We start from the raw sequence: 52,772 nt of genomic DNA on the forward strand, positions 1-52,772 counted from the left end.
AGACCTATTCAATGGTCACTGCCAACCGCTTCTGGAGCCAGATCTTCGGGATCGCCTTCTCCAACAAGCGCTGGCTGCACTTCTTCATGCTGTTTGTGCCGGTGATGGGTCTTTGGACCAGCAGCATTGGCATCATCGGCTTGGCCCTCAACCTGCGCGCCTATGACTTCGTGTCACAGGAGATCCGCGCTGCTGAGGACCCCGAATTTGAAACCTTCTACACCAAGAACATCTTGCTGAATGAAGGTCTGCGTGCCTGGATGGCACCGGCTGACCAGCCGCATGAAAACTTCGTCTTCCCTGAAGAGGTTCTGCCCCGTGGAAACGCCCTTTAATTCCAATTTGGTGGTCGGGGGCAAAGACCTCGACTCCACCGGCTATGCCTGGTGGGCCGGCAATGCCCGCCTGATCAACCTCTCCGGTCGCCTACTCGGCGCCCACGTCGCCCACGCAGGCCTGATGGTCTTCTGGGCTGGGGCCATGATGCTTTTCGAGGTGAGTCACTTCACCTTCGACAAGCCCATGTACGAGCAGGGGCTAATCCTGTTCCCCCACGTAGCCACCCTGGGTTACGGCGTTGGTCCTGGCGGTGAGGTCACCGATCTCTATCCGTTCTTTGTCGTTGGTGTGCTGCACTTGATCAGCTCGGCCGTGCTCGGCCTTGGTGGTCTTTATCACGCCCTGCGTGGTCCTGAGGTTCTGGAGAACTACTCCACGTTCTTCTCCCAGGATTGGCGCGACAAGAATCAGATGACCAACATCATTGGTTATCACCTGATTCTTCTGGGCGTCGGCGCCCTGCTGCTGGTCTTCAAGGCCATGTTCTTCGGCGGTGTTTATGACACCTGGGCACCGGGCGGTGGCGATGTGCGCATCATCACCAACCCAACCCTCAGCCCCGGAGTGATCTTCGGTTATCTCACCCGCGCACCCTTCGGTGGCGAGGGCTGGATTATCGGAGTCAACTCGATGGAAGACATCATTGGCGGTCACATCTGGATCGGCCTGATCTGCATCTTCGGAGGCATCTGGCACGCAATCACCAAGCCCTTCGGCTGGGTGCGTCGCGCCTTCATCTGGAATGGTGAGGCCTACTTGAGCTACAGCCTCGGCGCCCTGAGCTTTATGAGCTTCATCGCCTCGGCTTACATCTGGTTCAACAACACCGCCTATCCCTCGGAGTTTTACGGCCCCACAAACGCCGAATCCTCCCAGGCCCAGAGCTTCACCTTCCTGGTGCGTGACCAGCGCCTCGGCGCCAACATCGGTTCGGCCATGGGCCCCACCGGTCTTGGTAAATACCTGATGCGCTCGCCCACCGGCGAGATCATCTTTGGCGGTGAAACCATGCGCTTCTGGGACTTCCGAGGCCCCTGGCTGGAGCCCCTGCGCGGCCCCAACGGCTTGAGCCTCGACAAGCTTCAGAACGACATTCAGCCCTGGCAAGTGCGCCGCGCGGCTGAATACATGACGCACGCTCCCAACGCCTCCCTGAACTCGGTTGGCGGCATCATCACCGAGCCAAACTCGGTGAACTTCGTGAACATCCGCCAGTGGCTGGCGTCCACGCAGTTTGTGCTCGCCTTCTTCTTCCTGGTAGGTCACCTCTGGCACGCCGGTCGCGCTCGCGCCGCTGCTGCTGGTTTCGAAAAGGGCATCGACCGCAAGGCAGAGCCCAGCTTGGCTATGCCTGATCTGGATTGATCGCTCGCGATCAATCCGTTTCATCAGCCCTCGCCGCAAGGCGGGGGCTTTTGTGTGCGGTTTTATGGATCCAGTTTTGGATCCATAAACATCCAGTCACAACCCGCCGAATTTTGGTCATATCTCAAACAACTTCTCTCTATACCTTGGTGGAGCGGGGCCATCCCACCCCGTCCATCTCAATTTCTCCATGACCCTTAGGCACTTCTCCCTTGCGGCGGCCAGCACAGCTCTGCTGGCCGCCGCAAGGGCCTTCCCCAGCAGGCGCATGCCCAGTACGACAGCGTGAGCAGCCCCTCAAAAGGGGTGCTCTGTGATCGGGCCGGCCAGATCTGCTACGACCGCCAGGGCATCTCCCTAGGCCTGACCCGCCAATATTTCGGGCCAACGGCCGAGCGCAAACTGATGGGAGAGCTCTCCGGCCGGCCCATGCCCAGGGAATTCCGGCTCAGCAACGGCGCCGTGTGCAGCCTGCAGCTGGAACTGTGCTGGAGCGATGGCTTCGCCAAGCGCCAGATCAGTCGAGAAATGAGCCGCGACCTGTTTGGAACCACGACAGCCGCGGTGAATAACGATAGAGAAGTGATCCGGTTCTCCGGCTTCTGCACCCTGGCCCAGGGAGGCAAGCAGCTCTACGACGGACCCTGTGGACTGCGACGCATCAGCCGTGACAGCAGTGGCATCACCCGTTACGTGGTGGCGCAGCAGGATGGCCGCCGCTTCAACTTCAGCAACAGCACCGGACGGCTGGAAGTGAATGACAGCAGCGGCGCCTGGCCCGTGGCCTTCTTCGACCACGGCTACACCGGCGTGTTCCGCTGGCGTGACATGACCCTGGTGGCAACCCGCGAGCACCGTGGTCTGCGGCAAAGCCGCGACAATCGGGTCGTTATGGATCAACTCTTCCTTGATCCCTGAGCCAACGGCGCAGCAACGGCAGGCTCAGGCCGATCACGTTGCTGAAGCAGCCTTCAATCCGCTCTACCAGTAATCCCCCACGCCCCTCCAAGGCAAAGCCACCGGCGCACTGGAGGGGTTCGCCACTGGCTACATAAGCGTCAATTTCATCGGAGTCGATAGTTGCAAATTGCAGCCGCGTCCTAACTACGGCGATTTGAAGGCTGCCCACCATCGCCTCTTCACTACTAGTGATGAGGCAATGGCCGGTGATCAGCTCACCCCAACCGCCTGCCATCTGCAACCAGCGCTGCCGAGCATCGCCAGCGTCAGCTGGCTTGCCAAACACCTCACCGTTGAAAACCAGCAGCGAATCGCAGCCAAGCACCCTGGTGCCCTGGGGCAGTTGTTGGGCCACCGCTTCGGCTTTGGCCCGGGCCAGCCGCTGCACAAGCTGGCCGGGATCGGCATCGCTGATCGACTCCTCATCAACGCCGCTCACCTGCACTTGGTGAGCGATGCCGGCCTGCTCCAGCAAGCGCCGGCGAGCTGGGGAGGCGGAGGCGAGCACGAGCATGGGGTCAGGGAGAATCCTTCTATGCAACACCGGGAAGCCACCGCGATCGACCCCCTGCTTCAAAACAAACGCTCCCTGTCCAGGGCCAGCCAGGCAATGCGCTGCCTGCCATTTAGGCGGGCGTTTTACGTGGAGGTGAGTGATCGGGCTCTCAGCGGCGGCGAGCTCTGCCGCCGGAACGACCTCCAGAGCCTTTGCCAGGGAGCACCGAGTGCCGATCGGGTTGAAGCCCACTGGATCTGGCTGATCCAGCTCGGAGTGCTGCGGCGCGAAGTGGACGGCCAGGGCCTCACCGAGCGGGTGCGGCTCACGCCCATGGGACGCGAAGTTTTAGCCCAGTGGCCTGGCGAGATTCCAGGCGCCAGCGGCCCCATACGCCTGCAGCACTGGCTTCGCCGCCACCGGCCGCGGCGATGAGCGCAAAAACTGCTCAGCAGGCCCCAGCCGCACCCACCCCGCTGATGGTGCTGGGCACCAGTAGCGGGGCTGGCAAGTCGCTGATGACCGCTGCCCTCTGCCGGGTGCTGCGCCGCCGCGGCGAAACGCCCCTGCCCTTCAAGGGGCAGAACATGAGCAACAACGCCTGGGTGGACCAGGTGGGCGGCGAAATGGCCTACTCCCAGGCGCTACAGGCCTGGGCCGCCGGACTCGAACCCCACCACAGCATGAATCCGGTGCTGCTCAAGCCCCAGGGAGACTCCACCAGCGAGCTGATCCATCTGGGCCAGTCGGTGGGGCTAGCCCGCGCTGAGCACTACTACCGCGACTGGTTCCGGCCAGGCTGGGCGGCTATTCGCGCCGGCCTACTCGAGCTGCAGGCGGCCCATCCGGGGGGGCGCCTGGTGCTGGAGGGGGCGGGCAGCCCGGTGGAGGTAAACCTGCAATCCCGCGACCTCACAAATTTGCGGCTAGCCCAATTTCTGCGGGCCCGCTGCATCCTCGTGGCCGACATCGAGCGCGGTGGCGTGTTTGCCCAACTGGTGGGCACCTTGGCGCTGCTGCGGCCGGTGGAGCGGCCCCTGATCCGCGGCCTGCTGATCAACCGCTTCCGCGGCCGGCGTGAGCTTTTTGACGAGGGGCGCCGCTGGTTGGAGGCCCACACCGGCATCCCCGTGCTGGGGGTGATGCCCTGGCTCGACGAGCTATTTCCGCCAGAAGACTCCCTCGATCTGCTGGAGCGCCGCGGCCGCAAAAGCGGCGCCGAGCTGGAGATCGCCGTGCTGCTCCTGCCATCACTGAGCAATTTCTCCGACCTCGATCCCCTCGAGGCCGAACCCAGCGTCCAGCTGCGCTGGCTGACGCCGGGGGAGCCGTTGGGGAGCCCCGATGCGGTGATCGTGCCGGGCAGCAAGCAGACCCTGCGGGATCTGGCGGCCCTGCAGCGAGCTGGGCTGGGGCAGGAGCTGCGCAGCTACGTCGCCGGCGGGGGCCAGGTGTTTGGTATTTGCGGCGGCCTACAGCTACTGGGCCGGGAGCTACTGGATCCGCAGGGGCTTGAGGGCGGCGCTTGCGCCGCCGAGGAAGTGGTGGCAGGCCTGAATCTGTTGCCGCTACGCACCCGCTTCGGCGGCCGCAAGGCCTTGCGCCAGCGCCAAAGCATGGCCCGCTGGCCCGGCGAGGGCTTGAGCCTGGAGGGATTCGAGCTGCATCGCGGCCTCAGCAGCCCCATCGAAACTGCCGGCCCCCTGCACCCCCTCGCCACCGATCCCGACCTAGGCCATTGGTGCAACTTTGGCGAAGCGGGCGGCCTGGTGGCTGGCACCTACCTGCATGGGGTATTCGAAAGCGGGCCCTGGCGGCGCCGCTGGCTCAACCAACTTCGCCAGCGTCGCGGCCTGGCTGACCTGCCGGAGAACCCGCCCCACCACAGCCGGCAGCGAGACGCCCTGCTAGAGCGACTCGCCGATGCCTTTGAGGCCCACGTGAACCTCGAACCCCTGCTGAGCCCCTAAATGGCCGCTTCCGCCGTCAGCATCCACTGGCCCAACGGCCACACCAGCAGCTGCAACGCCGGTTGTGACTGGCTGGTGGCAGCCCAGGCCGCAGGCTTTCTGATCCCCACCGGCTGCCTGGGCGGCAGTTGCGGCGCCTGCGAGATTGAAGTCAACGGCCAGGTGGTGCGGGCCTGCATCGCCACGGTGCCCGCCAGCCGCTCGGGCTCGCTAACGGTGGAGCTAGCCAGCGACCCCTACTGGTGACCGGCTGAGATCAGGATTGACTTGACTGGTCTCAGGACTGAATCAAGCCTCCACCGAGCAGCATCTCCCCGGCGTAAAACACCGCCGCCTGACCAGGCGTGATCGAAAACTGCTCCTCAGCAAACTCCAACCGCACCCGGTGGGGCCGCAGGGCTGCGCTATCTGCGTCGGTGGCGGGCAAGGGAATCAGCCGAGCCGGCTCGGGTGCACTGCGGTAACGCACCTGCACCGCCAGCTCCATGGGCGCCGTAGGTGGCTCGATCGACACCCAATTCACCGCCCCCACCAACGCTTCGCCCCGGGCCGCACCAGCGCGGGGTGCCACCACCACCTGGTTCATCGCGCCATCGAGGCGCACTACATGCAAGGGCTCACTCCAGGCCACCCCCAGGCCCTTGCGCTGGCCGATCGTGAAGTGCTCAATGCCGTCGTGCTCGCCCACCACCGTGCCATCGGTAAGCACGATCTGACCCTGGCGCGGCGGCAGATAGGCATCGAGAAAGGCCTTCATCGAGCCGTGGTGATCGGCCAGGCAGAGGTCCTGGCTCTCGGGCTTCTGCGCAGTACGCAGGCCATGGCGCTCCGCCTCAAGCCGAGTGTCGGCCTTGGTGAGCTCGCCGAGGGGAAACACCAACCGGCCCAGGGCCTCCTGGGGTAGGTCGTAGAGGAAGTAGCTCTGATCCTTCTGGCTATCTAAGCCGCGCAACAGCTGGTGACGACCGTTGTCGCTGTTGGCGCCATGGCGCACCCGGGCGTAATGGCCCGTGGCAAGCCGGCAGATGCTCCGCTCGCTTTCAGCCCACTGGAGCATCGGCCCAAATTTCACCTCCCGATTGCAACGAGAGCAAGGCAGCGGCGTAACGCCGGCCTGATAGCCCTGCACCAGAAAATCAACGATCTGGGCCTGGAAGTGCTCGCGAAAATCCACCACGTGGTGGGGCACACCTAGCTGCTCGCAGATGCCGGCTGCATCCACCAGGCCCTCGGCGCAGCAGGCACCCTTGCCACTCATCAGCCACAAGGTGAGGCCCTCCACCTGCCAGCCAGCTTCCACCAGCAGGGCTGCCGTCAAGGAGCTGTCAACGCCACCCGAGAGTCCCACCGCAACGCGATGCTCCCCGGGCCAGGCCCGCAGCCGCTCTAAAGCTGCCTGACCAGCCGGCGTCGAGGCAGGCGGCACAAAAGCGGAAGAAGCCACTGGAGCAGGCAAAGGGCAGACAGCTGGCGGGAGTGCTCCCATCATGAAACCCAGATGCCTTAAAGGGGTTGGGAGAGCCGTCCGCTGTAGCCCCTTGGCCGGAGCGCAATGGCCGCCACCTGCTGGTCAACAGCGCCCAGATGGCCGCGCTGGAGGAGCAACTTTTCGCCAGCGGCCTGCCGGTGGAAGCCCTGATGGAGAAGGCCGCCCTGGCGGTGAGTCGGCTGCTGCTGGAGCAGCACGGCGAGCGGCTGGGGCGCCATGGGGCGCTGGTGCTGGTGGGGCCAGGCCACAACGGCGGCGATGGGCTGGTGATCGCCCGGGAAATGCACCTGGCCGGCATCTCAACGGCCATCTGGAGCCCGTTTGACCGCCATAAACCGCTTAGCGCCGCCCATCTGCGCCACGCCCTGTGGCTTGGCCTCCCCCGGCTGGAGGCCAGCCCCGATCCCAGCAGTGCCGCCCTCTGGATCGATGCCTTGCTGGGCATCGGCCAGCGGCGGGCGCCTGGAGAGGCGATCGAAGCCCTGCTGGGGCAGCGCCAGCGCCAGCGGCCTGATGCGCTGGTGGCTATTGATGTGCCCACGGGCCTCTGCGCCGACAGCGGCCAGGCCACCGGCTCATACACGGCCCAGGCCATCAGCACCTATGCAATCGGCCTCATCAAAACCGGTCTGGTTCAAGACGCGGCCCTTGAGGCGGTGGGGGCGCTGCACAGGGTCGACCTAGGCCTGCCGCTATCGCTGCTGCAGGAGCTTCCTCTAAGTGTGCCCCTGGCCCTGGCGGAGCGAGACCTGGCGGCACGGCCCAAACCCAAATTCAACCCGGCGGCATCGAAATATCAGCGCGGCCGACTGCTGGTGGTGGCGGGCAGCGATAGCTATCGGGGGGCCGCCAGCCTGGCCCTGGCCGGCGCCAGCAGCAGCGGCTGCGGCAGCCTGCGGGCCGCCCTGCCCGAGGCCCTGGCCAGCAGCATCTGGCAGCAGCACCCACAGGTAGTGGTGAGCCTGGATCCAGTAGCCGAACTTGATCCCCAGCGGCTGGATGCCCTGCTGGTGGGGCCCGGCCTTGCCGAGGCCAACTGCTGGCCCAATCCGCCGAGCTGGAGCGGGCTACTGAGCTGGCAGGGGCTGCTGGTGCTGGATGCAGACGGCCTCAACCGCCTGGCGGGGCCAGTGAGCCAAGGGCTTGGCCTACAGGCAAGTCACTGGCTCCAACAGCGTCAGGGGCCTACCTGGATCACCCCCCATCCCGGCGAATTCGCCCGCCTTTTTCCCGAGCTCGCTGGCACCACCGCCCTGGAGGCGGCCGCCCAGGCGGCCATGAGCACTGGGGCCTGCGTGCTGCTCAAAGGGGCTCGCAGCATCGTGGCGGCCCCGGATGGCCGCCGCTGGCAACTGCTCGAAGCCAGCCCCGGTAGTGCCAGAACAGGACTCGGAGACGTGCTGGCCGGCTACGCCGCCGGCATAGGAGCGATGGCCCTGGCCGCCAGCGGCAACGCCGACGCCGCCTGGCTCGCAGCGGCAGCACTAGCCCACGCCCAGGCTGGGCGACGGGGGGAAAAGGCCGAGAGCGGTTTCACACCCATGCAGGTGGCAGAAAACCTGGCTCAGCTGTGTTGATCACAACACGGAAATCAGCAAATATCAGACCAGGACAGGGATGCCTCTGTGTTGTTTTGCAAGTGAAAGCTAAAGGGTTGCTGAAAACACCCTCATAGAGCCGAATTTGCCTCGATAGTCAACTCCTTCGATAGGCGTACCAATGACCTCATCCCCGACGAGGGTCAGCGAAAGCAGTCGTCGTAGAAGTAGCGACCCGATTACTTGGTATCTGGCCACGATCGGGCGGGAGCCCCTGTTGACGCCAGCTGAAGAGATCGAACTCGGCAATCAGGTGCAAACAATGATGCGCCTCACGGAGGAGGGAGATCGAGAGCTCAGCGACCTGGAAAAGAAATTGCTCCGCATCGGCAAGCGCTCCAAGCAGCGCATGATGAAAGCCAATTTGCGCTTAGTCGTAAGTGTTGCCAAAAAATATCAAGGCAAGGGTCTCGAGCTGCTCGACTTGATCCAGGAAGGTTCACTGGGACTGGAGCGGGCCGTTGAGAAATTTGATCCGACCCGTGGTTATAAGTTTTCGACCTATGCCTTCTGGTGGATCCGCCAGAGCATGACCCGAGCGATCGCTTGCCAGTCGCGCACGATTCGGCTGCCGGTGCATCTCAGCGAGCGCCTCACCGCCATTCGCAAGGTGAGCCTCGATCTTGCCCACAAGCTCGGCGCCATGCCCAGCCGCCAGGAGATAGCCGAGGCCATGGCCATGCCGATCGAAGAGCTTGATGGCCTGTTGCGCCAGTCCCTCACCACCTCAAGCCTGGATGCGCCAGTAAATGGTGATGAAGGCCGCAGCTTTCTGGGCGATCTGATCGCCGATTCCTCAGAGGAGGAGCCCCTCGACCGGGTGGAGCGCGGCATCCATCAGGAGCAGCTAGGGCGCTGGCTGAGTCATCTGAGCGACCAAGAGCGTCAGGTGCTGCAACTGCGCTTCGGCTTGGAGGGCGAGGAGCGTCACACCCTGGCGGAGATCGGCCGCCAGCTCGACGTCTCCCGGGAACGGGTGCGCCAGGTAGAACTCAAAGCTCTACGCAAGCTGCGCAATCTCACCCGCCGCACCCCAGCCACGCTTTAAGGCACTGACTAAAGGTTCGTAAAACCTCAGCGGACTGAGCAAGCTGGCCAGAGCCGCTTAGTCGCTGGCAGCCAAGGGTAAGAACGCGCACTCCTGACGAGGCCGGCTCGGACCCCAGGTCAACAGGGTGACGACTCGGCGATCCGATTGCGATAAGGGCTGCCATGCAGCACCTCACCCTCAGAGGACACGAACCATCTGCCGGGCTTAATTGCCTGCTGAGCCCTATAGGTGGTGCGCCAAGCCCCTCTTGCATACCAGCAAGAATCCTTACCAGCGCAATAATATTAACCAGCAGATATGCAGCACATAGCAGAGAAAAACAAAGAAGCATTAAGGGGTATGCAGCAAATTTGATGCAAGCGAATAGGGCAATTACATATCAAAATCGACGTATGGGTATACAAGTCAGGTAATCAGTGGCGAGCCGCAGGCCACCACTAGGTCATCACAACTCCAAGTAGACCCAGTTCCCTCTAAAACCGGAGACCGTAGTAATGGCAAAACCAAAATCATTTGAGCCGCTGCTTTCTGATCTTGGCAAGGATTTCTCAGTAGCACCATCAGCAGCCGGTCAGGGCCCAGGCATTGGTGGTGGCGGCAATTCAGGTAGTGGCATTGGCGGCGGCGGCGGCAGTCCTGGAGGTGGGACCCCAGGCGGGGGTGGTAGTGGCGGTGGCAGGCCAGGTGAAACCACGGCGGGCAACAACCTCTCCTTCCCAGCGATTTTTCCTGATACGGCTCCGACGCTGAGGGGTACACAAGGCTTCTTCACCTTCACAACGCCCGCGACGCCCACCGTGCCGGTGGACCCCATCTACGTGTATTTCGCCCAAGGGGTTACAGGCAACGAATGGCAGGCGGGAAACATTTCTGCGGATGCCACTGCAGAGAGCCCAATCGCTATCGATTTTGTCAACATCGGTGACGCCTTGGAGTCGGCACCGATCCAGCTGGGCAGGAACGTCCGGCTGGAGCTAACCCTCTTCGAGGAAATCGCCGATGTAACCAATACGCCCCTAGATCTCACCGATGACACCCTCACTGGCTTCGCCATGACGCTGCTCGGGGGCGCCAAGGGCGGCGGCAAGCCATCCAAGAAGGGACCCACTGAAAGCCAAGGGGCAAGGCTGCCAATCGATGAGTGGACCGGGATGCCCTACAGCGGCCCCGCATCAGACACCACTGACGACCTGGGCATTACTTATGACAGCCAGTACGCCTCTGTCTATGCCGCAAATGCGAGCAGCACGGAGGGGGAAACGGTTGATTCCTACATGAAGCTAGTAATTCAGAAGGTTGAAGGTCTGATGCCACAGTATGCCGAAGATGGTAGTGTGACACCTGAGGTAAATGATTCGGCTGACTTCATCACTGGGCTTAGCTGGGATGGCGATCAGTGGGTAGACGTCATACCTGACGACAGCATCAAAATCGGCGACGACATCAGCAATACAGCATTCGGCCCCGAACTCACCATCTCCGGCACCTACAACGTAGGTGCGTCGGGTTTGCCGTGGAAGTTCACAGCTGATGGCACCTATCTCATCACCTTTGCCCTAGAAGATGGCACACCCGTGATCTTTGATGAGAACACAGCCGTACGCAACGATGATCCCTTGCAGGCCGGCTTCCAGCCCACCGAGCTTTCAGAAGGACGCCTCACCCAGGTGGTGGCCGATAAACAACTAGGCCTCAATGGCGAAGACACCCACAACGGCCTGCTGGCTCTACTGGTGGGTGTGCCGTCGACAGTTGGTGGCGGAGAGGAGAGCGCTCTGACGTCAATGATGTAGAGAATTCAACTACAGCTCGCATCATCTGGTGGCCACACCAAAGGTAGGACCTCCAGACGATGGTTTTTGATCTTGACTATCGAGACTTACCGAGGGTGATCGTTATGATTAAAGCCTACTCATTCACACCTGTTCAGTTAGCAACCCTGGCAACCCTTCTCTCCCCCTTGCAGGCGCTGCAAAGCCTGGAGGGCAGCTCGGGGACCTGCGACGACTCCGACCAAGGAGAGGAGGAAAAGCCAGAGGCTCAGTTGGGCACCAATGCCGCAGACCTTCTTGAAGGCAATGCTGGCCCAGACAATATCGTTGGCCTTAATGGAGATGACACGCTCAGGGGGCTTCAGGGCAAGGATTGGCTCTATGGCGACAACGGCCATGACTTCCTTGATGGGGGTGAAGGTCGCGATATTGTCCATGGTGGCAACGGCAATGACGAGCTACGCGGAGGCAAGGGTCGTGATGACCTCTTCGGCGAGAACGGCAATGATCTGTTGATCGGCGGCTGCGGACCCGACCTAATGGTGGGGGGGCTTGGCGATGACATTCTGTTCGGAGGCAATGCACCCGATACCTACACAGGCGGACTCGGGCGGGATGTGTTCGTGCTCTCCCTGCCTGGAGGAGAAGGCGGCCATGGGGGCGGTGGGGAAATGGCTTCAACATTCGCGCCCCTTGCCCATGAGGAGGAAGGCGATGTGATCACTGATTTCCGTCAGGGAGTCGACCAAATCGCCTTGGCAGGTGGCCTGACCTTTGATCAATTGGTTTTCAAAGCCAATGGTATTTACGTGACAAAGGAGGAAGACCATGAGATATCTGATCACCTCATGATCTCCTCTGCGCCAGGGAGTGAACATGAAGAATCAGGCAGACTACTAGCAAGACTCATTGACTTTGACACAACGATGCTAGGAAGAGCAGATTTCATCACATGGAGCGATCTTTCCATGGAATAACTTTTGGGCCTCGTATTCAATGCGGCAATCGGGCGAGAAACAACCCAAGCCTCTTACTTACAATTAAAACTACTGAGCCACAGCCTAAATAGGCTTACATCCGTGGCAGACAGATGGCCATAGCATTTCGCTTCATAGGGATAATTCCAATTGGAAAGCAATTACGACACTGATTTAAAGCATCGAAAGTAAATACCATCGCCAGTGAGGTGGCCCACCTGCACCGGCTCTGAGCAAAATCCGTTCTTCCTTAACCTCAGTCTTCCGCCCAGATGTAGCGAGTGAGCTCTTCCGGCTTGGGTTCGGGGGCCGCCAGGGCGAATTCGACGCAATCAGCCACTTCGGCATCGATCTCCTTCTCGATCGCCTTGAGCTCCTCGGCCCTAGCCAAGCCCTGCTCGATCAAGCGGGCGGCGAGGGATTTGATCGGATCTCGCTTGGCCCAAAACTCCTTCTCAGCCTCTTCGCGCAGCTCGTCGGGGTCAGCCAGGGAATGGCCGCGGAAGCGGTAGGTGAGGCACTCCAGCAGGGTGGGACCCTCTCCGGCCCGGGCCCTCTCAACGGCGCGCTGGGCGGCGGCACGCACCGCCAGCACGTCCATGCCATCCACCTCCTCACCAGCCATGCCAAAGGCAGCCGCCTTACGCCAAATCTCCGGATCGCTGGTGGCGCGGTTGTGGTCCATGCCGATGGCCCACTTGTTGTTTTCCACCACAAACAGAATCGGCAACTTCCAAAGAGCCGCCATGTTTAAGCACTCATAGAATTGACCGATGTTGCAGGTGCCATCGCCGAAGAAGGCGGCGGTAACAGAGTCGCTACTGGCATCGCCTAGGGCATCGCGCTTGTAGCGGCTAGTGAAGGCAGCCCCCAATGCCACGGGGATGCCTTCACCGATGAAGGCGTAGCCACCGAGCAGGTGATGCTCCTTCGAAAAAAGGTGCATAGAGCCGCCGCGGCCCTTGCTGCAGCCGGTCTCCTTGCCGAATAGCTCGCTCATCACCTCGCGGGCCGGCACACCGCAGCTCAGAGCGTGGACGTGGTCGCGGTAGGTGCTGCAGAACCAGTCGTGCTGCATCTTCATCGCCTTGATCACGCCCGTGCTCACGGCCTCCTGGCCGTTGTAGAGGTGCACAAAGCCAAACATTTTGCCGCGGTAATACATCTCCGCGCACTTGTCTTCAAAGCGCCGACCCAGGGTCATGTCGCGGTAGAGCATCAAGCCCTCCTCGCGATTCACCGTGGCAGGCACGGATGGGTAAAGGTTCTCGAGGCGCTCAGCGTGAGCCCCCACCAAACTGGTGACGTCGGCTGAACAGGTCGGTGCTCCGGAAGCTGATCCAGGTGCCGCCGCAATGTCGTGGCCCATGTCCGCCTGCGTCATTTCCCAACTGTACGAGGTCTGTTCCCGCAGCAGCTGACAATTTGTGCCACAACCGCTGACCCTGCCTACAGTCAGCCACCAGTGAAAGGCCTGGATTGGAACTGCCGATCGATCATTTCCGGTTGCTCGGAGTCAACCCGACCACGGACTTGCAGTCCCTGTTGCGCACCCTGCAGCAACGCATCGACCGGGCGCCAGATCAGGGATTTACCCAGGAAACCCTGCTAGCCCGTGAGGAACTACTGCGCACCAGCGCCGACCTGCTCAGCGACAGCAGCCGGCGCCAGGCCTATGAATCCGACCTGACGGCGCTAGCCGGTAGCGGTCCAGCGCTGATGCCCGCCCTGGATGTGCCCACCAGCAAGGAGGTGGGCGGCCTGCTGCTGTTACTCGAAGCGGGTCAAGCCTTCGAAAGCTTCGAGCTCGCCTGCCGGGCCCTGCAGCCACCTCAGACGCCAGCGCTGGGCAGCACCCGCGAGTCCGACCTGGCCCTGTTAGCTGGCCTCGCCTGCCTGGCAGCCGCCGTCGACCTGCGCCAGCAACGGCGCTACGAGGCCGCCGCCCAGACCTTGCAGCAGGGCCAGCACCTGCTGCAGCGGATGGGCCAATTACCAGCCATTCGCCAACAACTAAGCGACGAGCTCGATGGTTTGCGGCCCTACCGAGTGCTGGACCTACTCAGCCGCAACCTCACGGCCCAAGCGGAAAGGGCCGAGGGTCTGACCCTGCTTGAAGAGCTGGTGGCCCGCCGGGGCGGACTGGAGGGTTTCGGTGACCCGAGCATGGGCCCAGAGGAATTTCAGGCCTTTTTTAAGCAGATCCGTGCCTTCCTGACAGTCCAGGAACAGGTGGATTTGTTCAGTCGCTGGGCAGGAGCCTCTGCGGCTGCCGACTTTTTGGCAAGCACCGCCCTCACGGCCTCCGGCTTTGCCCAACGCAAGCCCGAGCGCATCGCCGCGGCCCGCGAACGGCTGGAGGCCAGTGGTCAAGACGGACTACAACCGCTGCTGGCCTGCCTGCATCTGCTGCTTGGTCAGGTGGACAAAGCCCGCAGCGCCTTTGAGCAGGGAGCAACCCCCGAACTGAAGCGCTGGGCCGAGCAGCAAAGCAGCGACTCCCTAGCCCAACTCTGCGCCTACTGCCGCGACTGGCTGGCGCGGGATGTTTTGCCCGGCTACCGCGATCTGGAGGCTGATCCGGACTTGGAGGCCTACTTCGCCGACCGCGACGTACAGGCCTATGTCGAGCAGCACGACAGCCCCCCAGAGCGCTTGCCAGCGCCCGCCGAAAGCGACTTCGCCTGGGACATGGGCCTGGCCCCGGTTAGCGCGGCCCCAGCCAACCCCAGCGGCGGCTTCCTGGAACAGGAAGACGAAGACGAGCAGTGGGACTGGGATGGGACGGCCTGGCTCGATAGCCTGCGGGACGCCTGGGATAGCCATGGTCCTTCCTCCTGGATGGAGCGCATGCCCCAGTGGCAGTTGCCGTGGCAGTGTCAATTGCCGAGGCAGTGGCCGTCGCGCCGCACAACTACCGGAGTAGCAGTGGCAGCCGGGGTGGCACTGCTGGCCATCGCCTCGTTTGTGAGGCTGCGCTCTCCCGCCCCCGGCCCGGGCCGCACTCCCATCGCGGTGCAACCGGTCGCCCCACCAGCTCTTCCCATCAAGCCCCCCCCTCCCGTCAAGGCCACCCCTGCCGCCGAACCCAGCCTGCCCCTGCGAGAGGAAGCGCCGAGCGAAGCCCAGGTGCAGGCCCTGCTCGAAGCATGGCTCGACGCCAAGGCCGCAATCCTGGCAGGCAAAGACAGTCGCATTCCCCTGGAGGTGCTGGCCCGGCCAAGCCAGCTGGATCGACTTGCCTCAGAGCGCGACGCCGACCAGGCCCGTGGCGAAACCCAGACCATCAGCACCGACATCACCAATCTGGTGATCAACGAGCGAGACGCCAACCGCATCGCCGCCACGGTGGGGCTGAGCTACACCGATCAGCGGCTCAACGCCAAGGGAGATCCTCAAGGCGAGCCCAGCAAGATGGAGCTTCGCAACCTCTATGTGTTCGGCCGCGACGGGGGTATCTGGCGCCTGGTGAGCTTCCAGAAAGCTCCCTGACCAGCCGGACTTGTTTTTACGATCGTTTGAATATGGGGCCCAGGCCCCAACCCCTGGCCCCGGAGTGGCACCGCGATGTTTGACGAGCTTTCGCAGCGATTTGAAGAGGCGTTTAAGAGCCTGAGAGGGCAGGCCTCGATCACAGAAACCAACGTAGAAGGCGCGCTCAAGCAGGTGCGTCGAGCCCTGCTGGAGGCGGATGTGAGCCTGCCAGTTGTTCAGGACTTCGTCGAGGAGGTGCGCCGCAAGGCCGTGGGCGCCGAGGTGGTGCGGGGCGTTAGCCCGGATCAGAAATTTATCCAGCTGGTGCACGAGCAGCTGGTTGAAACCATGGGCGGCGAGAACGCCCCCCTGGCCGGAGGTGGCAAGCCCGGTGCACCCTCGGTGGTGCTGATGGCCGGCCTGCAGGGCGCCGGCAAAACCACCGCCACCGCCAAGCTCGGCCTGCACCTCAAGGAGCAGGGGCGCAGGGCCCTGCTGGTGGGAGCAGACGTCTACCGACCTGCCGCCATTGAGCAGCTGAAGACCCTGGGCGCCCAAATCGGCGTGGAGGTATTCAGCCTTGGCACCGATGCCAAGCCCGAGGACATCGCCGCCGCCGGCATCGCCAAGGCCCGCGAGGAGGGCTTCGACACGGTGCTGGTAGACACCGCCGGCCGACTCCAAATCGACACGTCGATGATGGAGGAGATGGTGCGGATCCGTCAGGCCGTGCAGCCCGACGAGGTGCTGCTGGTGGTGGATTCGATGATCGGCCAGGAGGCCGCCGATCTCACCCGGGCCTTCCACGAGCAGGTGGGCATCACCGGAGCTGTGCTCACCAAGCTCGACGGCGACTCCCGCGGCGGTGCCGCCCTCTCAATCCGCAAGGTGAGCGGTGCGCCGATCAAGTTCATCGGCACCGGCGAGAAGGTAGAGGCGCTTCAGCCCTTCCATCCCGAGCGGATGGCAAGCCGCATCCTCGGCATGGGCGACGTGCTCACCCTGGTGGAGAAGGCCACCAAGGAGGTGGAGCTGGCCGACGTGGCCCGCATGCAGCAAAAACTCCAGGAAGCCAGTTTCGACTTCTCCGACTTTCTGCAGCAGATGCGCATGATCCGGCGCATGGGCTCCTTGGGCGGGCTGATGAAGCTGATCCCGGGCATGAACAAAATTGACGACGGCATGCTCAAGCAAGGCGAGGTGCAGCTCAAAAAGATCGAGGCGATGATTGGCTCAATGACAGAGATCGAGCGCCAGCAACCGGAGCTGCTGGCCTCCCAACCCTCAAGAAGGCGCCGCATCGCCTCTGGCTGCGGCCACAGCTCGGCCGAGGTGGACAAAGTGCTGGCAGATTTCCAGAAGATGCGGGGCTTTATGCAACAGATGACCCGCGGCGGCGGCATGACCGGCATGCCAGGGATGGGGGGTATGCCTGGGATGCCTGGGATGCCTGGCCCCATGGGCGGTGGTGGTGGCAGTGGCGGTGGGGCGGGGCAAAGAGTTGCCAAGCCCGCCAAGAAACGCAAGGGATTCGGGCAGCTATGAGCACCCGACGGGGTACATTGCTTGTTTGGACACCTAGCGCAAGGCCACGATGATCAAGCTCCGCCTGAAGCGGTTTGGAAAGAAGCGGGAAGCGAGTTTCCGCCTCGTGGCCACTAACAGCACCTCTCGCCGCGACGGACGTCCGCTTGAGGAGCTGGGCTTTTACAACCCCCGTACCAAAGAGACCCGTCTCGACACCGAGGCGATCCGCACTCGCCTCGGCCAGGGGGCCCAACCCACCGATACGGTGCGCTCCTTGCTGGAGAAGGGCGGTCTAATCGAGAAGACCGTGCGCCCTGCCGAGGTCGTTGGCAAGCAAAAGCAGGCTGATGCCCGCGAAGCTGCCGCCAAGCAGGCTGTCAAGGAGGCTGCTGAAGCCAAGGCTGCCGAAGCTGCTGCTGCCGCCGAAGCCAAGGCAGCTGCTGAAGCTGCTGCAGCGGAAGCCGCCAGTGCCGAAGAAGCAACTACGGAAGCCGCCGCTACCGACGAAGCTTGAGCTTTCGCCCCATGGCAGAGCCAAAGGGGCCTACAAGCTTTGCCATTCCCCTGCCCAATCCTGCCGCGGCTCTAGCCCTGGCAGGTGACGCCGAATCATCCACCCTGCGCCATCTCGAAGCCCTCACCGGAGCTTCGCTGGTGCTGCGGGGGCTGGATTTGGTTATTCAGGCCCCTCCCAGCCAAATGGAGCGGGCGGCGGCGTTGGTGGAATTGCTTCGCCCCCTGTGGCAGGAAGGCCAAGCCATCACCCAGGTGGATGCGCGGGTAGCACTGCAAGCCCTCGACACCGGCAGGAGCGCGGAGCATCAGCAACTGGGCCGCCAGGTGCTGGCCCGCAGCCAAAGTGGCAAGTTGCTGCGCCCGCGCACCCTGCGCCAGCAGACCTACATGGAAGCCATGGAGCGCCACGACCTCACCATTGCCCTCGGCCCGGCGGGCACGGGCAAAACATTTTTGGCCGCCGTTCAGGCGGTGCGCATGCTCACCGAGCGCAAAGTGGAGCGGTTGGTGCTCACTCGCCCGGCGGTGGAGGCGGGCGAACGGCTCGGTTTTTTACCGGGCGATCTGCAGCAGAAAGTTGATCCCTACCTGCGCCCCCTCTACGACGCGCTGCACGCCCTGCTCGGCGCCGAGCGCACCGGTGCCCTGCTGGAAAAAGGGGTGATTGAAGTGGCGCCTCTGGCTTACATGCGTGGCCGCACCCTGGCAGACGCCTTTGTGATCCTCGACGAAGCCCAAAACACCACCACCACCCAGATGCGGATGGTGCTTACCCGGCTGGGGGAACACTCCCGCATGGTGGTAACTGGCGATCCCACCCAGGTGGACTTGCCCTATGGGGTAATGAGCGGCCTGCAGGAAGCTGCCCAGGTGCTGCAGGGGGTGGAGGGGGTCGCGATCTGCGAGCTCACCGCGGCTGACGTGGTGCGCCACCCGCTAGTGCAGCGGTTGGTGGAGGCCTATGCGGATCGCGATGCCACCAAACTGGCGCCTGCCGTTAAAAGGCGATTCGATAGCCAGTGCAGTGAGCCTGAACCATGAACAAAGCAGAGCGTCTGCGCATCCCCGCCGAGATCGCCATAGCGGCTTTGGTGGCTTACTTGCTCGGCTACTGGTTCACGAATCTGTTCCCGGGCTACCTACCCAAGATCGGCGGGCTTTGGTCGGCGATCTCCGCGATCGTGGTAACCCAGGCCACCCGCAGGGAGACAACCTCCTCAGCCTCGCTGCGAATTTTGGGTTCAGCCATAGGCGCCGGCACCAGTGCCATCTACCTGACGCTGCTGCCCTTTCACCCTCTGGGCATGGCCGTGGCAATCTTCGCCACAGTTGCGCTCTGCGCGGCGATCAATGTGCCCAGCCATGGCCGATTAGCAGCTATCACCGTGATCGTTGTGATGGTCACCGGCAGCCTGGATCCGAAGCTAAGTCCGGGGCTCAATGCCCTGCTGCGCTTGGCTGAATCATGCATCGGCACCGGCGTTGCGGTGCTAGCGGCGGGGCTCTGGCCTAGCTCAAACAACCAGGCTGGTGGCAATTCCTGAAGCCCACGCGCCAAACCTGAGCCCAATCCCGATAGGGAGATCCGCACCAACGGCAGCCATCAGGGTCTCCCGTTGCCTGCAGATCGCTGGCAGGATATAGAAACTTCGAAACCACTGGTGCGCCATGCCGGCCAGCAGCAATTTTCAACAGGCCATTCGTGAGGCTCAATCGAGTGCCCTAGTTGGCCCCAATGTGGTCAACAAGGCCCTGCCCTATGTGGGCGGCGGCATGGTGCTCACCGCCGGTGGGGTAATGGGAGGACTGGCCCTGATGGCCAGCAGCCCAACCCTGTTCATGCCCCTGTTCTGGGTGGCCCTGATCGGCAACTTCATCCTGTTCTTCGTGGCCCAGAATGTGGCCCTGAAGGGCAACAACAACACCGCCCTGCCGCTGCTGACGGCCTACAGCCTGATCACCGGCTTCACCCTCAGCGGCATCGTTGCCTACGCCGTAAGCGCCGCTGGTGTCGGCGCCATCGGCACAGCCACCCTGGCTACGGGCATCACTTTTGTGGTGGCCTCAGTCGTGGGACGCCGCATGAGCGACAACATCGGCCAAGCGCTGAGCGGCGTGGTGGGTCTGGGCATCCTCGGCCTGCTGATCGCCATGGTCGTGCAGATCATCGGAGGCATTTTTGCCCCAGGCGTCTTCAGCGGCGGCACCTTCGAACTGCTGATTGCAGGTTTCGGCACTGTGTTGTTCGTAGGAGCAGCCTTTGTCGACTTCTACACAATGCCCCGCACCTACAGCGACGACCAATACTTGGCCGGCGCCTTGGGGATGTATCTCACCTACATCAACCTATTTATCTTCATCCTGCGCTTGATCATTGCCCTCCAGGGCGGCGGTCGCCGCGACTGAGCTTCAATTCAGTAACTTCAGCGCCCCAAAAGGGGCGCTTTTTTATGGCTGAGCCGGAGGCTTGGGCAATGCCGATGTCACTTCCCGCAGCGGATGGGTTGCACTGCCCCAACCAGCAAGGGGCAATTCAGGCGGGTTGCCTTGGCTTGAGCGAGCAGCGGAGTTAAACCAAGCCAGCAGCAGAGCCCGCAAGGGCCCCCCGGCCTCGCCCCTGGGCGAACGCAAATTGAAGTGATCGGCGTTCTCAGCCAGCACCAGGCGATGGCCACTGGCTCCGCCCCGGGTGGCCCTGGCCATGGGCTCGATCGCCTCGGGCCCGGGCGGCACCACCCAGTCGCGGCTACCGCTGATCACCAGCACCTTCGCCTTCATGCTGCCGGCGGAATCGACATCAAATAGCAAGCGCATCGGCGGACTCACCGCAATGGCAGCAGCCACCCGGGGGTCGACCAGAGCGGCACTATCCGCCGAACCAACGAAGTTGCACTGCAATATCCAGCTGAGATTGCGGGAGGGGTCGCGCACCTCATCGCACAGCTGTTGAAGTTTGGTGGTGATGGGCCGGGCCCCAGCCAGCTGCAGCGCCGTGGTCGCCCCCCAGGAATGGCCCGCCACCAGCACCGCCTGGGTGTTCACCGGTCGGCGCAAAGCCAGCCGGCCCTGGGCGGCGGCATCGATCACGGCCGACACGTCTTTTGGCCTCAGGGCCAGCTCAGACGGACTGGGAGGGGGCTGCTTGCCGGCCAGCATGGCCCGCTGCTGGCTTTGATCGCTGCCTGGGTGGCGGGGCAGCACCACGGTGTAGCCATGGCTAGCCAGGTGGGCTGCCCAGCCCTCGAAGTTGCTGGGGTCATCCCACAGCCCGTGGGAAATCACCACCAGTCGATTGGGCGCCGCGCCAGATCCCATTGGCTCGAGCACCACCAGAGCCAACGGCTCCGAGCGATGGCCAACGGCGATGCTTTGTTCCTGCCGGGCAACAGCCAGGGGCCCCACCTCCTGCAGCGGTCCAGCACTACCCACCGCCGGCAGGGAGGCAATCAGCTTTTCTGCCGAGCGGCGTTGGTCACGAAAGCGCTGAATTGAAAATCCCAACCGGCCCAGCTCCACCGTGACGCTCTGGCCTGGTAGCTGCTCGATCACATCCAGCAAGCTGATGCCCCCCTTAGCGGCAGAGCGCTCCATCGCTTGCTCAAACTGAGCCGGATCGATGGGATCAGGCAGGCCATCGATGTCGCCTAGGGCCCCCACCAACAGCAGCACCTGATCAAGCAGTGGTGATCCCTGGGCCTGGCGAATAACCGCCTTTGCTTCAAGGGGCAGATCAGAGCTCAACACAGCCTTGAGCCTGCGGCCGATCTCGCCTCGGGTGGCACGGTCGAGCTCGGCTAGATCGCTGTCGCCGGCAATCAAGGCCTCCGGACTGCGCAATTCAGCGACCCTGATGCTGAAATTTGTCTCGAGCAGGGGCAGCCGCAAATTGATGGTTTCAATTGCCCTGGCCGGCGCTGGAGCCAGCAGGGCGGCGGCACCGATTCCCGTGGCCAGAACGCGTAACGCCCGGGATGGCAATGGGCGATTCATGGGCTGAAGCGACGGCGGGGCAATGAAACCATCTTCGCCCGTTTCAAGACTCAGCCACCGCTTCGATTGCGGCGGCGATCGAGCTCCGCTGCTCGGCGTCGTAGCCCCAGCGATCCAGGAAGGCGACGTCTTCTCCCTGCCCGGCAGTAGCCGCCAGCAGGATTTCCAGCCGCTCCTTAACGGCCTGGGGCTCAAGGCTCCTGAGCAGTTCGGTGCAGCGGGCTTGCACCCGCTCCGAAGCCCCCTGCTGGCTGGAATCGCCGGCACGTTGATGGTGCAGGGCCATCGCCGTACTCATGGCCAGGTTGCGGGCCGAAAGATCGACGACGCCCTCGCCTGCCAGCCGCAGCTGCATCAGCAGGGTTTCGGGCAGGCGGTCCATTAGCGGGCAGTCGCCCGCCAGGCTGACGACAAAAAAGCCCCGGGCACCATCGCGGCTTGCTACCAGCTCAGCCACCCGGTCGGCGAGCACTTCATCACTGAGTTCACCCTGCTCCCACAACGCCAGCCACTGGGCTGTGATCTCCATGGCCTGCTGAAAAGTTGGTTCGGCAGCAGCGGTCATTGCGGTGAATAGGTCACAACCAGAGTTCCAGCCTATGAACTCCGCCCAGGCAGCAAGGTTGGCCCTGCCAGCTGCCAGGCTGGTGCTATGGAGTTTCCCACGACCATCCCGGCCCTGCCCACCAGCCCCGCAGGCTTCCGCTCCGGCTTCGTGGCGCTGATCGGCCGGCCAAACGTGGGCAAATCCACCCTGCTCAACCAGCTGGTGGGCGAAAAGGTGGCGATCACCTCGCCGGTAGCCCAAACCACCCGCAACCGGCTGCGGGCGATCCTCACCACCGAAACAGCCCAGCTGGTGCTGGTAGATACGCCAGGTATCCACAAGCCCCACCACCTGCTGGGGGAGCGACTGGTGCAGAGCGCCCGGGGCGCCATCGGTGAAGTGGATGTGGTGCTGCTGCTGGTGGATGGCAGCGAGCCCGCTGGCCGGGGCGATGGCTTCATCGTGGAGCTGCTGCAGCACTGCCGCGCGCCGGTGCACGTAGCCCTCAACAAAAACGACCTGGTGGATCCGGCCCGGGCCGAGGAACTAGCCCAGAGCTACGGCGAGCTGGTGCCGGGCTGGCCCCTGCATCCGGTGAGCGCCTTGAACGGCGCGGGTACCAGCGAGTTGGTGGCAGCTCTGGCCGCCGACCTACCGGAGGGTCCCCACCTATACCCACCGGATGCGGTCAGCGATCAGCCCGAGCAGTTGCTGCTGGCGGAATTGATCCGCGAGCAGGTGTTGCACCACACCCGCGAGGAGATTCCCCACTCGGTGGCGGTGCAGATCGAGCGCATCGTCGACGACGGGCCGCGCACTGCCGTGCTGGCGACGGTGCTGGTGGAACGCAGCAGCCAGAAGGGAATCCTGATCGGCAAAGGGGGCCGCATGCTTAAGGAGATCGGCAGCGGCGCCCGCCAGCAGATGCAGAAATTGATCGACGGGCCGGTGTATCTGGAGCTGTTCGTGAAGGTGGTGCCCAACTGGCGACGCAGTGCCGCGCGGTTGAGCGAACTGGGCTATCGGGGGGAGTAAATCCTGCTTAGCCGGCATAGCGGCTAAGCTGAGACAATGAAAGTCAACCTCCACGACGCCAAAACCAATCTCTCCCGGTATGTGGAGCAAGCGCTCGATGGGGAGGAGGTGGTGATTGCGCGAGCCGGCAAAGCCCTGGTGCGGCTGGTGCCGGTAGATGAGGCTCCTCGCCGACGCGAGCTCGGCTTTCTTCAGGGGGCTGCGGTTCTGGACTGCGACCTCAAAGCCGACTTCCAGCAGGACATCGAGGCGATGTTCAGCTGATGGGGGCAGCCAGCTCAACGCAACCCAAGCTCAGGCCGCAACTGCTCGACACCCAGCTGCTGCTCTGGCTGGCCATCGCCCCGGAGCGCGTAGAGGCAACGTTGCGTGGCAACCTCAGGGACCGCCGCTTTCCCATGCTGTTTAGCGTGGTGAGCCTCTGGGAAGTGGCGATCAAAACCTCCCTCGGCAAGCCTGGATTCGTCGTCGACGCAGCTCAATTACGTGACGGCCTGAAGCAGCAGGGTCTCCAGGAACTGGGAATCGAGCCAGAACACTCTCTGGCGGTGCAGCATCTGCCCTGGATCCATCGCGACCCCTTCGATCGGCTGCTGGTGGCCCAGGCCATCCATAACGGCCTCACCCTGCTCACAGCGGATCGAACCCTCCGCGGTTACGGCCACCAGGTGATCTGGATGGGCGACGGCGGGTCAGGCGGCTGAGAGAATCACGCCCATGAGCGAGCCCAGCCCCGACACCGCCCCTTTTCCGCCCGAGCAAATTGGCGCCTTTCTGCGCCTCTGCGCCGGTGAATGGATGAGCTTGCGCAGCCAGTTCGCCCTGGGCGCGGTCGACGCTGCTGATAGCGACAGCGCCGAAGACCTAGGCGAGGACGGCGAGGCCTGGCACAGCAGCGAGCGCGGCGAACTGGTGGTGGCCTTCCTGGAGGCAGAGGCCGCTGATGGGGCCGGCGGCCTACAAGTGGGCCCGAAAGATGGCGTGGCCAAGCAGCAGCTGCACTTCGACGCAAACGGTGGCTTCAGCAGCGGCGAGCAGCAGGGCCGCTGGCAGCTCTGGCCCGACGGCAGCCTGGAGCTGGTGATCACAGGCGATGGCCGGGAGGTGCGCGAGCGGATCTGGTTCACCAAGCCCAATCTGCGGTTGCGCTCCACGGTGGAAACCAGCGCTGCTGGCAGCCCCGGCCGGGCCAGCTTCAGCTCCGAGATCCGCCGGGTGAGCCGGCCCACCGTGCCCGCGAGCTGAACCCATGCGCCTCGATGTGGTGAGCCTGGCACCGGAGGCCTTTGCGCCACTGCTGGGCCTGGGGGTGATCGGCCGGGCCTTTGCTGCCGGCATCGCCGCGCTCCACACCCACAACCCCCGCGATTTCGCCACCGACAAATACCGCAAGGTCGACGACGAGCCCTACGGCGGCGGCGCCGGCATGGTGCTTAAACCAGAGCCGGTGTTTGCGGCGGTGGAGGCGATCCCGGTGCTGCCGCGGCGGCGGGTGCTGCTGATGAGCCCCCAGGGCAAGCCGCTCGAGCAGGCCGATCTGCGCCGCTGGGCCAGCGGCTACGACCAGCTGGTGCTGATCTGCGGCCACTACGAAGGATTCGATGAACGCATCCGCTCCCTAGCTGATGAGGAGGTATCGATCGGCGACTTTGTGCTCACCGGCGGCGAGCTACCGGCGGCGGTAATCATCAACGGCGTGGTGCGGCTGCTGCCAGGCACCGTGGGAACCCAGGCATGCCTCGACGACGAAAGTCACAGCGCCCTGCTGCTCGAGCATCCCCACTACACGCGTCCCGCCAACTTCCGGGAGCTGGAGGTGCCGGCAGTGCTGCGCAGCGGTGACCATGGCGCCATCGCAAGCTGGCGCTTTGAGCAGCAGCAGCAGCGCACCGCCGAACGCCGGCCGGATTTATTCGGGCTCTGGCAGGCGCAGCAGCAACTCCAGCAGTAGAAACAGCAAACTGGGCTCAGCCCCCGGTTGCCTTAACAGCGATGCTGCTCAGCACCACCTCCAGCCTTGAAGGCCAGCCGATCCGGCACTACCTGGGCCTGGTGCACGGCGAAACAATTTTGGGCGCCAATATTTTTCGCGACATTCTGGCCTCCATCCGGGACCTAATCGGCGGCCGGGCTAGGTCCTATGAAGCCACGCTGGAGCGGGCCCGGGAGATGGCACTGCAGGAACTAGGTAGGCGCGCTCGATTGCTGGGCGCCGATGCCGTTGTGGGGGTGCGGGTGGACTACGAGGTGCTGGGACAGGCGGGTGGGATGTTGATGGCTTGCGCAATCGGCACTGCCGTACGGCTCGAGGCTGCTGGGGATTGGGCTCCTGGGGATAGGGGCCTTCCACCGCCGCCGCTACCGCCTCAACCCTGACCCTGCTGCAGACCCCGCAAAGCCGTAAGTAGGGCTGCCGGGCTCTGGGGATCCACCATCAGCACACTGCCTCCAGGAGCCTGAGCCATCTGCTCGCCCATCGCCATCCAGTCGCCGGCCAGCAGCAAACGCATCGCCTCGGCGGCCTGGGGGTTGGCCTGCATCGCCTCGGCCAGCCGACTGGCCGCATCGGCCCTGGCCTGGGCCAGCAGGGTCTGCTGCTTGGCCTGGGCTTCGGCATCGAGCAGCAGGGCCTCCGCCCGGCCCCGGGCCGCATTTATCTGGGAGTCGCGCTCGCCTTCCGAACGCAAAATTGCCGCCCGCTTCTCCCGCTCAGCTGTCATCTGCTGCTCCATCGCCTGCTGCACGCCACGGGATGGCTGGATATCGCGCAATTCCACCCGAGTCACCTTCACGCCCCAGGGATCGGTGGCCTGATCCAGCTCCTTCATCAGCACCTCATTCACCTCCTGGCGGGTGGTGAAGGTTTGGTCGAGGTCGAGCTTGCCCATCTCGGCCCGGATCTGGGTGAGCACCAGGTTCACCATGGCCGCCTGCAGATTGTCGACGGCGTAGTAGGCGCGGGCGTGCTCCAGCAGCTGCCAATACACAACCGCATCCACCTCGATGCCGACGTTGTCGCGGGTGATGCACTGCTGGGGCGGAATATCGAGCACCCGCTCCTTGAGCGATTCGTGGCTCACCACCTTCTCCAGCCCCGGCAGCACCAAGGAGAGGCCCGGCTGCAGCTGGCGGTCGTACTTGCCAAGGCGCTCCACCAGGCGCGACTGGCCGCCGCTGGTGACCTTGACGCTGCTGACGCCGAGCAGGGCCATCAGCACCAAGGCGGGCAGGGAGAGCAGAGCTTCCACGGCAGGAATCCGAGCATGAGATACCAACGCTAGTCAGCATGGGTGAGCTGAACCACCCCCACCCGCCGCGCCGCCATGGCTCCCGTGTCGCTCCTCTGGCTGCTGCTGGCCACCGGCCTGCTGCTGCTTGCCCTGGCGGGCGCCGAGGTGGATGGGCTGTTACCGGCGGCGGTGGTGGCCCTGGTGTTGTCAGTGGCGACGGCCTGGTTACCCCTGCCGCCCCTGCTGCAGCTAGGCCTACTGGCGGGCCTCACCGGCCTGGGGGTGTTGGGTCTGCGGCGCTGGTCGGCACGGCAGCGGCACCGCAGCCTGCCGCCAGCGGAAACCGCCACGGTGCTCAGTGGCTTCGACGGCAGCGATACGGGTCGGGTGCGCTGGCACGGCCAGAGCTGGAGCGCCGTCAACCTGGGCAGCAGCCAAGCCCTCAGCCCAGGTGCGGCCGTGACCGTGCTGGGCCGCGAGGGCAATCAGCTGCAGGTGTTGGGGTCTAAGGAAAATTGAGTCTTGGTCTAGACCCAGCCCTAGGGGAGACTGAGACCAAGCACCCCCACTCCATGCAACTCCGCATCGGCAATGGCTACGACATCCACCGGCTGGTGCCCGGTCGGGCGCTGATCCTGGGCGGCCAGCGGCTGGAGCATCCCGCCGGCCTGGGGCTTGATGGCCACAGCGATGCCGACGTGCTGGTGCACGCAATCATGGACGCCCTGCTGGGGGCCCTTTCCCTAGGCGACATCGGCCTGTATTTCCCACCGGACGACCCGCAGTGGCAGGGAGCCGACAGCCTGGAGCTACTGGAGCAGGTAGTGGCCCTGGTGATGGAGCGGGGTTGGAGCGTGGTGAATGTGGATTCAGTGCTAGTGGCCGAGCGGCCCAAGCTCAAGCCCCACATCGCCTCGATGCGTTCTGCCATCGCGGCGCGCATGGGGCTGGCAGCCGATCAGGTGGGCGTCAAAGCCACCACCAACGAACAGCTGGGGCCTGAAGGCCGCGAAGAGGGCATCTCCTGCCACGCCGTGGTCCTGCTGCAGAAGCCGTGACCCCCCTTCGCTGGCGCCGGGTTTCTAGCCTGATCGGACTGCTGTTGATTCAGGGGGTGACGCTGGTGCTGCTGCTTACCAGCCATGCCGCGCCAGTGCGGGCGGCCTTTGCCGAGCCCGATGGCTCCTACGACGTGGTGGTGGTGGAACACCTGCGCCTGAAGGTGCCGGCCGAGGGCCGCCAGGCCTGGCTTGAGGCGGAACGGGGCAGCTGGGAACCCTGGCTGGCCCAGCAGGAGGGCTTTCTCGATCGCCAGCTGCTCTGGGATCCCGCCACCGAGGAGGGCACCCTGTTGATCCGCTGGGTCGATCGCGAGCACTGGAAGGCGATTCCGCCGCAAGCGGTGCAGGCGGTGCAGGAGCGCTTTGAGCAGCTGGCCCAAGCGGCCACCGGCCAATCACAAGGCAACCCCTTCCCGCTGGTGTTTGAAGGTGAGCTGCTGCCGCCATGAGCCGCATCAGCGCAAACAAGGCCACCTACGTGCTCGGCAGCCATGCCGAAGATCGGGCTTGGTGCCTCTGGGTGACACCGGCCATTGTTGAGATGGTGTGGGAGCGGCTATGAACGGCAGCCCGGAGCATCGACTCGACCTTGGCCGCCGCCAGCGGCTGGGGATGGTGGAGGCGATCTGGGGCGAGCACAAAAGTGTCGAGCAGATCGCCCGGATCCTGGAGGAGCTGGATGGCGCAGGAGAGCTAGCGCTTGTGACCCGCATCTGCCCTGAGAAGGCGGAAGCCGTGGCAGCACTACTTGGGCCGGAGCGAGGGGAGGCCTGGCTTCTGCAGCACCATTCACAGGCCCGCTGTCTCAGCGCCGGCCCCCTACCAAGCCCGGATTCCAGGCTGGGGCGGGTAGCGGTGCTGAGCGGCGGCACCAGTGATCTGCCGGTGGCGGCCGAGGCCCAGCTGGCCTTGGCCTGCCATGGCATCGCCACCGAGCTGGTGCTGGATGTGGGCGTGGCGGGGCTGCACCGGCTGCTCGAGCGCCTCGAAGAGCTGCGTCATGCCGATGTGCTGATCGCCTGTGCTGGTATGGAGGGAGCCCTGCCCACCGTGCTGGCCGGGCTACTACCCCAGCCGGTGATCGGCGTGCCGGTAGCGGTGGGCTATGGCGTAAGTGCCGGTGGCGTGGCCGCCTTGCACGGCATGTTGGCCAGTTGCGCCCCCGGGCTCACGGTGGTCAACATCGACAACGGTTACGGCGCCGCCATGGCAGCCCTGCGGATCCTGGGCTGCGGGCCTGGGCGCTCAGCAGCCGGGTCGCAGGGGAGTTGAACCGGGCTGCTCAATCTCGAGCACCGCTTGAATCCAGAGCTGCATCGAGCGGGGCAATAGTCCCTGCTCGTAGCGCTCGATGGCCTGCAGCAGCACCGCTGTATTGACCCAAGTTGGCGAGCGACGCAGCATCAAAACAGCCGGCACTCAGCGCAGTGTGGGTAGCTAGCCAGCCATGGGCAAGGGGAAAGGCAAAGATCTCCCCTCGCCGTTTGGGACTCGAACCAGGACAGCAGTCCTAGAGGTGTTGAAGCTGGGGGTAAGCAGTTAGCAATTCTTCGGTGCTCAGCACTTCACCAGCCCCTTCCGGCTGCCAGATCACCTCGATCGCCAGCAGGTCAGCTGCACCGACGGCACCGAGTTGCTGCAGCGAATCGCGCACCTGGTCGGCACTGCCCGAACCCTTGAGCGCAAGCCGGCTGCGGCTTGCCACCAGCAGGGTGACGGCGATGAAATCGCTACTGGCATCGCTATCTCCTGCGGCCACGCTGTCATCGCTAAAGCGCTTGCCGCCCACATTGGTGGTGACCTCTCGCTGCAACTTGCTGCGCTCCGTCATCGAAAGGCGATTAAAGGTGGATTCGGCACTAGCGAAAGGCACCTGACCCACCTCTGAATTGGCATAGACCCAGAGGTCGGGGTGGCGCAGCAGGGCCAAGGTGGTCTCCTGAAGCAGGGCTTGGAGGCCAGCCGCATGGCTGGTGTCAGCGCTGCCAGCTAAACGGCGCAGATCGGTTTGAAGCTGGCGGGCCGATGCCAGCAGCCCCACCTGCAGCTGGCTGATAGTGACCGGGCCATCGGGGCGGCCGCCGCCCACCAGATCGCTGCGGCTGCCGGAAATTGCTGGCCCCTGGCCGCCCCCGCCGCCACCACGCACCGCATTGAGCAGCAGACCTCCCACGGCCATCAGCACAAGGAAGCCAAACAGGCCACCGCCACCGAAACCAAACATTGGAATCAGGAAGGGAAAGCCGATGCCCCCTCCCCCATAGCCACCGCGGTAGCCGCTGTTGTAGCCGCCACCACCACCTCTATAACCACCACCGCCATAGCTTCTCGGCATCGAGGGGGCCGAGCGGAAGCTGCCGCCACCTATGCGGCCGCCACTGGCGGCCCAGCTGGGGCTGGGATGCACCACCAACAGGCTCAGGACCAACATCGGCACGGCCAACAAGCTGAAGCAGCGCCGCAAGACCAGACGGGTAGAAAGCGCCAAGGCGCTGGAAGCGATTGGTCGGAATCTAGGAACCACCGCCCACAATGGTGACCACCTCCAGCACATCGGATTCCACCACCGGCTGGGTGGGCCAGGCCTGTCTGGGCAGGATCGTGCCGTTGAACTCCACCACCACCAAGCGGGGCTTGTAGCCCAGTTCCAGCAGGGCCTGCTCCAAATTGAGTCCGGCTGAGCAGGCTCGCTGATCGCCGTTTACCTGCAGCCGGATCACGAAGCCGGCACCTCAAGTGCTGCCAGCAGCTCGGCTGTGGCGGCAGCCGGATCAACCGCCTCGGTGATCGCCCGCACCACCGCAATCCGCTGGGCTCCAGCAGCCCGCACCGCCGCCACCTTGCTGACCTCCAGCCCGCCGATGGCAAAGAAGGGGATCGGACTAGCCGCCGCGGCCTGGCGCACGTAATCGAGCCCCACCGGCTCCCGGCCGGGCTTGGTGGGGGTGGCCTCCACCGGGCCGACACCGATGTAGTCGCAACCATCGCTGACCGCCTGCTGCAACTGGGCCAGGGCATGGGTGCTGCGGCCAATCAACCGATCTGGGCCCAGCAGCTGGCGCGCCACCGCCGGCGGCAGATCCCCCTGGCCCAGGTGCACCCCGTCGGCCTCCACAGCCAGGGCAATATCAATGCGGTCATTCACCAAAAACAGGGCGCCATGGGCGGCGCAGAGCTGGCGCAGGGCTCGGGCCTGGCTGAGTTTTTGCAGGTCATCGAGACCGGCGGCCTCTTTGGCGCGGTATTGCACCAGGCGTACCCCGGCCCCCAGGGCCGCGGCCACCACCTGCTCCAGGTCGGGCACCGGCGAAGTAACCAAATAGAGCCGGCAGCTAGCCAGCAGCTCACGGCGGCCCGCCCCGCCCGCAGCGGCCAGACGACAGGCCTGCAACAGATCCACTTCAAGGTCGTAGAGCAGATAGCGCAGAGCTGAGGCCTCCTCAGCCAGCAGGGGATCGCTGCTGCGCCCAAATTCCTCCAGCACCCGCAAAGCCTCCTGCACCCGGCCGGCGTTGGCACCCACCACGGCGCTGGGGCTGGATCGCTCCGCTTGGGCCGGATGGCCGAGGCCCGCGGCCGGATCGGTGGCGGTGTGGCGCGCAAATTTGTAGGCATCGCGATGCAACCTGCCCAGCCGCTGGCGCATGTCCTTGGTTCGCACCACCAGATCGCCTCGATCGAGGCCAAAGCGGGCCCAATCTTCCAGTACCCGCAAGCCCTCGCGAGCCCGATCGAGGTTGGCATCGAGCAGCCGATCGCGAGCTGGGCTGGAGGAGCTGTCTAGGGTGGAATCCATCACACAGGGGCCAATGGCAGGCGAGCCAGGCAATCCAAATCGGGGCAATACCGACAGCCCGATGCTGGTGCTGATTTCAGGGATTCTGCTGCTCGGCGGGATCGCAACCTTCATTGGCTGGGGTCTCACCCACGCCTATCCCGGCGCTTAAGGCGCGGGCCAGCTGGGCATCGGCCGCAATCTGGGCTACCAGCTGGTCAAAGCTGGCGAAGGTTTGCTGGCGGCGCAGCAGTTGCAGCGGCTCCACCACCAGCTCCAATCCCTCAAGCTCCAGCTGCCGATCGAGCAGGTGCACCTCCACCGCCGAGGGGGCGGTGGGATCCACCGTGGGCTGGGGGCCGAGGTTCATCACCGCCGGCAGCATGGCCCCACCTTCCACAGAAGCGGTCGCCGCATAAACCCCCTCCAGCGGCAAAAACTTGCGGCCATCCACCTGCAGGTTGGCGGTGGGCCAACCGAGTTGCTTACCAAGCCCGCGGCCACGCACCACCAGGCCGCTGAAGCGATAGGGACGCTCCAGCAAGCGGCGGGCCTCCGCCAGATCCCCAGCCCCTAGGGCCCGGCGAATGCGGCTGCTGCTCACCCGCTCCTCGCCATCCCAGAGCATCGGCAGCACCTGCACCTCGATGCCGTGACGGGAACCAATCTCCGCCAGGGCATGACTGTCGCCACTGCGGCCGGCCCCGAAGCGAAAGTTTTCACCCACGGCGACCCGCTGGGCAGCCAGCTGGCCCACCAGCACCTGTTCCACGAAGGCCTCGGGGCTGAGGGCGGCCAGCTCTCGACTGAAAGGCACCAGCACCAGCTGCTCAATGCCCAGGGGCTCCAGCAGATGCAGCTTTTCAGCGGGCAGGTCGAGCCGTAAGCGCGCCTCGCCGTGCAGCACCTCGCGCGGATGGGGCCAGAAGCTCACCACAGTGGCGATTGCCGCCTGTTCGCTGCCCGGGGCAGCGGTAACAGCCGCGATCACGCGGCGGTGCCCCTGGTGCAGGCCGTCAAAGCTGCCGAGGGCGATGGCCGTGGGGCGCAGGGCCTCCTGGGGGGATCGCAGGGGTATCAACGCTACGGAACCCAAAGGCAACGGGAGCCAAATCGATCCTCCCATGGCACCTTTGGGGCACCCATCTGGATGGCTGAATGGCTGACCGCCTCGACCTGCAGCTAATCGCCGCGGCATTGCGGCGCCTGGGCTGGATTCGGCTCTGGTCCCAGGTGGTGCTGGGAGTGGTGGTGGTTGGGGTGCTGCTTTTCAACAACATCGGCGGCCGCCTGGCGGCCAATTCAGCCCGCGCCCTCGGCCTGGGGCCTGGCATCTCACTCACCACCATCGCCTTCCTGCTGCTGCTCTGGTGCATCTGGCAGAGCTGGCTGGTGGTGCGCTGCGGCCGGGCCCTCAATTCGCCGGTGCGGCCCAGCAAGGGTGAAACCTCGCGGCTGATCAAGCGGGGCGTGCTGGCCGACCTGGCCGGCATCACCTTGGCGGTGCTGGGCTATCAGTCGCTGGCGGGCAGCCTGTTCGTGCAGGCCTCCCAACAGGTGCCCGGCTTCTTTGGTGCCCAGATCCAGGCGACCCCTGGCGTGGCTGGTCGGGTGATCGGTCTACCGATCACCTCGATCGAGATGCTGGCCGTGCTGGGCAACACCCAGGTGCTGTTTGCCCACCTGATCGGGCTCTGGATCAGCCTCTGGCTGCTGCAGCGGGTTTACCGCACAACCTGATTAACGGCCGCTCACCAAACCGGCAGATCAGCCGTGCGACCCCGCCAGAAGATGTCCGGTTGGAGCGGCGTCAGCGAGACCCCACCGGCATTGATCTGGGCCACATCGGTGGGCCAGGCCGCCGGCCCCGACACCTGGGCCTCCAGATCGTTGACCACCTCCCCCGCCAGCCAGTAGTAGCTGCGGCCGCGGGGGTCTACCCGCTGCTCGAACTGGTCGGTGTAGCGGCGCACCGCTGAATTGCACCAGCGCAGCTCTCCAATCGCCTCTGCCGGCCGGGGCGGCACATTGAGGTTGAGCAACATGTTGCTCGGCCAGCCCTCCGCCAGCATTCGCTCAGCCACATCGAGGGCGAGGCGTGCCGCAGGCGCAAATTGGCGCCATTGAAAGTCGGCACTGCTTACTGCCAGGGCGGGAAGGCCCTCAATCGTGCCCTCCATCGCCGCACTCACGGTGCCGGAATAGAGCACGTCGGTGCCCAGGTTTGGACCATGGTTGATACCGGAGAGCACCAGATCCGGCCACTCATCCAGCAAGGAAAACAGGGCGAGCTTGACGCAGTCGGAGGGGGTGCCGCTGCAGGCCCAGGCCTGGACGCCATCATCGAACAACTCATCAGCCCGCTCCGCCCGGATAGGGGTCTGCAGGGTGAGACCGTGGCCCGTAGCGGAGCGCTCCTGGTCAGGACACACCACACTCACCTGGTGGCCGCGGGCCAGGGCCGCATTGGCCAGGGTGCGAATGCCTTCAGCGAAGACCCCGTCGTCGTTGCTGATCAGGATCTTGAGCGGTGCCATCGGGCCTAACGCCATTTAGCCGCAACGTAACTGGGGTGGCTCCTTACAGTCAGCAATCCCTCCGCCCCTGCCGTGAGCGCCACCGTTTCCCTGCAGCAGCTCACCGACCAGCTCCAGGCGCTGGAAAGCCAGGCTGCAGCAGAGATATCCACCGCCAGCACCGCTGCTGAACTGGAAGAACTTCGAGTGGGACTACTCGGCAAGAAGGGGCGCCTTTCTGGCGTGCTCGGCGCCATGGGCAAGCTGCCAGGCGATGAGCGGCCCCTAATCGGCCAAAGGGCCAACGTGCTCAAAGAGCAGGTGCAGGCGCTGCTTGGCGAGCGACTTACGGCCGTGAAAAGCGCCGCCATGGCCGAGCGTCTCGCCGGCGAAACCATTGACGTCACAGCGGCTTGCAGCTTCACGCCGCCGGGCCACCGCCACCCCTTAATCAGCACGATCGAGGAGATCGTCGACATCTTTGCCGGCCTGGGATATCGGGTGTCGGAGGGGCCGGAGATCGAGAGCGACTACTACAACTTCACGGCCCTCAACATCCCCGAGCATCACCCCGCCCGGGACATGCAGGACACCTTTTATCTGGGCGATAGCCAGCTGCTGCGCACCCACACCTCGCCCGTGCAGATCCGCTACCTGGAGAACAACCCACCGCCGGTGCGGGTAGTCGCCCCAGGGCGGGTGTATCGCCGCGACGCCGTGGATGCCACCCACTCGCCGGTGTTCCACCAGGTGGAGGTGCTGGCGATTGATGAGGGGTTGGACTTCAGCCACCTGCGCGGCACCGTCACGGCCTTTCTGCAGCAGTTCTTCGGCGACCTACCGGTGCGCTTTCGGGCCAGCTACTTCCCCTTCACCGAGCCCAGCGCCGAAGTGGATGTGCAGTGGCGTGGTCGCTGGCTGGAGGTGATGGGCTGCGGCATGGTCGACCCGGCCGTACTCACCGGTATGGGCCTTGATCCAGAGCGCTGGAGCGGCTTTGCCGCTGGCCTGGGCGTCGAGCGCTTCTGCATGGTGCGCCACGGCATCGACGACATTCGCCGCCTCTACACCAGCGATCTGCGCTTCCTGGAGCAGTTTTAGTTGGGCGGTTTGGTAGCAGCCCCATAAACTCGGGCAGCTCTCCGCTTCCCGATCGGTGCCCCGCGTCGGACTGATCGTGAATGACGGCAAGGACCTCGCCCTGTCCACAGCCGATGCCATCGAGGCGCGCTTCACGGCGGCTGGCTACGGCGTGGTGCGGGTTAGCAGCTCCGGCGGCATGGTGGGTTTCGCCAACCCCGACCAGCACCTGCGCACCCGGGGCTATGCGGCTTGCGTGCCGGCCGGCTTCGACCGGGACCTAAGCCTGGCGGTGGTGCTGGGCGGCGACGGCACCGTGCTTTCAGCCGCCCGTCAAACGGCTCCGGTTAGCGTCCCGATCCTGACCGTCAATACCGGCCATCTGGGCTTTCTGGCGGAGGCCTACCTGCACCAGCTGGAGGGGGCCCTGGAGCAGGTGCTCTCCGGCGAGTGGACCGTGGAGGAGCGCACGATGCTGATCGTCAGCGTGATGCGCGGCGAGCAGCGGCGCTGGGAGGTGCTCTGCCTCAACGAAATGGCCTTGCACCGCGAGCCGCTCACCTCGATGTGCCACTTCGAAATCGCCATCGGCCGCCATGCCCCAGTCGATATCGCCGCCGACGGAGTGATCCTCGCCACCCCAACCGGCTCCACCGCCTACGCCCTCAGCGCCGGCGGACCAGTGATCACCCCCGACTGCCCGGTGCTGCAACTCACGCCGATCGCGCCCCATTCGCTGGCCTCGCGCGCCCTGGTGTTCAGCGACCGCGAGCCGGTGACGGTGTTTCCCGCCACGCCGGAGCGGCTGATGATGGTGGTCGATGGCAGCGCTGGTTGTTACATCTGGCCGGAGGACCGGATCCTGGTGCGCCGCAGCGAGCAACCCGTGCGCTTCGTGCGGCTGGCCGACCACGAGTTTTTCCAGGTGCTGCGCAACAAATTGGGTTGGGGCCTGCCCCACGTGGCCAAGCCCGGCAACGGCACAGCGCCATGAACGATCCACGCATCCTGCTGCTGGGCCCTGAGGCCGAGGCCCTAGCGCCACGGCTTGAGGCTTCCGGCTATTCGTGCAGCAGGGAGCCTTTACCGGCTGGGGCAAACCCGGATGCGGTGCTGCTCTCCAGCGGCGATTCGGGCCGCATCGCCTCCCTGCGAGAGCAGTGGGGCACCATCCCGGTGCTGCTGGATGTGGGCGACGACACGGTGGAGGCGCGGGTCCACTGCCTCAGCTCAGGAGCAGACGACTTCTGGCTTTCAAGCCTCGGCCCCAGCGACCTGCTGATGCGGCTGAGGTTGCATCTAGATCTCACAAGCCGCGCCAATGTGCCGGCCCAGCTACTGCAGGTGGGCGACCTGGTGCTGAACCCCAGCACCCGCCAAGTGAAACGGGGAGCGCGGCCCGTGGGCCTGACGGCTAGGGAATACCAGCTGCTGCTCCTGCTGCTTGAGCGCAAGGGCACCGTGGTGAGCCGGGAGTTGATCCTGCGCCAGGTATGGAACGACGAGCAGGACAGCAGTAGCAACAGCAGCAGCAGCAACGTGATTGAGGTGTATGTGCGCTACCTGCGCCAGAAACTGGAAGAGGGCGGTGAACGGCGGCTGATACACACGATCCGCGGCCAGGGCTACTGCCTAAGCGAGCGGCTGCCCCAGCTGGAGAGCCGCGAATGAACGCCAGATGCCGCTGGGGGCTGGCCCTGCCTGGGGTGGCTGCCCTGCTGTGCGGCTTCACGCCGCCGCCCCAGTGGCTGCCGATCACAGCCCGCTGGTGCCTAGCGCCTGATCGCTGCATAGCACTGGAGGTTGCCGACACCCACGAAAAGCAGAGCAAGGGCCTGCAGCTGCGGCCGGCGCTAGCGCCATTGCGGGGCATGTGGTTCCCCTACAGCCCGCCCTCTCTGGCTCGCTTCTGGATGCACCGCACCCCGGAGCCTCTCGACATGTTGTTTGTGCTGGGCGGCCGGGTCGTAGCGATAGAAGCCCACACCAAACCCTGCCTGCACCTGCCCTGCCGCAGCTACGGCCCCGACCAGGCCGTAGACGGCGTGCTGGAGCTAGCCGCCGGCCAGGCCGCAGCCCAGGGCATCCAGGTGGGTAGCCCGGTGCAGATAGAAGCCATCAAGGCAGCTGCCCCTTCAACACCAGCACGGGATTGAGGGGCGCCAGGCGGGTGCCGTCCGCCAGTGGGGCACCACGCCAGGCCTGATGCTGGCCCACCGCCACGGCGCAGCCGGCCTGCTCCAGCAGCGGCCGCAACTCCGCCAAAGCTTCCAAGGTGGCCAGGGGGATCACCACCACGCCGCCAGGCCGCAGCCGCTGCAACACCGCAGTCAGCACCACCGCCCGCTCCCGGCCACCTCCGCCGATAAGTACCCGATCCGGATCGGGCAGCTCCGCGAGGGCCTCGGGGGCCCGGCCCTCGCGGAAACCCGCTGGCCGCACCCCCAGCCGCTCGGCGTTAGCTGCGATCAGCGCCGCTGAGCCGCCACGCCGCTCCAGGGACCAGAGCGCCAGACCAGGCCGCAGCCGCAGCGCCTCCAGCCCCACCGAACCCACGCCGGCGCCGATATCCCAGAGCACGCCGCGCTCGGGCAGTTCCAAATCTGCCAGCAACTGAATGCGCACCTCCCGCTTGGTCATCAAGCCGGGGCGGTCGTCGTGCTGCAGAAACAGGCCGTCTTCAAGGCCAAACAGGGGTAGGGCGGCGGGATCAGCAGGGGGCGCCGGCGGCTCAGCGATCAACAGCACCAGATGCAGCGGATCGCAATCGATCGGCAGGGGTGCCCCGGGGACCAGCCGCTGCAGCCGCTCTTCGGGGTGGCCCAGCCGCTCGCACAGCCAGAAGGCATAGGCCGCCTCCAGCCCAGAGGCCGCCAGGATCAGCCGCACCTCCTCGGCGCCGCCGCGGCTTGGGTCGGTGAGCACCGCCAGGGCGCTGGGGCGCTTCTGCAGGGCGGCGGCCAGGGGTTCGGGGTCGCGGCCGTGCAGGCTGATCCAGCTGGCGTCCTGCCAGGGGCGGCCGAGGCGGGCAAAGGCCAGCTGCAGCGAGCAGGGGGCGGGATGAAAGCGCAGCTGGGCCGCCGGAAAGCGCTGCAGCAGCAGGCGGCCGATGCCAAACCAAAGCGGGTCGCCACTAGCGAGCAGCACCGCCGGCCGGCCGGCTGCCAGGGCCTGCTGCAGCGGACCGAAAATCTGCTCGGGCCGATCGCTGGCCAGGAGCTGGGGGCAGGGGCTCCCCGCCGGGATGCGGCCGGCCCCCTGCTCCTCTTGCCACCAAGGGCCAAGCTCCGTCAGCAGACGCTGGGGGGCAAGCAGCAGCTGGGCAGCTCGCACCAAGGCGAGGCTGCGGGCCGGCAGCGCAGCCACCCCCCCGGCATCGGTGCCGACCACCTCCAACACGGCCTGCTGAGCCAGGGCGCCCCACGGTCACTGCAGCCATGATGGCCGGCCTGTGCCACCGGACCCAGCCATGAGCGACCGCCGCCAGCGCATCCACGACCTGGTGCTGGCCCTGCTGGCCCAGCAAAAAGACCTGGAGCTGCTGGCCGGCGACGGCACGGGCCTGCCCAGCGGCGATCCCGGCAACTGGATCGAACGCAACCGCCGCGTGGTGCAGCGCTACCAAGCCCTGGTGCGCTCGGCCGTGACCCTCGACGCCCTGGTGGATCAGGAGGTGAACGGGGGTTTCCAGGCGCCAGACAACCAGGCCTACTGATCGGCCCTACTCAATCCCGATCACCAGTCCAACATCAAAATCCGCATAAACTGCTTGCAAGGTCGGACTCGAGGAGGCTGAAACCATGAAAGTGACCGTTGAACTTTCGGACACTGAGATGGCCGAAATCCTGGACTTCACGGGCGAGCGCAAGAAGGGGCCCGCCATCCGCCGCCTGATGGAGGAGGCCCTGCAGCAGCACCGTCGCGCCCAGATCGCTCAGCGATTTCTCAGCGGCGAATGGGGCGTGCAGCTGGAGAGCTACGAGGCCGACCAAGAGCGCGAGCGCCAACGGAACCAGGAGTTCGCTCCATGACCCTGCTGCTCGACACCAGCCTGTGGATCGACTTCACCCGTGCCAGGAGCCCGGCCCCCCTCAAACAGTTCATCGCGCCCTTCGTGCTCGACCCTGAGGCCCACCTGGCGGAACCGGTGCGTTTTGAGATGCTGCGTTCAGCCCGTCCAGACGAAGCCCAGCAACTGACAGCCCAGTTCGCCACCCTGCCCACGCTCTCCACCCCTGCAGATCTGTGGCAGCGGGCGATCGACCTGGGCCAGGCCTGCCGCCAGATCGGTCAGACGGTTCTCAGCCTCGACCTCCTGGTGGCCGCCGTGGCTCTGCACCACAACGCATTGCTGGTGAGTTTCGACGCCGACTTTGAGACCATCGCCTCGGTGAGTGAGCTGCGCCTGCAACGCCTTAAACGCCCAGCCTGAGCCATTTCCACCACTCCATCCAGCGCCGCGCGCCGCCAGCTGCTCGAAGGCCGCAGCGAGCTGCACCTGTTCGACACCGCCGCCTGGGTGGGGCCTCTGGAGAGATTGCTGGAGCGGCTGCTTCCGGTGGAGCTGCTCCACCCATGAGCTCGTCAGCCGGGGCTGCGGCGATAGAGCACTTGCCCCACCCGCGCAATGTGGTCCAGCAGCGCTGGATGGTTGATCGAACTCAGGCAGGAGAGATCGACGATCCAGGGGAGGAGCAGATCATCCAGATCGGCATCGATGCGGGCCAAGATCCCGGAGCTGAGTGCGGGGCCCACCAGGGTGAGATCGATGTCGGATGCAGGGCGATGGCGACCCAGAGCCCTTGAGCCATAAAGAATGGCTTCCTCCACCTCGGGATAGGCAGCCAATACCTCTTGAATGGCCGTCAGGGCCGTCTCAGTGAGACCGAAGAGCTTCGGCTTTGCGGTAAGAGCTTCTGGGCTCATGGCCTGCTCTCGTCGTGCAGAGCAGCGAAGCGATCGCGAAGGCTGCAGAACGCTGGTGTGAAGCGATGGATCACGGCGTGAGCAATCACCTGGGCCTGCTCAAGGTTGTAGGTGTGCAACGACTGGTTACGAGCCTTGATCATCTCCATCCAGGTATCGCCGTTACTGATCAGGCCATTGCGAAACGCAATCCTGGTTGCATCCCGGGAACCGGTGATGGCCTCAATTCCCTGATATTGCAGGTAATCCTTGAGAAGGTTCCAGGCCAGCTCATGGGTGAATTCGAAGCCCTGAATCAAACCCTGCTGCTCCAGCTCGCTCAGATCCCGCTCCAGGGCCAGCTGCACGCCGCGCTCCAGCACCATCAGGGCGCGCTGGAAGTTGCCAAACCGTTGGATCCAGCGAATGTCAGGCTCAGCCATGGGGTCAGGTTAGGAAAAACCGCCACCAGGGCCATCGCCATTGGGATAGCGGCTACTGAGCAGCTGCGCAAGCTCTCCTTCAGCGGCGGGCATCCTGCAGCGGGCAGCCGTAGGCATGGAACGCCCCATCGGCGCTCACCAGCAGCAGCGATTCGCTGATCGACTGGGCCACGAGCAGTCGGTCAAACGGATCGCGGTGATGGAGGGGCAACTGCTCGAGAGTCAGCAGATGGGGAAGATCAAGCGGCAGGAGCTCGAAGCCGCACTCCTGAGCCCATGGAATCGCCTGGGCGGCCGAGAGCGGCATGTCGCTGCGGGCCAGAGCGTGCTTGATGGCGATCTCCCAGAGCGACACATGGCTGATCAGCACGCTGCTGGCCTCGGCGGTAATCAGATCGCGGCTGCGGGGCCCCAGCCTGGGTTCATCGCTGATCGCCCAGAGAAAGGTGTGGGTGTCGAGCAGGAGGCGCATCAGGACTGCTCAAACAGCTCGGCGATCAGCGGATTGGCGGCATCGATCGAGTCCGGAACCTTGAACTGTCCGCGGGCCACTCCCAGACGCCGCGGCCGCCCAGCCCCCTGAAGCGCGGTGAGCCGTGCCACCGGCCTGCCATTGCGGGCGATTACCACCTCGGTTGCCGCACCGGTTTCGATGGCCTCAACTAGGCGCGAGAGGTGGGTCTTTGCCTCGAGCATGTTGACCGTGCGACGACCACCGCCGCCCGCGGCCGCAGGAGTTGTCATCTCGCCCAGAACGCAAGAACGATTACAACCTAGACCAGACCAGACCAGGCCAGTCCCACCCGCCAACTACCTCTGACAAGCTGGGCGCACCTTTTCTGGCCCCATGGCGCGCTTCGGCCTCTCAGCCCTCACATCGCTGCTGAAGGGCAACGGGGCTCCCACCGCTGGCAGCAGTAGCTGGAGCCGGGCCTTTGGCCTGGGTTGGGAGCAGCCCTACACGGTGCGCTACGCCAGCAACCTCGACGACGGCCCCAACCACGGCATGCCCCTGGGGGGCTTCGGCGCCGGCTGCATCGGCCACGCCCCCGATGGCTCCTTCAACCTCTGGCACCTCGATGGCGGCGAGCATTGGTTTGGCAACTTGCCCGACTGCCAGTTCGCCCTGTTTGAAACCGACGGCGACCAGAGCCGCGCCCATGCCCTGGCGGTGAAGCCTGAGGCCGATGCCTCCAGGCCCGCAGCCGGCGAACCCCTGAGCGCCTGGAGCTGGTATCCCGCCAGCAGCGCCAAGCAGCGCACCGGCACCTACGCCGCCCGCTACCCGATCAGCAGCACCGAATACGAGGGCATTTTTGCCGCCGAAGTGAGCTGCGAAGCCTTCAGTCCGATCCTGCCGGGCGACTACCAGCGCACCAGTTACCCGGTGGCGGTGTTCGTCTGGACCCTCACCAACCCCACCAACCGGCCCCTCGACCTCTCCCTGCTGCTCAGCTGGCGCAACACCACGGGCTGGTTCACCAACACAGACCCCACAGCAGCAGTCGAGTTTCGAGACGACGGCAGCCCAGAGCACAACTATGTGCCCGCGATCGGCCGCAGCAAGGGCCACCGCAACACCTGGGTGGAGCAACCGGGGCTCAAGGGGGTGCTGCTTGATGGTGAGCGCGCCACCCCCCTCGCCGAGGGCCAGGGCCAGTGGTGCATCGCCACCGCCGACCACCTGGAGGTGCAGCGCTGCAGCCGTTGGGATCCCAGCGGCAGTGGCGCTGAGCTGTGGGAACCCTTCGCCCGCGACGGCTCGATCCCCGACAGCAACAACGACCGCCGCAGTGGCGATAGCGACCCTGCCAGCGCCGCCCTGGCGGTGAAGTGCTGCCTTGAGCCGGGGGCCAGCATCGAAATCCCCCTGGTAATCAGCTGGGACCTGCCGGTCACGGCCTTCGCCACCGGCAGCCGCGCCCTGCGCCGCTACACCGATTTTTTTGGCGGAGAGGCCGGCGGCAGCAGCGGCACCAGCGCCGCCGCCATCGCCGCCGAGGCTCTGCGCGACTGGCGCGACTGGCGCAGTCAGATCGAGGCCTGGCAAAAACCGGTGCTGGAGCGCAGCGATCTGCCCGAACCGCTGCGGATGGCCCTGTTCAACGAGCTCTACGACCTAGCCAGTGGCGGCAGCCTCTGGACCGCCGCTGCTGCAGGCGATCCGGTGGGTCAGTTTGGCGTGCTCGAGTGCCTCGACTACGCCTGGTACGAAAGCCTGGACGTGCGGCTTTACGGCTCCTTTGCCCTGCTGCAGCTCTGGCCCGAGCTCGACAAGGCCGTGCTGCGCAGTTTCGCCCGCGCCATCCCCGCTGCCGACGCCACCCTGCGGCCGATCGGCTGGTATTTCACCCAGGGCAAGGGCCGGGTGGAGGCCGCCCGCAAACTGGCCGGTGCCACCCCCCACGATCTGGGTGCCCCCAACGAGCGGCCGTTTGAGGCCACCAATTACACCGCCTACCAAGACTGCAATCTCTGGAAAGACCTGGCCAGCGACTACGTGCTGCAGGTGTGGCGCACCTACAAGCTCGCCCCCAGCGGCCCAGACCTTGGCTTCCTCGCCGAGTGCTGGCCGGCGGCTATCCAGGCCCTCACCTACCTCAAAACCTTCGATGTAAACAACGACGGCCTGCCCGACAACGGCGGCGCCCCCGACCAAACCTTCGACGACTGGCCTCTCAAGGGCGTCAGCGCCTACTGCGGCGCCCTCTGGATCGCCGCCCTGGAGGCGGGGCTGGCGATCGCCCAGCAGCTGCAACTGGAGCTAGGGCTAGACACCAGTGGCGAACAGCGCCTACTGGGCGGCTGGGTGGAGCAGTCGCGCGCCAACTTCGATCTGCTGCTGTGGAACGGCGAGTTTTACAAAATCGATGCCGAGAGCGGCACGCCGGTGGTGATGGCAGACCAGCTCTGCGGCGACTTCTACGCCCGCCTGCTGGGACTGCCCTCCGTGGTGGCTGATGAGCGCGCCAGCAGTGCGCTTAAAGCGATTAAAGAGTCGTGCTTTGAGGGCTTCCAGGGCGGCAAGCTCGGGGTAGCCAACGGCCTGCGCCGCGACGGCACTCCGCTCGATCCCAACGGCACCCATCCCCTTGAGGTGTGGACCGGCATCAACTTCGGCCTAGCGGCCTACTACCGCCTAATGGGAGAAACCAGCACGGCCTTTGCCATCACCGGCGCCGTGGTGGAGCAGGTATACAGCGGCGGCCTGCAGTTCCGCACCCCCGAGGCGATCACTGGCGTGAACACCTTCCGGGCCTGCCACTACTTGCGCGCCATGGCGATCTGGGCCCTTTGGGCTACCCACACCAACTGGCAAGGGATTCCAGGCGCTGAGCGCCAACCATGAAACGCCTGCTTTCCCTGCTGCTGGCCCCCTTGCTGGCGCTAGGGCTCTGGCTGAGCCTGCCCACCCCGGCCCAGGCCCTGGTGCACGCCCACAACGACGAAAACGGCACCCCGGTGGTGCGCAGCCTCGAGAGCCTGCGCGACCTCGACTACCAGAGCTGGCAGGTGGTCGCTTACCGCGAAGGTACCCCGGGCGGCCCCCTGAAGCTGCGCATCGTGGGCTATCCCGGCAAGGTGCGGCTAGACCACCCCACCTCCCTGCAGGTGCGCAGCGGTCACTTCAGCTGGGAGCTGGCCGATGTGACCCTGGCCAATCCCCAGCTAGCGGGTGATGGCCGCGCCGCCGCCGCCGAGTTTGATCTAGCTCCCCTGCTGGCCGACCTGCACCAAGACCGGCCCCTGCGCCTGGTGCTGCCGGGGGTATTTGTGGAGCTGCCGGTGCCGCCATTTGTGGTGGCGGAATGGCGCAGCCTGCCCAGCGCTGCTGGATGAGCCAGTGATGCACTCCACGGCGCCCTGGCTTCCCTGGATGCAACGGGCCCTGCAGCTAGCTGAGCTGGGCGCCGGCCGCACCAGCCCCAACCCGCTGGTGGGAGCGGTGGTGCTCGATGACGGCGGCTCGCTGGTGGGGGAGGGCTATCACGCCCGGGCAGGCGAGCCCCACGCCGAGGTGGGCGCCCTGGCCCAGGCGGGCGAGCGGGCCCGCGGCGGCACCCTGGTGGTAACCCTGGAGCCCTGCTGCCACCACGGCCGCACCCCCCCCTGCAGCCAGGCGGTGATCGCCGCCGGCATCGCCCGGGTGGTGGTGGCCATGGCCGATCCCAACCCCCAAGTGGCGGGGGGCGGCCTAGACCAGCTGAGGGCCGCGGGCATCGAGGTGATCACCGGCGTAGCCGAGGGCGAGGCCCGCTGCCTCAACCGAGCCTTCATTCACCGCATCAGCAGCGGCCGCCCCTTGGGCATCCTCAAGTGGGCCATGGGAATCGACGGCCGCACCGCCCTGAGCAACGGCGCCAGCCAGTGGATCAGTGGCCCCGAGGCCCGCGCTTGGGTGCACCAGCTGCGGGCCGGCTGCGATGCGGTGATCGTCGGCGGCGGCACCGTGCGCGCCGACGACCCCCTGCTCACCAGCCGCGGCCAACGTCAACCCGAGCCGCTGCGGGTGGTGCTCAGCCGCCGCCTGGAGCTCCCCGCCGAGGCCAAGCTCTGGGATCAGAGCGCCGCCGCCACCCTGGTGGTGCATGGGCCAGAGGCTCCAGCCGCGGCCGCAGCCGCCGTGGATAAACGCGGCGTGCCCCGACTGGAGCTAAAGGACTGCAGCCCCCGACTGCTGCTGGAGGCCTTGGCGCTGCGGGGCTGCAACCAGGTGCTCTGGGAATGCGGCCCTGAACTGGCCGCCGTCGCTTTAGCCGAGGGCTGCGTGCAGGAGCTGGCCGCCGTGATCGCCCCGAAGCTGATGGGCGGCCAGCCGGCCCGCACCCCCCTTGGTGAGCTGGGTTTCACAGCTATGGCCCAGGTGCGGAGCTGGCAGGCTCAAGCGCCCCAGCGCCTGGGCAACGATCTGCTCTGGCAACTCAGCTCACCTGCAGACCTGGAGCCATGATCGCCGCCAACCTGCCCTTCGATCTGCAGATTCCCCTGGCGGGAGTGTTGCTGGCCCTAGGCACCTGGCTGCTGCTCGACCGGCTCGGCAGGCGCTGCCGCAGCGGCTCCCTGGGGCAAGCCCTGCTACTGAGCGGGCGAGTTAGCCTGGCGGGGACGGTGTTGCTCAGCAGTGCGGGCTGGTGGCTGGCGGGCCTGGAGGTGCGCAATCTGCTGCTCACCATCGGCGTGATTTGGACCCTGCTGCGCTGGCGCGGCGAACTCAAACAGCGCACCAAGCACTACGCCGCCCAGTTGCTACCGCATCTCTCCAGCAAGGATCAGCTGTTCCTATTCGACGTGCTCGACAAGCTGCTGACCACAGCAGCCCTGCTGGTGGTGCTGGTCATGGCCCTAGATCTGCTGGGTGTATCGGCGGGAGTGCTGATCACCGCAGGGGGGTTTGGAGCAGCTGCCCTGGGCTTCGGCGCCCGCACCATCGTGGAAAACGGCCTCAGTGGCTTGAGCCTCTACATCAACCGCCCCTTCGTGCTCGGCGACACCATCAACCTGCCTGGCCTGAATTTGCTTGGCACGGTGGAGCAGGTGGGCTGGTTTTACACCGAGCTGCGCGATCCGGAACGCCAGCGCATTTATGTGCCGAATGGGGTGTTCACCAGCCAAGCAATTCTGAACCTGGCCCAGATCGACAACCGCCGCATCTGGATCGAATTCGGCCTCAGCTACGCCGACCGGGAGCGCGTCGCCACGATCACCCAAAACCTGGAGCAGCGCCTCTCAAGCTTGCCCGGCCTAGACCCGGCCAAGGATCAGCTAGCCCACTTCGTGGGCTACGGCGAGTCCAGCCTCCAGCTGCGCCTGCTCTGCTACGCCGCCAGCAGCGATATCCACGCTGCCTGGGCCCTGCGGCAGCAAGCCCTGCTGTTGATCGGCGAGGTGGTGGAGCAGGCCGGTGGCTCGATGCCCTTCCCCACCAGGCTGCTCATACGAGCTCCGGATGCAAGGGATCACCCTTGAACGGCCCCTGCACATGGGATGTGATCCAGCCACCGTAGAAGCCGCCGGGCTGGGGCCGCACGAGTTCACCATCCAGCCAGCAACCGTCCATCAAGGCCGGGTACACCGCAAACCAACCGGCCAAAGCAGCAAAGGCCTCGGTGGGTTCGGGGTAGGTCCACACCGCCCGCCGCAGCCGGCGCTCGACCTGGCCACCGCCATCCAGCACCACATCGAAGTAGCGCGCCACCCCCTTCCACTCGCAAAAACTGGCGCCGCTACTGGCCACAAGCAGCTCCTGGCGCACCGCCTCAGGCGGCAAGTAGTAGGTGGGTGGGTGAAAGGTTTCCAGCACCCGCAAACTGCGGCGGCTCTCGGCCAGAAGCTGGCCAAGGGCCTCAACCCGCACCAGCTGGCTGCTCTCAACCAGGGCAGGGGGGCGGGGGTAGGCGCCTACCAGCTCAGGGGCTGCCATCAGGAGTAGATGAAATTGCGCAACCGCCGGCCTTCAGCGCCAGCCCGCTCCTGCAGCTCCGCATCGCTGAGGCTGGACTCCTGCCGCTGCTGCGCGGCGATCACATCAGCCTCCTCAAGGGCATAGCCAGCGCCGCGGGCCAGCTCCAGAAAGTCCTGCAGCTCCAAGGGCTCCGCCAGCTGGGTCGCCAGCTGGGTCGATTGGCGGGCATGCGCCAGAAAGGCATCGAGGCGCTCGAGGCTCACAGGTCCAGTTCCAACTGCGGTTGGTCTAGCGCCATCGCTGCCCCATCGGCCTGCCAGTCGCCGCCATCCCAGGGCAGCAGCAGCGGTTCGAGGGCCCGCAGGCCATGACCATCGGTGGGCTCAAGCCAGGCCTGCTCCAGGCCGTTGGGAATCACCACCGGCATGCGCCGGTGGATTGGCGCCACCAGAGCATTGGGGGCGGTGGTGAGCACGCAGCAGCTGTCGAGCTCGCTGCCATCGGGGCCGATCCAGCGCTCCCAGAGGCCGGCAAGCCAAAACAGATCGCCATCGCGGCGCCGCAGCCACTGGCCCTGCTCCCAAAAAGCATCAGCAGGAATCAAACATCGGCGATGGCGCCAGGCGGCGCGAAAGCTGGGCTTGAAGGCCACCGTCTCGGCGCGGGCATGCAAGCAGCGGTGGGCGCTGGCGGGATCCTTGACCCAGTCGGGCAGCAGCCCCCAAAGGGCTAGCCCCACCTGCAGCTGGCCATTTTCCTGGCGCTGGATCAGCAGGGGTTCGCCGGGAAGCACTTGCAAGCGCGGCGCGTAGTGGGCCGCCAGACCGGGCGGCAGGGGGCCCTGCAAGCGGGGCTGCAGGCGATCGAAGCCAGCGCAGAGGGAATAGCGACCACACATAGCTGGAATGGGTCCTCGTACGGTTCTCCCGACCCGCCGCCGAAACGACCAGGGGACCACAGCCCTAGTTTGGGTGCACCTTTGGCTGCCGCACCATGGCGATCCGCCAGGACGACAACCGCCCTAACCGCCGCTTCGGAATCATCAACCTGGTGTTGATCGGTTTTGGTGTGCTGCTGCTGTTCAGCAACTTCCTGCCCAATCCAGCCGCCCAGGTGCCGCGGGTGCCCTACTCCCTGTTCATCGACCAGGTGAACGGCAGCAACGTCAAACGGGCCTACATCACCTCAGACCAGATCCGCTACGAGCTCAAGGAGCCCGAAGAGGAGGGCGCTCCCACGGTGCTCTCCACCACGCCGATCTTCGACATGGATCTGCCCCAGCGGCTCGAGTCGCACGGGGTTGAGTTCGCCGCCGCGCCCCCCCAGAAGCCCAGCTTCTTCACCACCGCCTTGAGCTGGGTGGTGCCGCCGCTGATCTTCATCCTGGTGCTGCAGTTCTTCGCCCGCCGCCAGATGGGCGGTGGCGCCCAGGGAGCTTTGAGCTTCACCAAGAGCAAAGCCAAGGTTTACGTGCCCGATGAGGAATCGCGGGTCACCTTTGCCGACGTTGCTGGCGTGGATGAGGCCAAGGCCGAGCTGGCAGAGATCGTTGACTTCCTCAAAAAACCCGAGCGCTACGCCGCCATCGGCGCCCGCATTCCCAAAGGTGTGCTGCTGGTAGGCCCTCCCGGCACGGGCAAAACCCTGCTCTCCAAGGCCGTTGCAGGTGAAGCAGGCGTGGCCTTCTTCATCATTTCCGGCTCCGAATTCGTGGAGCTGTTCGTGGGTGCTGGCGCTGCGCGAGTGCGCGACCTATTCGAAGAAGCCAAGAAAAAAGCGCCTTGCATCATCTTTATCGACGAGCTCGATGCCATCGGTAAGAGCCGTTCGGGCTCGATGGGTGTGGTGGGCGGCAACGACGAACGCGAGCAGACCCTCAACCAACTGCTCACGGAGATGGATGGCTTTGCCGGCCAGGACAAGCCGGTGATCGTGCTGGCAGCCACCAACCAGCCCGAAACCCTTGATGCTGCGTTGCTGCGGCCAGGTCGTTTCGACCGCCAGGTGCTGGTGGATCGCCCCGACCTATCCGGTCGCAAGCTGATTCTGGAGATCTACGCCAAGAAGGTGAAGCTCTCCAGCGCCGTCGACCTCGACAAAATTGCCCAGGCCACCAGCGGCTTTGCCGGCGCCGACCTGGCCAACCTCGTGAACGAAGCAGCCCTGCTCGCAGCCCGCTCCTATCGCACCGAGGTGGAGCAAGGCGACCTCAACGAGGCGATTGAACGAGTGGTGGCTGGTCTGGAGAAGAAGAGCCGGGTGCTGCAACCCGATGAGAAAAAAGTGGTGGCTTATCACGAAGTAGGCCACGCAATCGTGGGACACCTAATGCCCGGCGGCAGCAAGGTGGCCAAGATCTCGATCGTGCCCCGCGGCATGAGCGCCCTGGGCTACACCCTGCAACTGCCCACCGAAGAGCGCTTCCTCAATTCCAAAGAAGACCTCGAGGGTCAAATTGCCACCTTGCTTGGCGGCCGCAGCGCTGAAGAGGTGGTGTTTGGTGAGGTCACAACCGGCGCCGCCAACGACCTGCAACGCGCCACCGACATCGCCGAGCAGATGGTGGGCACCTTCGGCATGAGCGAAACCCTCGGCCCCCTGGCCTACGACAAGCAGGGCGGCAGCCGCTTCCTAGGTGGCAACAACAACCCCCGCCGGGTGGTGAGTGACGCCACGGCCCAAGCGATCGATAAGGAGGTTCGCTCCTTAGTCGACAACGCCCATAACAAGGCGCTAGCTATCCTGAACCACAATCGGGGGCTGCTCGAATCGATCTCCGAGAAGATCCTCGAAAAGGAGGTGATCGAAGGCGACGACCTCAAGGAGCTGCTGGCTAGCAGCGTCATGCCCTAGGAGTTGAGCCATGGCTGCCATCAGTGCCTATCCGCCCCTTGCAGAGCTGCGCGGGCGGGACCTGCTCTCCTCGGCCGACCTCAGCGGCGAACAGACCCAGGCCCTGCTGCAGCTGGCGTCCGACCTAAAGGCCGGCCGCAGCCCCGTTGATTTAGGCGGCAAAACCCTCGGGCTGATCTTCAGCAAGGCCTCCACCCGCACTCGGGTGAGCTTCTCGGTGGCCATGGCCAGGCTTGGTGGCCAAACCATCGATCTCAATCCCCAGGTGAGCCAGGTAGGCCGCGGGGAGCCGGTGGCAGATACGGCGCGGGTGCTGAGCCGCTATGTAGATGCCCTGGCGATCCGCACCTTCGGCCAGGGCGAGCTCGAGGAGTACGCCCACTGGGCCACGATCCCGGTGATCAATGCCCTCACCGACCTCGAGCACCCCTGCCAGGCCCTCGCCGACTACCTGACACTGCAGGAGGCCTTCGGAGCAGTGGAGGGCCTGACCCTCAGCTACGTGGGCGACGGCAACAACGTGGCCCACTCCTTGATGCTCTGCGGCGCCCTGCTCGGGGTGAATGTGCGCATCGGCTGCCCGGTGGGATTTGAACCCAATGCAGCCGTGCTTGAGCAGTCACGACGCCTCGCGGCTGCTCGCGGGTCCGAGGTGGCGGTGCTGCACGAGCCAGTGGCTGCTGTACGCGGCGCCCACGCCCTCTACACAGATGTGTGGGCATCGATGGGGCAGGAGGAGGAAAAGGCAGAGCGACAGAGGGCCTTTGCCGGCTGGTGCCTAAACGAAGAGCTGGTGGCAGAAGCAGATGCAAGCGCAATCGTGCTGCACTGCCTGCCGGCCTATCGCGGCCTGGAAATCAGCGCCGGCGCCATGGAGGGGAGCTCCAGCCGCATATTTGACCAGGCCGAAAACCGCCTCCACGCCCAACAAGCCCTACTGGTAGCCCTACTCGGCGGCGCCTGAGCTGGACAAACAGGCCGCGAGGCGGTACATCTGTATCAGCGACGTAGCGTCCGTGCCCAATTCCAGCCCCAGCCATTCCAGTCACACCCAAACCAATCACACCCAGGCCAACCCAGCACAGCAGGAGCTCTCCTCTGCCCAGCAAGAGCTATACGACTGGCTTAGCGACTACATCGGCAGCAACCGCCACAGCCCCTCGATCCGCCAAATGATGGAAGCGATGGGGCTGCGCTCTCCAGCGCCGATCCAGAGCCGTCTGCGCCACCTGCAGCAGAAGGGCTGGATCACCTGGCAAGAGGGCCAAGCCCGCACCCTGCAGCTCCTAGGCGGCATGGCCAGCGGCATCCCAGTGCTCGGCGCCGTAGCCGCCGGCGGCTTGGTTGAAACCTTCGACGACATCCAGGAGCGCCTCGACCTGGCCCCCGTGCTCGATACCCGCGGCCTTTTTGCCCTCACCGTGAACGGCGATTCAATGGTGGACGCCCACATCGCCGACGGGGACGTGGTGCTGCTTGAACCTGTCAGCGACCCGAGTCGGCTCAAAGCAGGCACGATTGTCAGCGCCCTAGTGCCCGGCAGCGGCACCACCTTGAAGCACTTCCACCGCAGCGGCGCCACGGTGACCCTGGAAGCAGCCAATCCGGCCTATGCCCCAATCGTGCTCCCCGCCGACCAGGTAACGGTGCAGGGCAAGCTAGTGGCCGTCTGGCGCCAGGTCTAAACAGGTGGCGTTGTAAGCTCCTAAAGCGTCAGGCAGGGCCACAAGCCAAGCGGAATGACCAGCATTCCGTTGCCATGGCGTCCTATCGGGGCCATAGCTCAGCTGGTAGAGCACCTGCATGGCATGCAGGGGGTCAGCGGTTCGAATCCGCTTGGCTCCATATCGAAACCCAGGCTAGCCCTGGGTTTTTTGATGTTTGGGCGATGAGGTGCCGGGGGAGGGGGCAACTGAACATGCCTGTAGGGGCGTTTTGGCGCACGTTTTGGCGCAAGACTTGAGTCACCCAGAAAGCTGACACTCACAGGCTTCTGAAGCGCCCCTTGCGACGATTTGACCATGGCGCAACGCCAACAGTGGTTTGAAATCCTGCGACTGAGTATCCAGCAGGAACACGGCAAAGGCTGGAGCGTCCGAGAGATTGGCGCAACAGAACGCAACCCAATAAGCAGGGCCCAGCTCACCCGAATTTGGGAAAACCGCACTAGAAGCAGCGTGGTGCTGTCACTGGAGTGGAAGGCCACCAACGCCACAGCGATCCTCACAGCAGTGAGTCGACTGCGCACGTTGATGGAAGAGCGCAAGCTGAGACTCAAGGATGCCAACAAGCTGCATATCGAGCTCCCTGCCAATCCACAGCAGGGTGGCGATGAGTTCGCTGGCTGGCCCGAGGTGGCTTCCCGGTTCCTGAAGTCAAAGGAGGGCGAGTCGGGTACTTGACCCGCCAGGAAAGCAATTATTGCTTTCCTGGCGGTTATTTTGTGCTTAAATCACCCATGATTGCGACGAGAAGCCATGGCTAAAGATACGATTACGGGTGTTTGGGAGTGGGATGCCAAAAGTAGACCTGATCCGATTGGGACGATCGCTACGTTTGTGGTTCGCAAGGGTGAGACCCGATTTGATCGATACTACGGGAAGTTATTCGCCTCCCAAAAGGGTGCTGGATTTAAAGTCTTTGGAGATTTTGATGGCAGCAAATCGTTGAGCTCTGGCGATGAATATCTTGGCAAGTTCATCGTCAAAAACAGCACTGACACTCCTGTCTATAGCGGCACTTTTAAGATCACCGACCTACCAGGATTTGCTAGCGGCTATTCACTGGGTGGCTTTATTGGAGAAGCGCATATCGGCAATTGGTTTGAGTGACATCTTCGCAAGGACTATCCTGCATGCCGAGCCCTATTGGGGTCAAATCTTGGCGGCTGAATTAGCATGAAGTTGGTATGTTTTGTCGACAAACTCGATCAGCGGCTATTGGCCGGGCGCCGAAAGCTTTCCGTTAATGAATTGCCGCGTTACCAGTAGCGCAGACCAGGCTGTGGCCTGCTCACAATGTCCCCAGTTCGCCGTATTTTTCGCTAACGGTGCAGGCTTAGGCATCGAGATGGTGCAGGCGCTTGACGCTACCCACGCCTAGGACATAGCCCGCGCCCAACACACCTCTGAAAGTCTGTCAGCAGTGCCGACTGAGCTACTCGACTGCCAGGACCCGCCGCAAGCTGTTGCGGGCGTGGCTCAGGGAGGGGGTGAGCTGCGCACAGCGGCAGCAAGGCAGCTATCAATCCAGCATTCGAATCCAAACCCACCACAGCAGAACCACCGGCACCATCGCCAGAGACAGCACAGCAAGGCCTTGAAGCTGCTCTGAGTTCATTTTCCCACTCTGTCCGGGCAACGAGGAGGTCCGCCACCAAGTATCCCCACCCCGAACACCC

Annotated in this window: 61 protein-coding genes, 1 tRNA gene and 2 pseudogenes; 44 read left to right on the forward strand and 20 right to left on the reverse strand. The window is 64.7% G+C overall.

All coding sequences use genetic code 11. From position 1 onward, the window contains the following. The 3 genes and pseudogenes from KBY75_RS08765 to KBY75_RS08775 form a co-directional block, all read left to right on the forward strand. A pseudogene (locus KBY75_RS08765) lies at positions 1–335 on the forward strand (photosystem II D2 protein (photosystem q(a) protein)); the annotation flags it as partial. After that, positions 283–1,704, forward strand: a complete 1,422-nt coding sequence (gene psbC, locus KBY75_RS08770; RefSeq protein WP_261347359.1) for a photosystem II reaction center protein CP43 — start codon at positions 283–285, stop codon at positions 1,702–1,704. The pseudogene KBY75_RS08765 and the gene psbC, both read left to right, overlap by 53 nt. 282 nt (positions 1,705–1,986) lie before the next feature. After that, positions 1,987–2,622 (forward strand): annotated as a pseudogene (locus tag KBY75_RS08775) (YcgJ family protein); the annotation flags it as partial. Here the strand turns inward: KBY75_RS08775 and KBY75_RS08780 are convergent. Continuing rightward, on the reverse strand, positions 2,594–3,178 hold the full coding sequence (locus KBY75_RS08780; RefSeq protein ID WP_255023630.1) for a nucleoside triphosphate pyrophosphatase: 585 nt from the start codon (positions 3,176–3,178) through the stop codon (positions 2,594–2,596). The pseudogene KBY75_RS08775 and the gene KBY75_RS08780 overlap by 29 nt on opposite strands. Positions 3,179–3,199: 21 nt before the next feature. Here KBY75_RS08780 and KBY75_RS08785 point away from each other — a divergent pair, with 21 nt between their 5' ends. Genes KBY75_RS08785 through KBY75_RS08795 form a run of 3 tightly spaced genes read left to right on the forward strand, consistent with a single transcriptional unit; the run spans position 3,200 to position 5,376 of the window. Then, positions 3,200–3,595, forward strand: coding sequence for an Npun_F0494 family protein (locus KBY75_RS08785; RefSeq protein WP_255023631.1), 396 nt, complete (start codon positions 3,200–3,202; stop codon positions 3,593–3,595). A 44-nt stretch (positions 3,596–3,639) separates the two neighbouring features. Further along, on the forward strand, positions 3,640–5,130 hold the full coding sequence (locus KBY75_RS08790) for a cobyric acid synthase (protein ID WP_255023687.1): 1,491 nt from the start codon (positions 3,640–3,642) through the stop codon (positions 5,128–5,130). After that, the gene (locus KBY75_RS08795; protein WP_254937808.1) at positions 5,131–5,376 is read left to right on the forward strand and encodes a 2Fe-2S iron-sulfur cluster-binding protein; all 246 of its coding nucleotides are present in this window, start codon (positions 5,131–5,133) and stop codon (positions 5,374–5,376) included. A gap of 31 nt (positions 5,377–5,407) precedes the next feature. Here the strand turns inward: KBY75_RS08795 and mnmA are convergent, their stop codons facing one another. After that, complete coding sequence (mnmA, locus tag KBY75_RS08800) at positions 5,408–6,619, reverse strand: tRNA 2-thiouridine(34) synthase MnmA (RefSeq protein WP_396098129.1); 1,212 nt, start codon at positions 6,617–6,619, stop codon at positions 5,408–5,410. Between the two features lie 23 nt (positions 6,620–6,642). On the opposite strand from mnmA, the gene KBY75_RS08805 reads away from it, so the two are divergent. The 4 genes from KBY75_RS08805 to KBY75_RS08820 all read left to right on the forward strand — a co-directional run bounded on the left by KBY75_RS08805 (position 6,643) and on the right by KBY75_RS08820 (position 12,017). Then, entirely contained in the window at positions 6,643–8,196 is a 1,554-nt protein-coding gene (locus tag KBY75_RS08805; RefSeq protein ID WP_255023633.1) for an NAD(P)H-hydrate dehydratase, read from the forward strand. 142 nt (positions 8,197–8,338) lie between these two features. Then, positions 8,339–9,265, forward strand: coding sequence for a sigma-70 family RNA polymerase sigma factor (locus KBY75_RS08810; protein ID WP_254937805.1), 927 nt, complete (start codon positions 8,339–8,341; stop codon positions 9,263–9,265). 497 nt (positions 9,266–9,762) lie between these two features. Then, positions 9,763–11,061 carry a hypothetical protein gene (locus KBY75_RS08815; RefSeq protein ID WP_255023634.1) on the forward strand — a complete coding sequence of 433 codons (1,299 nt, stop codon included), beginning with the start codon at positions 9,763–9,765 and terminating at the stop codon, positions 11,059–11,061. A 59-nt stretch (positions 11,062–11,120) separates the two neighbouring features. After that, positions 11,121–12,017 carry a calcium-binding protein gene (locus KBY75_RS08820; protein ID WP_255023635.1) on the forward strand — a complete coding sequence of 299 codons (897 nt, stop codon included), beginning with the start codon at positions 11,121–11,123 and terminating at the stop codon, positions 12,015–12,017. A gap of 256 nt (positions 12,018–12,273) precedes the next feature. Here KBY75_RS08820 and pdhA read toward each other — a convergent pair whose 3' ends face one another. Further along, the gene (pdhA, locus tag KBY75_RS08825; protein ID WP_254937802.1) at positions 12,274–13,401 is read right to left on the reverse strand and encodes a pyruvate dehydrogenase (acetyl-transferring) E1 component subunit alpha; all 1,128 of its coding nucleotides are present in this window, start codon (positions 13,399–13,401) and stop codon (positions 12,274–12,276) included. A 149-nt stretch (positions 13,402–13,550) separates the two neighbouring features. Here pdhA and KBY75_RS08830 point away from each other — a divergent pair, with 149 nt between their 5' ends. From KBY75_RS08830 to KBY75_RS08855, 6 genes are all read left to right on the forward strand, one after another. After that, positions 13,551–15,509 (forward strand): IMS domain-containing protein, encoded by a 1,959-nt coding sequence (locus KBY75_RS08830; protein ID WP_255023636.1) that lies wholly within the window; start codon positions 13,551–13,553, stop codon positions 15,507–15,509. A gap of 75 nt (positions 15,510–15,584) precedes the next feature. Beyond that, complete coding sequence (gene ffh / locus KBY75_RS08835; RefSeq protein ID WP_255023637.1) at positions 15,585–17,036, forward strand: signal recognition particle protein; 1,452 nt, start codon at positions 15,585–15,587, stop codon at positions 17,034–17,036. Between the two features lie 49 nt (positions 17,037–17,085). Then, positions 17,086–17,532, forward strand: coding sequence for a 30S ribosomal protein S16 (gene rpsP / locus KBY75_RS08840; protein ID WP_255023638.1), 447 nt, complete (start codon positions 17,086–17,088; stop codon positions 17,530–17,532). Between the two features lie 11 nt (positions 17,533–17,543). After that, on the forward strand, positions 17,544–18,575 hold the full coding sequence (locus tag KBY75_RS08845; protein ID WP_255023639.1) for a PhoH family protein: 1,032 nt from the start codon (positions 17,544–17,546) through the stop codon (positions 18,573–18,575). After that, entirely contained in the window at positions 18,572–19,078 is a 507-nt protein-coding gene (locus KBY75_RS08850; protein WP_255023640.1) for an aromatic acid exporter family protein, read from the forward strand. Before KBY75_RS08845 ends, KBY75_RS08850 begins: the two co-directional genes overlap by 4 nt. 124 nt (positions 19,079–19,202) lie before the next feature. Beyond that, positions 19,203–19,940, forward strand: coding sequence for a Bax inhibitor-1 family protein (locus tag KBY75_RS08855; protein ID WP_254937796.1), 738 nt, complete (start codon positions 19,203–19,205; stop codon positions 19,938–19,940). A gap of 42 nt (positions 19,941–19,982) precedes the next feature. Here the strand turns inward: KBY75_RS08855 and KBY75_RS08860 are convergent, their stop codons facing one another. Both KBY75_RS08860 and KBY75_RS08865 read right to left on the reverse strand, forming a co-directional pair. After that, positions 19,983–21,524 (reverse strand): alpha/beta fold hydrolase, encoded by a 1,542-nt coding sequence (locus tag KBY75_RS08860; RefSeq protein WP_255023641.1) that lies wholly within the window; start codon positions 21,522–21,524, stop codon positions 19,983–19,985. A 43-nt stretch (positions 21,525–21,567) separates the two neighbouring features. Next, positions 21,568–22,089, reverse strand: coding sequence for a hypothetical protein (locus KBY75_RS08865; RefSeq protein WP_255023642.1), 522 nt, complete (start codon positions 22,087–22,089; stop codon positions 21,568–21,570). Between the two features lie 87 nt (positions 22,090–22,176). On the opposite strand from KBY75_RS08865, the gene era reads away from it, so the two are divergent. Genes era through KBY75_RS08895 form a run of 6 tightly spaced genes read left to right on the forward strand, consistent with a single transcriptional unit; the run spans position 22,177 to position 25,482 of the window. Further along, complete coding sequence (era, locus tag KBY75_RS08870; protein ID WP_255023643.1) at positions 22,177–23,106, forward strand: GTPase Era; 930 nt, start codon at positions 22,177–22,179, stop codon at positions 23,104–23,106. Between the two features lie 36 nt (positions 23,107–23,142). Next, entirely contained in the window at positions 23,143–23,370 is a 228-nt protein-coding gene (locus tag KBY75_RS08875; protein ID WP_254937793.1) for a type II toxin-antitoxin system Phd/YefM family antitoxin, read from the forward strand. Continuing rightward, positions 23,370–23,810 carry a type II toxin-antitoxin system VapC family toxin gene (locus tag KBY75_RS08880; RefSeq protein ID WP_255023644.1) on the forward strand — a complete coding sequence of 147 codons (441 nt, stop codon included), beginning with the start codon at positions 23,370–23,372 and terminating at the stop codon, positions 23,808–23,810. Before KBY75_RS08875 ends, KBY75_RS08880 begins: the two co-directional genes overlap by 1 nt. A gap of 13 nt (positions 23,811–23,823) precedes the next feature. Beyond that, a complete protein-coding gene (locus KBY75_RS08885; RefSeq protein WP_254937791.1) occupies positions 23,824–24,351 on the forward strand; it encodes a phycobiliprotein lyase in 528 nt (175 codons plus the stop codon). Between the two features lie 4 nt (positions 24,352–24,355). Further along, positions 24,356–25,057, forward strand: coding sequence for a tRNA (guanosine(37)-N1)-methyltransferase TrmD (gene trmD, locus KBY75_RS08890; protein WP_255023645.1), 702 nt, complete (start codon positions 24,356–24,358; stop codon positions 25,055–25,057). Positions 25,058–25,098: 41 nt separating this feature from the next. Beyond that, complete coding sequence (locus KBY75_RS08895) at positions 25,099–25,482, forward strand: heavy metal-binding domain-containing protein (protein ID WP_254937789.1); 384 nt, start codon at positions 25,099–25,101, stop codon at positions 25,480–25,482. Here KBY75_RS08895 and KBY75_RS08900 read toward each other — a convergent pair. Next, entirely contained in the window at positions 25,473–26,354 is an 882-nt protein-coding gene (locus KBY75_RS08900; RefSeq protein ID WP_255023646.1) for an SPFH domain-containing protein, read from the reverse strand. The two genes, KBY75_RS08895 and KBY75_RS08900, sit on opposite strands and share 10 nt — an antisense overlap. Before the next feature lie 75 nt (positions 26,355–26,429). Here KBY75_RS08900 and KBY75_RS08905 point away from each other — a divergent pair, with 75 nt between their 5' ends. The 4 genes from KBY75_RS08905 to larB all read left to right on the forward strand — a co-directional run bounded on the left by KBY75_RS08905 (position 26,430) and on the right by larB (position 28,669). After that, positions 26,430–26,855 (forward strand): NfeD family protein, encoded by a 426-nt coding sequence (locus tag KBY75_RS08905; RefSeq protein ID WP_255023647.1) that lies wholly within the window; start codon positions 26,430–26,432, stop codon positions 26,853–26,855. Positions 26,856–26,908: 53 nt separating this feature from the next. Beyond that, positions 26,909–27,394, forward strand: coding sequence for a 2-C-methyl-D-erythritol 2,4-cyclodiphosphate synthase (gene ispF, locus KBY75_RS08910; protein WP_254937781.1), 486 nt, complete (start codon positions 26,909–26,911; stop codon positions 27,392–27,394). Further along, a complete protein-coding gene (locus tag KBY75_RS08915; protein WP_396097224.1) occupies positions 27,391–27,846 on the forward strand; it encodes a TIGR03792 family protein in 456 nt (151 codons plus the stop codon). Before ispF ends, KBY75_RS08915 begins: the two co-directional genes overlap by 4 nt. A gap of 109 nt (positions 27,847–27,955) precedes the next feature. Beyond that, a complete protein-coding gene (gene larB / locus KBY75_RS08920; RefSeq protein ID WP_254937780.1) occupies positions 27,956–28,669 on the forward strand; it encodes a nickel pincer cofactor biosynthesis protein LarB in 714 nt (237 codons plus the stop codon). Here larB and KBY75_RS08925 read toward each other — a convergent pair. From KBY75_RS08925 to KBY75_RS08945, 5 genes are all read right to left on the reverse strand, one after another. Beyond that, on the reverse strand, positions 28,643–28,816 hold the full coding sequence (locus KBY75_RS08925; protein WP_255023648.1) for a hypothetical protein: 174 nt from the start codon (positions 28,814–28,816) through the stop codon (positions 28,643–28,645). The genes larB and KBY75_RS08925 overlap by 27 nt on opposite strands. A gap of 91 nt (positions 28,817–28,907) precedes the next feature. After that, positions 28,908–29,900: a DUF1517 domain-containing protein gene (locus KBY75_RS08930; protein WP_396098148.1), complete on the reverse strand. Its 993-nt coding sequence runs from the start codon at positions 29,898–29,900 to the stop codon at positions 28,908–28,910. Between the two features lie 10 nt (positions 29,901–29,910). Next, positions 29,911–30,114: a sulfur carrier protein ThiS gene (thiS, locus tag KBY75_RS08935; RefSeq protein WP_254937815.1), complete on the reverse strand. Its 204-nt coding sequence runs from the start codon at positions 30,112–30,114 to the stop codon at positions 29,911–29,913. Further along, positions 30,114–31,193 carry a thiamine phosphate synthase gene (locus KBY75_RS08940; RefSeq protein ID WP_255023649.1) on the reverse strand — a complete coding sequence of 360 codons (1,080 nt, stop codon included), beginning with the start codon at positions 31,191–31,193 and terminating at the stop codon, positions 30,114–30,116. Before KBY75_RS08940 ends, thiS begins: the two co-directional genes overlap by 1 nt. 76 nt (positions 31,194–31,269) lie before the next feature. Further along, entirely contained in the window at positions 31,270–32,253 is a 984-nt protein-coding gene (locus KBY75_RS08945; RefSeq protein ID WP_255023689.1) for a bifunctional riboflavin kinase/FAD synthetase, read from the reverse strand. Between the two features lie 77 nt (positions 32,254–32,330). On the opposite strand from KBY75_RS08945, the gene KBY75_RS08950 reads away from it, so the two are divergent. Then, positions 32,331–32,912: a DUF3611 family protein gene (locus tag KBY75_RS08950; RefSeq protein ID WP_254937778.1), complete on the forward strand. Its 582-nt coding sequence runs from the start codon at positions 32,331–32,333 to the stop codon at positions 32,910–32,912. 11 nt (positions 32,913–32,923) lie between these two features. Here KBY75_RS08950 and surE read toward each other — a convergent pair whose 3' ends face one another. Continuing rightward, the gene (gene surE / locus KBY75_RS08955) at positions 32,924–33,709 is read right to left on the reverse strand and encodes a 5'/3'-nucleotidase SurE (protein ID WP_106502229.1); all 786 of its coding nucleotides are present in this window, start codon (positions 33,707–33,709) and stop codon (positions 32,924–32,926) included. A 72-nt stretch (positions 33,710–33,781) separates the two neighbouring features. On the opposite strand from surE, the gene pheS reads away from it, so the two are divergent. The 4 genes from pheS to KBY75_RS08975 are packed head-to-tail and all read left to right on the forward strand — an operon-like array spanning position 33,782 to position 36,924. Then, entirely contained in the window at positions 33,782–34,789 is a 1,008-nt protein-coding gene (gene pheS, locus KBY75_RS08960) for a phenylalanine--tRNA ligase subunit alpha (RefSeq protein WP_254937777.1), read from the forward strand. A 55-nt stretch (positions 34,790–34,844) separates the two neighbouring features. Continuing rightward, complete coding sequence (locus KBY75_RS08965; protein WP_255023650.1) at positions 34,845–35,762, forward strand: NAD(+) kinase; 918 nt, start codon at positions 34,845–34,847, stop codon at positions 35,760–35,762. Then, complete coding sequence (locus KBY75_RS08970) at positions 35,759–36,439, forward strand: response regulator transcription factor (protein WP_255023651.1); 681 nt, start codon at positions 35,759–35,761, stop codon at positions 36,437–36,439. Before KBY75_RS08965 ends, KBY75_RS08970 begins: the two co-directional genes overlap by 4 nt. Continuing rightward, the gene (locus KBY75_RS08975) at positions 36,436–36,924 is read left to right on the forward strand and encodes a DUF192 domain-containing protein (protein WP_255023652.1); all 489 of its coding nucleotides are present in this window, start codon (positions 36,436–36,438) and stop codon (positions 36,922–36,924) included. Before KBY75_RS08970 ends, KBY75_RS08975 begins: the two co-directional genes overlap by 4 nt. Here the strand turns inward: KBY75_RS08975 and cbiE are convergent. Next, positions 36,887–38,167, reverse strand: coding sequence for a precorrin-6y C5,15-methyltransferase (decarboxylating) subunit CbiE (cbiE, locus tag KBY75_RS08980; protein ID WP_255023653.1), 1,281 nt, complete (start codon positions 38,165–38,167; stop codon positions 36,887–36,889). The genes KBY75_RS08975 and cbiE overlap by 38 nt on opposite strands. Before the next feature lie 70 nt (positions 38,168–38,237). On the opposite strand from cbiE, the gene KBY75_RS08985 reads away from it, so the two are divergent. The 3 genes from KBY75_RS08985 to KBY75_RS08995 all read left to right on the forward strand — a co-directional run bounded on the left by KBY75_RS08985 (position 38,238) and on the right by KBY75_RS08995 (position 39,200). Next, entirely contained in the window at positions 38,238–38,483 is a 246-nt protein-coding gene (locus KBY75_RS08985; RefSeq protein ID WP_254937772.1) for a hypothetical protein, read from the forward strand. Between the two features lie 85 nt (positions 38,484–38,568). Continuing rightward, positions 38,569–38,799: a hypothetical protein gene (locus KBY75_RS08990; protein WP_254937771.1), complete on the forward strand. Its 231-nt coding sequence runs from the start codon at positions 38,569–38,571 to the stop codon at positions 38,797–38,799. Continuing rightward, entirely contained in the window at positions 38,796–39,200 is a 405-nt protein-coding gene (locus tag KBY75_RS08995) for a PIN domain-containing protein (protein ID WP_255023654.1), read from the forward strand. Before KBY75_RS08990 ends, KBY75_RS08995 begins: the two co-directional genes overlap by 4 nt. 152 nt (positions 39,201–39,352) lie before the next feature. Here KBY75_RS08995 and KBY75_RS09000 read toward each other — a convergent pair whose 3' ends face one another. From KBY75_RS09000 to KBY75_RS09015, 4 genes are all read right to left on the reverse strand, one after another. Beyond that, complete coding sequence (locus KBY75_RS09000; RefSeq protein WP_255023655.1) at positions 39,353–39,694, reverse strand: nucleotidyltransferase domain-containing protein; 342 nt, start codon at positions 39,692–39,694, stop codon at positions 39,353–39,355. After that, the gene (locus KBY75_RS09005; protein ID WP_255023656.1) at positions 39,691–40,116 is read right to left on the reverse strand and encodes a nucleotidyltransferase substrate binding protein; all 426 of its coding nucleotides are present in this window, start codon (positions 40,114–40,116) and stop codon (positions 39,691–39,693) included. Before KBY75_RS09005 ends, KBY75_RS09000 begins: the two co-directional genes overlap by 4 nt. Positions 40,117–40,195: 79 nt before the next feature. Beyond that, on the reverse strand, positions 40,196–40,588 hold the full coding sequence (locus KBY75_RS09010) for a type II toxin-antitoxin system VapC family toxin (RefSeq protein WP_255023657.1): 393 nt from the start codon (positions 40,586–40,588) through the stop codon (positions 40,196–40,198). Continuing rightward, positions 40,588–40,860 (reverse strand): type II toxin-antitoxin system Phd/YefM family antitoxin, encoded by a 273-nt coding sequence (locus KBY75_RS09015; RefSeq protein ID WP_255023658.1) that lies wholly within the window; start codon positions 40,858–40,860, stop codon positions 40,588–40,590. Before KBY75_RS09015 ends, KBY75_RS09010 begins: the two co-directional genes overlap by 1 nt. 103 nt (positions 40,861–40,963) lie before the next feature. Between KBY75_RS09015 and KBY75_RS09020 the strand changes: the two genes are divergently transcribed. Genes KBY75_RS09020 through KBY75_RS09035 form a run of 4 tightly spaced genes read left to right on the forward strand, consistent with a single transcriptional unit; the run spans position 40,964 to position 46,083 of the window. Further along, positions 40,964–43,465 carry a GH116 family glycosyl hydrolase gene (locus KBY75_RS09020; RefSeq protein WP_255023659.1) on the forward strand — a complete coding sequence of 834 codons (2,502 nt, stop codon included), beginning with the start codon at positions 40,964–40,966 and terminating at the stop codon, positions 43,463–43,465. After that, complete coding sequence (locus tag KBY75_RS09025) at positions 43,462–43,956, forward strand: DUF3122 domain-containing protein (RefSeq protein ID WP_255023660.1); 495 nt, start codon at positions 43,462–43,464, stop codon at positions 43,954–43,956. Before KBY75_RS09020 ends, KBY75_RS09025 begins: the two co-directional genes overlap by 4 nt. 7 nt (positions 43,957–43,963) lie before the next feature. Then, positions 43,964–45,067: a bifunctional diaminohydroxyphosphoribosylaminopyrimidine deaminase/5-amino-6-(5-phosphoribosylamino)uracil reductase RibD gene (ribD, locus tag KBY75_RS09030; protein WP_255023661.1), complete on the forward strand. Its 1,104-nt coding sequence runs from the start codon at positions 43,964–43,966 to the stop codon at positions 45,065–45,067. Then, on the forward strand, positions 45,064–46,083 hold the full coding sequence (locus KBY75_RS09035; protein WP_255023662.1) for a mechanosensitive ion channel family protein: 1,020 nt from the start codon (positions 45,064–45,066) through the stop codon (positions 46,081–46,083). Before ribD ends, KBY75_RS09035 begins: the two co-directional genes overlap by 4 nt. Here the strand turns inward: KBY75_RS09035 and KBY75_RS09040 are convergent. Genes KBY75_RS09040 through KBY75_RS09050 form a run of 3 tightly spaced genes read right to left on the reverse strand, consistent with a single transcriptional unit; the run spans position 46,049 to position 47,417 of the window. Further along, a complete protein-coding gene (locus tag KBY75_RS09040; protein ID WP_255023663.1) occupies positions 46,049–46,537 on the reverse strand; it encodes a DUF427 domain-containing protein in 489 nt (162 codons plus the stop codon). The two genes, KBY75_RS09035 and KBY75_RS09040, sit on opposite strands and share 35 nt — an antisense overlap. Continuing rightward, positions 46,537–46,782, reverse strand: a complete 246-nt coding sequence (locus KBY75_RS09045) for a Nif11-like leader peptide family RiPP precursor (protein WP_255023664.1) — start codon at positions 46,780–46,782, stop codon at positions 46,537–46,539. Before KBY75_RS09045 ends, KBY75_RS09040 begins: the two co-directional genes overlap by 1 nt. Further along, positions 46,779–47,417 (reverse strand): SOS response-associated peptidase, encoded by a 639-nt coding sequence (locus KBY75_RS09050; protein ID WP_255023665.1) that lies wholly within the window; start codon positions 47,415–47,417, stop codon positions 46,779–46,781. The genes KBY75_RS09045 and KBY75_RS09050 overlap by 4 nt, the downstream gene beginning before the upstream one ends. 95 nt (positions 47,418–47,512) lie before the next feature. On the opposite strand from KBY75_RS09050, the gene ftsH reads away from it, so the two are divergent. From ftsH to KBY75_RS09080, 6 genes are all read left to right on the forward strand, one after another. Then, the gene (gene ftsH, locus KBY75_RS09055; RefSeq protein ID WP_254937505.1) at positions 47,513–49,372 is read left to right on the forward strand and encodes an ATP-dependent zinc metalloprotease FtsH; all 1,860 of its coding nucleotides are present in this window, start codon (positions 47,513–47,515) and stop codon (positions 49,370–49,372) included. Positions 49,373–49,382: 10 nt separating this feature from the next. Next, the gene (argF, locus tag KBY75_RS09060; RefSeq protein ID WP_255023666.1) at positions 49,383–50,336 is read left to right on the forward strand and encodes an ornithine carbamoyltransferase; all 954 of its coding nucleotides are present in this window, start codon (positions 49,383–49,385) and stop codon (positions 50,334–50,336) included. Positions 50,337–50,388: 52 nt separating this feature from the next. Continuing rightward, positions 50,389–51,057, forward strand: a complete 669-nt coding sequence (gene lexA / locus KBY75_RS09065) for a transcriptional repressor LexA (RefSeq protein ID WP_255023667.1) — start codon at positions 50,389–50,391, stop codon at positions 51,055–51,057. A gap of 87 nt (positions 51,058–51,144) precedes the next feature. Beyond that, positions 51,145–51,217: transfer RNA gene (locus tag KBY75_RS09070), tRNA-Ala, on the forward strand. A 176-nt stretch (positions 51,218–51,393) separates the two neighbouring features. Beyond that, on the forward strand, positions 51,394–51,774 hold the full coding sequence (locus KBY75_RS09075) for a hypothetical protein (protein ID WP_255023668.1): 381 nt from the start codon (positions 51,394–51,396) through the stop codon (positions 51,772–51,774). 75 nt (positions 51,775–51,849) lie between these two features. Further along, on the forward strand, positions 51,850–52,203 hold the full coding sequence (locus tag KBY75_RS09080; protein WP_255023669.1) for a hypothetical protein: 354 nt from the start codon (positions 51,850–51,852) through the stop codon (positions 52,201–52,203). Positions 52,204–52,772: the final 569 nt, after the last annotated feature.

The sequence above is a fragment of the Cyanobium sp. T1G-Tous genome, from assembly GCF_024345455.1.
In the GTDB taxonomy this organism is placed as follows: domain Bacteria; phylum Cyanobacteriota; class Cyanobacteriia; order PCC-6307; family Cyanobiaceae; genus Cyanobium_A.

Bases quoted from the DNA above. Each gene is read 5' to 3' on its own strand.
- psbC (WP_261347359.1), top strand. From the start codon at position 283: ATGAAAACTTCGTCTTCCCTGAAGAGGTTCTGCCCCGTGGAAACGCCC.
- KBY75_RS08780 (WP_255023630.1), bottom strand. From the start codon at position 3,178: ATGCTCGTGCTCGCCTCCGCCTCCCCAGCTCGCCGGCGCTTGCTGGAG.
- KBY75_RS08785 (WP_255023631.1), top strand. From the start codon at position 3,200: ATGCAACACCGGGAAGCCACCGCGATCGACCCCCTGCTTCAAAACAAA.
- KBY75_RS08790 (WP_255023687.1), top strand. From the start codon at position 3,640: ATGGTGCTGGGCACCAGTAGCGGGGCTGGCAAGTCGCTGATGACCGCT.
- KBY75_RS08795 (WP_254937808.1), top strand. From the start codon at position 5,131: ATGGCCGCTTCCGCCGTCAGCATCCACTGGCCCAACGGCCACACCAGC.
- mnmA (WP_396098129.1), bottom strand. From the start codon at position 6,619: ATGATGGGAGCACTCCCGCCAGCTGTCTGCCCTTTGCCTGCTCCAGTG.
- KBY75_RS08810 (WP_254937805.1), top strand. From the start codon at position 8,339: ATGACCTCATCCCCGACGAGGGTCAGCGAAAGCAGTCGTCGTAGAAGT.
- KBY75_RS08815 (WP_255023634.1), top strand. From the start codon at position 9,763: ATGGCAAAACCAAAATCATTTGAGCCGCTGCTTTCTGATCTTGGCAAG.
- KBY75_RS08820 (WP_255023635.1), top strand. From the start codon at position 11,121: ATGGTTTTTGATCTTGACTATCGAGACTTACCGAGGGTGATCGTTATG.
- pdhA (WP_254937802.1), bottom strand. From the start codon at position 13,401: ATGACGCAGGCGGACATGGGCCACGACATTGCGGCGGCACCTGGATCA.
- ffh (WP_255023637.1), top strand. From the start codon at position 15,585: ATGTTTGACGAGCTTTCGCAGCGATTTGAAGAGGCGTTTAAGAGCCTG.
- rpsP (WP_255023638.1), top strand. From the start codon at position 17,086: ATGATCAAGCTCCGCCTGAAGCGGTTTGGAAAGAAGCGGGAAGCGAGT.
- KBY75_RS08845 (WP_255023639.1), top strand. From the start codon at position 17,544: ATGGCAGAGCCAAAGGGGCCTACAAGCTTTGCCATTCCCCTGCCCAAT.
- KBY75_RS08850 (WP_255023640.1), top strand. From the start codon at position 18,572: ATGAACAAAGCAGAGCGTCTGCGCATCCCCGCCGAGATCGCCATAGCG.
- KBY75_RS08855 (WP_254937796.1), top strand. From the start codon at position 19,203: ATGCCGGCCAGCAGCAATTTTCAACAGGCCATTCGTGAGGCTCAATCG.
- KBY75_RS08860 (WP_255023641.1), bottom strand. From the start codon at position 21,524: ATGAATCGCCCATTGCCATCCCGGGCGTTACGCGTTCTGGCCACGGGA.
- KBY75_RS08865 (WP_255023642.1), bottom strand. From the start codon at position 22,089: ATGACCGCTGCTGCCGAACCAACTTTTCAGCAGGCCATGGAGATCACA.
- era (WP_255023643.1), top strand. From the start codon at position 22,177: ATGGAGTTTCCCACGACCATCCCGGCCCTGCCCACCAGCCCCGCAGGC.
- KBY75_RS08875 (WP_254937793.1), top strand. From the start codon at position 23,143: ATGAAAGTCAACCTCCACGACGCCAAAACCAATCTCTCCCGGTATGTG.
- KBY75_RS08880 (WP_255023644.1), top strand. From the start codon at position 23,370: ATGGGGGCAGCCAGCTCAACGCAACCCAAGCTCAGGCCGCAACTGCTC.
- KBY75_RS08885 (WP_254937791.1), top strand. From the start codon at position 23,824: ATGAGCGAGCCCAGCCCCGACACCGCCCCTTTTCCGCCCGAGCAAATT.
- trmD (WP_255023645.1), top strand. From the start codon at position 24,356: ATGCGCCTCGATGTGGTGAGCCTGGCACCGGAGGCCTTTGCGCCACTG.
- KBY75_RS08895 (WP_254937789.1), top strand. From the start codon at position 25,099: ATGCTGCTCAGCACCACCTCCAGCCTTGAAGGCCAGCCGATCCGGCAC.
- KBY75_RS08905 (WP_255023647.1), top strand. From the start codon at position 26,430: ATGGCTCCCGTGTCGCTCCTCTGGCTGCTGCTGGCCACCGGCCTGCTG.
- ispF (WP_254937781.1), top strand. From the start codon at position 26,909: ATGCAACTCCGCATCGGCAATGGCTACGACATCCACCGGCTGGTGCCC.
- larB (WP_254937780.1), top strand. From the start codon at position 27,956: ATGAACGGCAGCCCGGAGCATCGACTCGACCTTGGCCGCCGCCAGCGG.
- KBY75_RS08940 (WP_255023649.1), bottom strand. From the start codon at position 31,193: ATGGATTCCACCCTAGACAGCTCCTCCAGCCCAGCTCGCGATCGGCTG.
- KBY75_RS08950 (WP_254937778.1), top strand. From the start codon at position 32,331: ATGGCTGACCGCCTCGACCTGCAGCTAATCGCCGCGGCATTGCGGCGC.
- surE (WP_106502229.1), bottom strand. From the start codon at position 33,709: ATGGCACCGCTCAAGATCCTGATCAGCAACGACGACGGGGTCTTCGCT.
- KBY75_RS08970 (WP_255023651.1), top strand. From the start codon at position 35,759: ATGAACGATCCACGCATCCTGCTGCTGGGCCCTGAGGCCGAGGCCCTA.
- KBY75_RS08975 (WP_255023652.1), top strand. From the start codon at position 36,436: ATGAACGCCAGATGCCGCTGGGGGCTGGCCCTGCCTGGGGTGGCTGCC.
- KBY75_RS08985 (WP_254937772.1), top strand. From the start codon at position 38,238: ATGAGCGACCGCCGCCAGCGCATCCACGACCTGGTGCTGGCCCTGCTG.
- KBY75_RS08990 (WP_254937771.1), top strand. From the start codon at position 38,569: ATGAAAGTGACCGTTGAACTTTCGGACACTGAGATGGCCGAAATCCTG.
- KBY75_RS08995 (WP_255023654.1), top strand. From the start codon at position 38,796: ATGACCCTGCTGCTCGACACCAGCCTGTGGATCGACTTCACCCGTGCC.
- KBY75_RS09000 (WP_255023655.1), bottom strand. From the start codon at position 39,694: ATGAGCCCAGAAGCTCTTACCGCAAAGCCGAAGCTCTTCGGTCTCACT.
- KBY75_RS09005 (WP_255023656.1), bottom strand. From the start codon at position 40,116: ATGGCTGAGCCTGACATTCGCTGGATCCAACGGTTTGGCAACTTCCAG.
- KBY75_RS09010 (WP_255023657.1), bottom strand. From the start codon at position 40,588: ATGCGCCTCCTGCTCGACACCCACACCTTTCTCTGGGCGATCAGCGAT.
- KBY75_RS09015 (WP_255023658.1), bottom strand. From the start codon at position 40,860: ATGACAACTCCTGCGGCCGCGGGCGGCGGTGGTCGTCGCACGGTCAAC.
- KBY75_RS09020 (WP_255023659.1), top strand. From the start codon at position 40,964: ATGGCGCGCTTCGGCCTCTCAGCCCTCACATCGCTGCTGAAGGGCAAC.
- KBY75_RS09025 (WP_255023660.1), top strand. From the start codon at position 43,462: ATGAAACGCCTGCTTTCCCTGCTGCTGGCCCCCTTGCTGGCGCTAGGG.
- ribD (WP_255023661.1), top strand. From the start codon at position 43,964: ATGCACTCCACGGCGCCCTGGCTTCCCTGGATGCAACGGGCCCTGCAG.
- KBY75_RS09035 (WP_255023662.1), top strand. From the start codon at position 45,064: ATGATCGCCGCCAACCTGCCCTTCGATCTGCAGATTCCCCTGGCGGGA.
- KBY75_RS09040 (WP_255023663.1), bottom strand. From the start codon at position 46,537: ATGGCAGCCCCTGAGCTGGTAGGCGCCTACCCCCGCCCCCCTGCCCTG.
- KBY75_RS09050 (WP_255023665.1), bottom strand. From the start codon at position 47,417: ATGTGTGGTCGCTATTCCCTCTGCGCTGGCTTCGATCGCCTGCAGCCC.
- ftsH (WP_254937505.1), top strand. From the start codon at position 47,513: ATGGCGATCCGCCAGGACGACAACCGCCCTAACCGCCGCTTCGGAATC.
- argF (WP_255023666.1), top strand. From the start codon at position 49,383: ATGGCTGCCATCAGTGCCTATCCGCCCCTTGCAGAGCTGCGCGGGCGG.
- KBY75_RS09075 (WP_255023668.1), top strand. From the start codon at position 51,394: ATGGCGCAACGCCAACAGTGGTTTGAAATCCTGCGACTGAGTATCCAG.
- KBY75_RS09080 (WP_255023669.1), top strand. From the start codon at position 51,850: ATGGCTAAAGATACGATTACGGGTGTTTGGGAGTGGGATGCCAAAAGT.